The 55,099-nt window shown below is 70.8% G+C and carries 58 protein-coding genes and 1 tRNA gene (1 of these 59 cut by a window edge); 36 read left to right on the top strand and 23 right to left on the bottom strand.

Annotated features, from left to right (window positions below):
- A protein-coding gene (locus tag J2Y46_RS16165; RefSeq protein ID WP_045298087.1) for a response regulator transcription factor crosses the window boundary here: on the bottom strand, positions 1–126 show its 5' end (the start). Its footprint begins 573 nt before the window's first position; 126 of the gene's 699 nt are visible here — the first part of the coding sequence; the start codon lies at positions 124–126; the stop codon falls past the left edge of the window.
- A gap of 142 nt (positions 127–268) precedes the next feature.
- Between J2Y46_RS16165 and J2Y46_RS16160 the strand changes: the two genes are divergently transcribed.
- The 4 genes from J2Y46_RS16160 to J2Y46_RS16145 all read left to right on the top strand — a co-directional run bounded on the left by J2Y46_RS16160 (position 269) and on the right by J2Y46_RS16145 (position 3,536).
- Positions 269–568 (top strand): hypothetical protein, encoded by a 300-nt coding sequence (locus J2Y46_RS16160; protein WP_045298320.1) that lies wholly within the window; start codon positions 269–271, stop codon positions 566–568.
- Between the two features lie 135 nt (positions 569–703).
- Positions 704–1,306 (top strand): FABP family protein, encoded by a 603-nt coding sequence (locus J2Y46_RS16155; RefSeq protein WP_045298098.1) that lies wholly within the window; start codon positions 704–706, stop codon positions 1,304–1,306.
- Complete coding sequence (locus tag J2Y46_RS16150; RefSeq protein ID WP_045298100.1) at positions 1,306–2,412, top strand: folate-binding protein YgfZ; 1,107 nt, start codon at positions 1,306–1,308, stop codon at positions 2,410–2,412. The genes J2Y46_RS16155 and J2Y46_RS16150 overlap by 1 nt, the downstream gene beginning before the upstream one ends.
- 11 nt (positions 2,413–2,423) lie before the next feature.
- The gene (locus tag J2Y46_RS16145) at positions 2,424–3,536 is read left to right on the top strand and encodes an aromatic acid exporter family protein (RefSeq protein WP_211255889.1); all 1,113 of its coding nucleotides are present in this window, start codon (positions 2,424–2,426) and stop codon (positions 3,534–3,536) included.
- A gap of 18 nt (positions 3,537–3,554) precedes the next feature.
- Here J2Y46_RS16145 and J2Y46_RS16140 read toward each other — a convergent pair whose 3' ends face one another.
- On the bottom strand, positions 3,555–4,373 hold the full coding sequence (locus J2Y46_RS16140; protein ID WP_045298104.1) for a class I SAM-dependent methyltransferase: 819 nt from the start codon (positions 4,371–4,373) through the stop codon (positions 3,555–3,557).
- A 70-nt stretch (positions 4,374–4,443) separates the two neighbouring features.
- Here J2Y46_RS16140 and J2Y46_RS16135 point away from each other — a divergent pair, with 70 nt between their 5' ends.
- Positions 4,444–5,193: a phosphoglyceromutase gene (locus J2Y46_RS16135; RefSeq protein WP_045298107.1), complete on the top strand. Its 750-nt coding sequence runs from the start codon at positions 4,444–4,446 to the stop codon at positions 5,191–5,193.
- Between the two features lie 104 nt (positions 5,194–5,297).
- Here the strand turns inward: J2Y46_RS16135 and phoU are convergent, their stop codons facing one another.
- Entirely contained in the window at positions 5,298–5,978 is a 681-nt protein-coding gene (phoU, locus tag J2Y46_RS16130; RefSeq protein ID WP_045298109.1) for a phosphate signaling complex protein PhoU, read from the bottom strand.
- A 165-nt stretch (positions 5,979–6,143) separates the two neighbouring features.
- Here phoU and J2Y46_RS16125 point away from each other — a divergent pair, with 165 nt between their 5' ends.
- Both J2Y46_RS16125 and J2Y46_RS16120 read left to right on the top strand, forming a co-directional pair.
- Positions 6,144–7,586 carry a sensor histidine kinase gene (locus J2Y46_RS16125; RefSeq protein ID WP_396653207.1) on the top strand — a complete coding sequence of 481 codons (1,443 nt, stop codon included), beginning with the start codon at positions 6,144–6,146 and terminating at the stop codon, positions 7,584–7,586.
- Entirely contained in the window at positions 7,583–8,266 is a 684-nt protein-coding gene (locus tag J2Y46_RS16120; RefSeq protein WP_045298111.1) for a response regulator transcription factor, read from the top strand. The genes J2Y46_RS16125 and J2Y46_RS16120 overlap by 4 nt, the downstream gene beginning before the upstream one ends.
- A gap of 64 nt (positions 8,267–8,330) precedes the next feature.
- On the opposite strand, the gene J2Y46_RS16115 is transcribed toward J2Y46_RS16120, so the two are convergent.
- Positions 8,331–8,798 (bottom strand): DNA modification methylase, encoded by a 468-nt coding sequence (locus J2Y46_RS16115; RefSeq protein WP_084695524.1) that lies wholly within the window; start codon positions 8,796–8,798, stop codon positions 8,331–8,333.
- A gap of 145 nt (positions 8,799–8,943) precedes the next feature.
- On the opposite strand from J2Y46_RS16115, the gene J2Y46_RS16110 reads away from it, so the two are divergent.
- A complete protein-coding gene (locus tag J2Y46_RS16110) occupies positions 8,944–9,426 on the top strand; it encodes a CarD family transcriptional regulator (RefSeq protein WP_045298114.1) in 483 nt (160 codons plus the stop codon).
- Positions 9,427–9,533: 107 nt separating this feature from the next.
- Complete coding sequence (gene ispD / locus J2Y46_RS16105; protein ID WP_045298115.1) at positions 9,534–10,736, top strand: 2-C-methyl-D-erythritol 4-phosphate cytidylyltransferase; 1,203 nt, start codon at positions 9,534–9,536, stop codon at positions 10,734–10,736.
- Positions 10,737–10,757: 21 nt separating this feature from the next.
- Here ispD and J2Y46_RS16100 read toward each other — a convergent pair whose 3' ends face one another.
- Entirely contained in the window at positions 10,758–11,225 is a 468-nt protein-coding gene (locus J2Y46_RS16100) for a GNAT family N-acetyltransferase (protein WP_310243656.1), read from the bottom strand.
- 58 nt (positions 11,226–11,283) lie between these two features.
- On the bottom strand, positions 11,284–12,213 hold the full coding sequence (locus tag J2Y46_RS16095) for an EamA family transporter (RefSeq protein ID WP_310243654.1): 930 nt from the start codon (positions 12,211–12,213) through the stop codon (positions 11,284–11,286).
- Between the two features lie 92 nt (positions 12,214–12,305).
- Between J2Y46_RS16095 and cysS the strand changes: the two genes are divergently transcribed.
- The 3 genes from cysS (at position 12,306) to J2Y46_RS16080 (ending at position 15,533) form a co-directional block, all read left to right on the top strand.
- Positions 12,306–13,769: a cysteine--tRNA ligase gene (gene cysS / locus J2Y46_RS16090; RefSeq protein WP_045298120.1), complete on the top strand. Its 1,464-nt coding sequence runs from the start codon at positions 12,306–12,308 to the stop codon at positions 13,767–13,769.
- A 29-nt stretch (positions 13,770–13,798) separates the two neighbouring features.
- Positions 13,799–14,791 carry a 23S rRNA (guanosine(2251)-2'-O)-methyltransferase RlmB gene (gene rlmB / locus J2Y46_RS16085; protein WP_045298121.1) on the top strand — a complete coding sequence of 331 codons (993 nt, stop codon included), beginning with the start codon at positions 13,799–13,801 and terminating at the stop codon, positions 14,789–14,791.
- 100 nt (positions 14,792–14,891) lie between these two features.
- The gene (locus J2Y46_RS16080; RefSeq protein WP_045298122.1) at positions 14,892–15,533 is read left to right on the top strand and encodes an NAD(P)-dependent oxidoreductase; all 642 of its coding nucleotides are present in this window, start codon (positions 14,892–14,894) and stop codon (positions 15,531–15,533) included.
- Positions 15,534–15,608: 75 nt separating this feature from the next.
- Here the strand turns inward: J2Y46_RS16080 and J2Y46_RS16075 are convergent, their stop codons facing one another.
- Positions 15,609–16,919, bottom strand: coding sequence for a DUF4032 domain-containing protein (locus J2Y46_RS16075; protein WP_045298124.1), 1,311 nt, complete (start codon positions 16,917–16,919; stop codon positions 15,609–15,611).
- Between the two features lie 73 nt (positions 16,920–16,992).
- The gene (locus J2Y46_RS16070; RefSeq protein WP_045298127.1) at positions 16,993–18,096 is read right to left on the bottom strand and encodes an ABC transporter ATP-binding protein; all 1,104 of its coding nucleotides are present in this window, start codon (positions 18,094–18,096) and stop codon (positions 16,993–16,995) included.
- 240 nt (positions 18,097–18,336) lie between these two features.
- On the opposite strand from J2Y46_RS16070, the gene J2Y46_RS16065 reads away from it, so the two are divergent.
- The 11 genes from J2Y46_RS16065 to pucL all read left to right on the top strand — a co-directional run bounded on the left by J2Y46_RS16065 (position 18,337) and on the right by pucL (position 27,238).
- Positions 18,337–19,278, top strand: a complete 942-nt coding sequence (locus tag J2Y46_RS16065) for a thioredoxin domain-containing protein (protein ID WP_310243646.1) — start codon at positions 18,337–18,339, stop codon at positions 19,276–19,278.
- A 38-nt stretch (positions 19,279–19,316) separates the two neighbouring features.
- Positions 19,317–19,392, top strand: a tRNA-Thr gene (locus J2Y46_RS16060).
- Positions 19,393–19,458: 66 nt separating this feature from the next.
- Positions 19,459–20,415 (top strand): DMT family transporter, encoded by a 957-nt coding sequence (locus tag J2Y46_RS16055; RefSeq protein WP_396653206.1) that lies wholly within the window; start codon positions 19,459–19,461, stop codon positions 20,413–20,415.
- A gap of 120 nt (positions 20,416–20,535) precedes the next feature.
- Entirely contained in the window at positions 20,536–21,819 is a 1,284-nt protein-coding gene (locus J2Y46_RS16050) for a DUF6986 family protein (protein WP_310244104.1), read from the top strand.
- Positions 21,816–22,628, top strand: a complete 813-nt coding sequence (locus tag J2Y46_RS16045; RefSeq protein WP_310243640.1) for a bifunctional allantoicase/(S)-ureidoglycine aminohydrolase — start codon at positions 21,816–21,818, stop codon at positions 22,626–22,628. The genes J2Y46_RS16050 and J2Y46_RS16045 overlap by 4 nt, the downstream gene beginning before the upstream one ends.
- A 26-nt stretch (positions 22,629–22,654) precedes the next feature.
- Positions 22,655–24,004 (top strand): allantoinase AllB, encoded by a 1,350-nt coding sequence (gene allB / locus J2Y46_RS16040; protein ID WP_310243637.1) that lies wholly within the window; start codon positions 22,655–22,657, stop codon positions 24,002–24,004.
- Between the two features lie 58 nt (positions 24,005–24,062).
- Positions 24,063–24,977, top strand: a complete 915-nt coding sequence (locus tag J2Y46_RS16035) for a CoA ester lyase (protein WP_245619548.1) — start codon at positions 24,063–24,065, stop codon at positions 24,975–24,977.
- 38 nt (positions 24,978–25,015) lie between these two features.
- Positions 25,016–25,486 carry a thioredoxin-dependent thiol peroxidase gene (gene bcp / locus J2Y46_RS16030; protein WP_310243634.1) on the top strand — a complete coding sequence of 157 codons (471 nt, stop codon included), beginning with the start codon at positions 25,016–25,018 and terminating at the stop codon, positions 25,484–25,486.
- Positions 25,487–25,516: 30 nt separating this feature from the next.
- Positions 25,517–26,014 (top strand): 2-oxo-4-hydroxy-4-carboxy-5-ureidoimidazoline decarboxylase, encoded by a 498-nt coding sequence (gene uraD, locus J2Y46_RS16025; protein WP_045298138.1) that lies wholly within the window; start codon positions 25,517–25,519, stop codon positions 26,012–26,014.
- A complete protein-coding gene (gene uraH, locus J2Y46_RS16020) occupies positions 26,011–26,337 on the top strand; it encodes a hydroxyisourate hydrolase (RefSeq protein WP_045298140.1) in 327 nt (108 codons plus the stop codon). The genes uraD and uraH overlap by 4 nt, the downstream gene beginning before the upstream one ends.
- 1 nt (position 26,338) lies before the next feature.
- Entirely contained in the window at positions 26,339–27,238 is a 900-nt protein-coding gene (gene pucL, locus J2Y46_RS16015) for a factor-independent urate hydroxylase (protein ID WP_310243631.1), read from the top strand.
- A gap of 42 nt (positions 27,239–27,280) precedes the next feature.
- Here the strand turns inward: pucL and J2Y46_RS16010 are convergent, their stop codons facing one another.
- Together J2Y46_RS16010 and msrB are read right to left on the bottom strand one after the other, a co-directional pair.
- The gene (locus J2Y46_RS16010; RefSeq protein ID WP_310243627.1) at positions 27,281–27,823 is read right to left on the bottom strand and encodes a nitroreductase family protein; all 543 of its coding nucleotides are present in this window, start codon (positions 27,821–27,823) and stop codon (positions 27,281–27,283) included.
- Entirely contained in the window at positions 27,823–28,233 is a 411-nt protein-coding gene (gene msrB, locus J2Y46_RS16005) for a peptide-methionine (R)-S-oxide reductase MsrB (protein ID WP_045298145.1), read from the bottom strand. The genes J2Y46_RS16010 and msrB overlap by 1 nt, the downstream gene beginning before the upstream one ends.
- Before the next feature lie 197 nt (positions 28,234–28,430).
- Here msrB and J2Y46_RS16000 point away from each other — a divergent pair, with 197 nt between their 5' ends.
- From J2Y46_RS16000 to groL, 5 genes are all read left to right on the top strand, one after another.
- Complete coding sequence (locus tag J2Y46_RS16000) at positions 28,431–29,450, top strand: DUF2332 domain-containing protein (protein ID WP_045298147.1); 1,020 nt, start codon at positions 28,431–28,433, stop codon at positions 29,448–29,450.
- A gap of 9 nt (positions 29,451–29,459) precedes the next feature.
- Complete coding sequence (locus tag J2Y46_RS15995; RefSeq protein ID WP_045298149.1) at positions 29,460–29,708, top strand: DUF3263 domain-containing protein; 249 nt, start codon at positions 29,460–29,462, stop codon at positions 29,706–29,708.
- A 68-nt stretch (positions 29,709–29,776) separates the two neighbouring features.
- On the top strand, positions 29,777–30,346 hold the full coding sequence (locus J2Y46_RS15990) for a LytR C-terminal domain-containing protein (protein WP_045298152.1): 570 nt from the start codon (positions 29,777–29,779) through the stop codon (positions 30,344–30,346).
- Positions 30,347–30,476: 130 nt separating this feature from the next.
- A complete protein-coding gene (locus J2Y46_RS15985; protein WP_045298154.1) occupies positions 30,477–30,677 on the top strand; it encodes a cold-shock protein in 201 nt (66 codons plus the stop codon).
- A gap of 188 nt (positions 30,678–30,865) precedes the next feature.
- On the top strand, positions 30,866–32,485 hold the full coding sequence (gene groL / locus J2Y46_RS15980; RefSeq protein ID WP_045298156.1) for a chaperonin GroEL: 1,620 nt from the start codon (positions 30,866–30,868) through the stop codon (positions 32,483–32,485).
- Between the two features lie 79 nt (positions 32,486–32,564).
- Here groL and J2Y46_RS15975 read toward each other — a convergent pair whose 3' ends face one another.
- The 4 genes from J2Y46_RS15975 to J2Y46_RS15960 form a co-directional block, all read right to left on the bottom strand.
- The gene (locus J2Y46_RS15975; protein ID WP_045298158.1) at positions 32,565–32,852 is read right to left on the bottom strand and encodes a WXG100 family type VII secretion target; all 288 of its coding nucleotides are present in this window, start codon (positions 32,850–32,852) and stop codon (positions 32,565–32,567) included.
- A gap of 138 nt (positions 32,853–32,990) precedes the next feature.
- Positions 32,991–34,625: a HAMP domain-containing sensor histidine kinase gene (locus J2Y46_RS15970; protein WP_310244102.1), complete on the bottom strand. Its 1,635-nt coding sequence runs from the start codon at positions 34,623–34,625 to the stop codon at positions 32,991–32,993.
- Between the two features lie 166 nt (positions 34,626–34,791).
- Positions 34,792–35,484 (bottom strand): response regulator transcription factor, encoded by a 693-nt coding sequence (locus tag J2Y46_RS15965; RefSeq protein WP_310243611.1) that lies wholly within the window; start codon positions 35,482–35,484, stop codon positions 34,792–34,794.
- A 64-nt stretch (positions 35,485–35,548) separates the two neighbouring features.
- Positions 35,549–36,301 (bottom strand): transcriptional regulator, encoded by a 753-nt coding sequence (locus tag J2Y46_RS15960; RefSeq protein WP_310243609.1) that lies wholly within the window; start codon positions 36,299–36,301, stop codon positions 35,549–35,551.
- 102 nt (positions 36,302–36,403) lie between these two features.
- Here J2Y46_RS15960 and folE point away from each other — a divergent pair, with 102 nt between their 5' ends.
- Genes folE through J2Y46_RS15940 form a run of 4 tightly spaced genes read left to right on the top strand, consistent with a single transcriptional unit; the run spans position 36,404 to position 39,867 of the window.
- Positions 36,404–37,006 (top strand): GTP cyclohydrolase I, encoded by a 603-nt coding sequence (folE, locus tag J2Y46_RS15955; protein ID WP_310243606.1) that lies wholly within the window; start codon positions 36,404–36,406, stop codon positions 37,004–37,006.
- A gap of 28 nt (positions 37,007–37,034) precedes the next feature.
- Positions 37,035–38,255: an FAD-dependent oxidoreductase gene (locus J2Y46_RS15950; RefSeq protein WP_310243603.1), complete on the top strand. Its 1,221-nt coding sequence runs from the start codon at positions 37,035–37,037 to the stop codon at positions 38,253–38,255.
- A complete protein-coding gene (gene folP / locus J2Y46_RS15945) occupies positions 38,252–39,160 on the top strand; it encodes a dihydropteroate synthase (protein ID WP_396653205.1) in 909 nt (302 codons plus the stop codon). Before J2Y46_RS15950 ends, folP begins: the two co-directional genes overlap by 4 nt.
- Positions 39,160–39,867 (top strand): pyrimidine reductase family protein, encoded by a 708-nt coding sequence (locus tag J2Y46_RS15940; protein WP_045298168.1) that lies wholly within the window; start codon positions 39,160–39,162, stop codon positions 39,865–39,867. The genes folP and J2Y46_RS15940 overlap by 1 nt, the downstream gene beginning before the upstream one ends.
- 24 nt (positions 39,868–39,891) lie before the next feature.
- Here J2Y46_RS15940 and J2Y46_RS15935 read toward each other — a convergent pair whose 3' ends face one another.
- Complete coding sequence (locus J2Y46_RS15935; RefSeq protein WP_310243599.1) at positions 39,892–40,443, bottom strand: TetR family transcriptional regulator; 552 nt, start codon at positions 40,441–40,443, stop codon at positions 39,892–39,894.
- A 73-nt stretch (positions 40,444–40,516) separates the two neighbouring features.
- On the opposite strand from J2Y46_RS15935, the gene J2Y46_RS15930 reads away from it, so the two are divergent.
- Both J2Y46_RS15930 and J2Y46_RS15925 read left to right on the top strand, forming a co-directional pair.
- A complete protein-coding gene (locus tag J2Y46_RS15930; RefSeq protein ID WP_052676744.1) occupies positions 40,517–41,389 on the top strand; it encodes an alpha/beta fold hydrolase in 873 nt (290 codons plus the stop codon).
- Between the two features lie 236 nt (positions 41,390–41,625).
- Complete coding sequence (locus J2Y46_RS15925) at positions 41,626–43,482, top strand: bifunctional UDP-sugar hydrolase/5'-nucleotidase (protein WP_045298173.1); 1,857 nt, start codon at positions 41,626–41,628, stop codon at positions 43,480–43,482.
- Between the two features lie 57 nt (positions 43,483–43,539).
- Here J2Y46_RS15925 and J2Y46_RS15920 read toward each other — a convergent pair whose 3' ends face one another.
- The 3 genes from J2Y46_RS15920 to J2Y46_RS15910 are packed head-to-tail and all read right to left on the bottom strand — an operon-like array spanning position 43,540 to position 47,222.
- Positions 43,540–45,180, bottom strand: a complete 1,641-nt coding sequence (locus J2Y46_RS15920) for a DNA repair helicase XPB (RefSeq protein ID WP_310243595.1) — start codon at positions 45,178–45,180, stop codon at positions 43,540–43,542.
- 45 nt (positions 45,181–45,225) lie between these two features.
- Positions 45,226–46,953: a helicase-associated domain-containing protein gene (locus J2Y46_RS15915; RefSeq protein WP_310243593.1), complete on the bottom strand. Its 1,728-nt coding sequence runs from the start codon at positions 46,951–46,953 to the stop codon at positions 45,226–45,228.
- A gap of 5 nt (positions 46,954–46,958) precedes the next feature.
- Positions 46,959–47,222 carry a multidrug ABC transporter ATPase gene (locus J2Y46_RS15910; RefSeq protein ID WP_310243592.1) on the bottom strand — a complete coding sequence of 88 codons (264 nt, stop codon included), beginning with the start codon at positions 47,220–47,222 and terminating at the stop codon, positions 46,959–46,961.
- 195 nt (positions 47,223–47,417) lie between these two features.
- Here J2Y46_RS15910 and J2Y46_RS15905 point away from each other — a divergent pair, with 195 nt between their 5' ends.
- Both J2Y46_RS15905 and J2Y46_RS15900 read left to right on the top strand, forming a co-directional pair.
- The gene (locus J2Y46_RS15905; RefSeq protein WP_045298181.1) at positions 47,418–47,801 is read left to right on the top strand and encodes a cold-shock protein; all 384 of its coding nucleotides are present in this window, start codon (positions 47,418–47,420) and stop codon (positions 47,799–47,801) included.
- Positions 47,785–48,786 carry a DUF3027 domain-containing protein gene (locus tag J2Y46_RS15900; protein ID WP_310243587.1) on the top strand — a complete coding sequence of 334 codons (1,002 nt, stop codon included), beginning with the start codon at positions 47,785–47,787 and terminating at the stop codon, positions 48,784–48,786. Before J2Y46_RS15905 ends, J2Y46_RS15900 begins: the two co-directional genes overlap by 17 nt.
- A 74-nt stretch (positions 48,787–48,860) precedes the next feature.
- Here the strand turns inward: J2Y46_RS15900 and J2Y46_RS15895 are convergent, their stop codons facing one another.
- The 5 genes from J2Y46_RS15895 to J2Y46_RS15875 are packed head-to-tail and all read right to left on the bottom strand — an operon-like array spanning position 48,861 to position 54,961.
- Positions 48,861–51,203, bottom strand: a complete 2,343-nt coding sequence (locus J2Y46_RS15895) for a glycoside hydrolase family 3 N-terminal domain-containing protein (RefSeq protein ID WP_310243584.1) — start codon at positions 51,201–51,203, stop codon at positions 48,861–48,863.
- Positions 51,200–52,252: an ABC transporter permease gene (locus J2Y46_RS15890; RefSeq protein WP_310243582.1), complete on the bottom strand. Its 1,053-nt coding sequence runs from the start codon at positions 52,250–52,252 to the stop codon at positions 51,200–51,202. The genes J2Y46_RS15895 and J2Y46_RS15890 overlap by 4 nt, the downstream gene beginning before the upstream one ends.
- 2 nt (positions 52,253–52,254) lie before the next feature.
- Entirely contained in the window at positions 52,255–53,334 is a 1,080-nt protein-coding gene (locus J2Y46_RS15885; RefSeq protein ID WP_045298185.1) for an ABC transporter permease, read from the bottom strand.
- Positions 53,331–54,140 carry an ABC transporter ATP-binding protein gene (locus J2Y46_RS15880; protein WP_045298188.1) on the bottom strand — a complete coding sequence of 270 codons (810 nt, stop codon included), beginning with the start codon at positions 54,138–54,140 and terminating at the stop codon, positions 53,331–53,333. The genes J2Y46_RS15885 and J2Y46_RS15880 overlap by 4 nt, the downstream gene beginning before the upstream one ends.
- Positions 54,137–54,961, bottom strand: a complete 825-nt coding sequence (locus J2Y46_RS15875; protein WP_045298191.1) for an ABC transporter ATP-binding protein — start codon at positions 54,959–54,961, stop codon at positions 54,137–54,139. The genes J2Y46_RS15880 and J2Y46_RS15875 overlap by 4 nt, the downstream gene beginning before the upstream one ends.
- Positions 54,962–55,099 lie beyond the last annotated feature (138 nt).

Raw genomic sequence — 55,099 nt, 5'->3', positions numbered from 1 at the left:
GCTCGGCGCGTTGACGAGCTGGGCGGGCTCAGCGGGGATCAGGCGCACGCGGTGGCTCAGCAGTTCGAGCGAGGGCAGGACGGGGCCGCCTCCGTGTGTGGAACTGAGAACCAGGAGCTGTGCCAATGGATCGCCTTCCCGGCGCAGGGGGGTGCGCCGCGAACCCCAGTGTAGGGCGTGGTGGAGGGGTACTCGATCCGCATGTCCTCCGTCGACACACCCATCACCCGCGCCGCAGCGCGTGCGCCGCGCGGGTTGTTGGGTGATGATGGGATGCGTGGCCGTGCCTGAACTCGCCCCTCGCCGCACACTCGGCGGCATCGTCGCCGTGTGGGTGCTCGCGGCCGTGATCGCCGTCGTCGTCGGAATCTTCGCGACGCCGGACTGGCGTGCGGCGTGGCTGGGCGTCGGACTGGGCGGATGCCTCATCGCCGGGTTCGCGACCCAGCTGTGGTCGGGCCGGTCCCAGGGGTTCACCGAGCGCGTCGCGGCGAGCGTCCTCGGCGCCGCCCTGGTGATGGGCGTCATCAGCCTGGGGTTCGGTCTTGCCGCCCTCGTTCCCGGCTAGACTCCCTCGTATGGATACCGTCGCGCTCGAACTGTTCTTCGTGGGCCTGCTCGGTCTGGCGTCTCTGGCGATCGTCTTCGTCTCCGCCGTCGTCGTCAAGAACCTCTACCGCGGCCAGCGCTGACGGGTCCGGTCGTGCTCGACATCCCGACCGACCTTCCGGCGGAGCTCGTCCCCCTGTCGTGGCTCATCGGAGTCTGGGAGGGCACCGGCGTCATCGACTACGGCGACCACGCCTACGCCGGCGAGTTCACGCACCGCGTGAGCTTCAGCCACGACGGCGGCGACTATCTCAACTACTCCGCGGACGCGTGGCTGCATGACGCAGAGGACCCCCAGAAGCGCACGCGCCTGGTGGCAGAACTCGGCTACTGGCGTCTCGCACTCACCGCGACCGACGCCGACGCCGGGCCGGGCCTGCTTCCCGCGCTCGCCGCGCCCGTCGTCCGCACCGCCGACGACATCGAACAGCTGCGCAACGCCGACGGCGGCTTCGACCTCGAGGCGGCCCTCGTGCACGCCGACGGCGTGAGCGAGCTCTATCTCGGCCAGATCAAGGGCCCGCGCATCGACATCGCGACCGACGCCGTCGTCAGGCCCGCCGGCGCGAAGTCGTACGCGGCTGCCACCCGCATGTACGGGCTCGTCGACGGCCACCTGCTGTGGGCATGGGACATCGCCGCGCTCGGCTTCGAACTCGGCGCGCACGCGTCGGCACGACTCGCGCGGGCGGAGTGATGACCGGCCCGTTCTCCGCTGTCCCCGGCGCCGTCGTCGACGACGCCGGGCTGCAGCACGTCGGCAATCCGCTCGCCGAGCAGCGCCGGCTCGCCGCCGGAGCCGCGCTCGCGCCCCGCGCCGACCGCGCGGTCATCGCCGTCCCCGGTGAGGACCGCCTGACCTGGCTGGACTCGCTGTCGTCGCAGGCGCTGACCAGACTCGACCCCGGCGTCGGCACGGAGCTGCTGATCCTCGACCCGCAAGGACACGTCGAGCACGCGGCATCCGTCGTCGATGACGCGGAGACGACCTGGCTCATCGCCGATCGCGCCGACGTCGAGGGACTGTACGACTGGCTGCGCAAGATGCGGTTCCGGCTGCGCGTCGACCCGCGGATCGCCGACGACGAGTACGCCGTGATCGGCGGCACCGCCGCCGCGCTCGAGCGCATCTCGCCCGCGGCACCCGCCGGGGTGCCGCTGGTGTGGCGCGACCCGTGGCCGTCGGTCACGCCGGGCGGTCACGCGTACGCGCCGGTCGACCCGCACCCCGGCGCCGATCGCGATTGGGCCGAGGCGATCGTGACACGCGCCGAGGAGGCGCGGATGGCGGATGCCGCGGCCCGCGGCGAGCTGGAGCTGGCAGGCCTGACCGCGGTCGACGCGCTGCGCGTCGCCGCGTGGCGCCCGCGCTGGACGACGGACGTCGACGAGCGGGCGCTGCCGCACGAGCTGGACTGGCTGCGAACTGCGGTGCACCTCGACAAGGGCTGCTACCGCGGGCAGGAGACCATCGCCAAGGTCCACAACCTCGGGCACCCGCCGCGGCGCCTCGTCGCGCTGCAGCTGGACGGGTCCGGCAGCGTGCTGCCCGAGCACGGCGCGGCCGTGCGGCTCGGTGACGACGCCGTCGGCATCGTGACGTCGGCGGCGCTGCACTACGAGGAAGGGCCGATCGCGCTCGCGGTCGTGCGTCGCACCACGCCCGTCGACGCCCCGCTGACGGTGGACACCGCCGACGGCCCAGTCGCCGCGGCGCAGGAGGTCGTGGTGCCGCCGGACGCCGGCGCCACGGCGAACGTGCCGCGCATCACCCGGCTGTCGCGCCGCGCGGCGGCCCAGTAGGGGACTCGGCGGTGAGCGGCGACGGCGAGACCGCCGCGATCACCCAGGTCGTGCCCACGGGCTGGCGCGCCCGGCTGGACCTTCGCCCGCAGCTGGCGCGCGTGCGCGGGTCGGCGCTCGCCATCCTGCAGATCACGGTCGCGGCGACCGCGGCGTGGGCCTGCGCGCACTATGTCATCGGGCATCCGGCGCCGCTGCTCGCGGCCACGGTGACGATCACCAGTCTTGGCCTGGTGCGCGACGCGCGCCCGCGGCGCGTGCTCGAGACGGTGGTCGGGATGCTCGTCGGCATCCTCGTCGCCGAGGGCTTCGTCGTGGTCGTCGGCCCTGGCTGGTGGCAGCTCGCACTCGCCCTCGGGGTGACGCTGCTGGTCGCCCGGTTCCTGTCGCCCTATCCGCCTTTCGCGATCATGGCGGGCGTCCAGGCGTGCATCGTGATGTCGCTGCCGGCGACCGAGCCGTTCTCCCGGCTCATCGACGGCGCGGTGGGCGGCGTCGCCGCCCTCGCGGTGACCGCGCTCATCCCGCGCAATCCCCGCAGGGAGGAGGCGCGCGACGGGCACGCGGTCTTCGCGGCTGCGGACGCGGCGGCGCGCACGATCGTGCAGGCGCTGCGTCGGGGCGACGCGCTGCGGGCCGCCCGCGGCCTGGAGAAGGCGCGCGCGATCGCCCCGCGCATCGACGAGTGGCGCGCCTCGCTGGACTCCGGCCTCGCCGTCGCAGGATTCTCGCCCTGGCTGCGCCCGCAGCGGGCAGAGCTGCGCCGGCACCACGCGGTGCTGCAGGCGATGGACTTCGCCACCCGCAACCTCCGGGTGGTCGCCCGTCGCGCCGTGTACCTGTGCGACGACGGCCAGCGGCGTCCGGTGCCGGCCGAGGTGCTCGCCGAGCTCATGCGCGCCGCGGAGCTCGTGGGCGAGAGCCTCGACGACATCTCGCTGCAGCCGGCAGCGCGCGAGGCGGCGCGAGCGGTGGCCGTGCGCCTCGACCCGGCGCGGATCCTCCCGGACGGTTCGCAGGGCGAGCAGAACCTCATCACCGCGATGCGACCGTTCGCGGTCGACCTCCTCACCGCGACCGGCATGTCGTCCGCCGAGGCGCGTGCGGTGCTGCCCCGCGTGTGACGGACTGCGCGCCGCGCCTCAGCGCGGGGCCACGGCATCCCACGGCACGGTGACCTCGCCCAGGCGCCACCGCGACCGCTCGAGGACCGGCCACCCGCCGTCGACCAGCGCCGACAGCGCTGTGCGCCAGCGATGCACCGGGCCGAAGGGCGACACACTCGCCGCGCGTTCCCACTCCGCGTCGAGGGCCGCAAGGAACGCGTGCACGGGCTCGCCGGGGACGTTGCGGTGGATGAGGACCTTCGGGAGCCGCTCCGCGGCGATGGACGGATGCTGCAGCCCCGCCAGCCGCAGCGACACCGTGAGGGTGCGCGGCACGGCGTCGGGGCCGAGTGCGACCCAGGTCGCGATGCGCCCGATCTCGTCGCACGTTCCCTCGACGAGGAGTCCGTCCGGCGCGAGGCGCGCGCACATCGTCGCCCACGCCGCCGCGACCTCCGACTCGTCGTACTGACGGAGCACGTTGAACGCCCGTACGACCGCCGGGCGGCGCCCGCCGGCTGTGGGCACCTCGAAGCCGCCGCGCGCGAACGACACGAGTGCATCGGCGGCGAACGACGTGCCGCCCGCGCGGACCTGCTCCAGCTGGGCCCGCGCCCGCGCGACGCGCGAGGGATCGATCTCGAGGCCGAGCACCTCGACGTCCGGCCGTACGCGGACGAGGCGCGCGTACAGCTCCAGCGCCGTCACGCCGCTCGCGCCGTAGCCCAGGTCGACCACGAGCGGATCGTGGGCCCGGCGCAGAGCGGGATGCCGCGCGATCCAGCGATCCACGCGCCGCAGCCGGTTGGTTCCGGTGGTGCCGCGCGTGATCTGCCCGACCGGTCCCCGCGCCATGTCTCCATGATGCCAGCCGCACCCGTCACAGCATCGGGAGGCGGCCCCCGGCGCCGATATCATGGGGCGCATGACCGCGCCCTACACGCTGATCCTCCTCCGACACGGCCAGAGCGAGTGGAACAAGACCAACCAGTTCACGGGCTGGGTCGACGTCCGCCTCACCGACCAGGGCAAGGCCGAAGCCCAGCGCGGCGGCGAGCTGCTGGCCGATTCCGGCATCCTTCCCGATGTGCTGCACACCTCCGTGCTCAGCCGCGCCATCCAGACCGCCGACATCGCCCTCGACGCGGCCGACCGCCTCTGGATCCCGGTCAAGCGCTCGTGGCGCCTCAACGAGCGCCACTACGGCGCTCTGCAGGGCAAGGACAAGGCGCAGACCCTCGAGGAGTTCGGCAACGAGCAGTTCATGCTGTGGCGCCGCTCGTTCGACGTCCCGCCGCCGCCGCTGGCCGCCGACGACCAGTACAGCCAGGTCGGCGACCCGCGCTACGTGGGCATCGACGGCGAGGTGCCCGACACCGAGTCGCTCAAGATCGTCATCGACCGCATGCTGCCGTACTGGCACAGCGACATCGTCCCGGACCTCAAGGCCGGCAAGACGGTGCTCGTGACGGCGCACGGCAACTCCCTGCGCGGACTCGTGAAGCACCTCGACGGCATCAGCGACGCCGACATCGCCGAGCTCAACATCCCCACGGGCATCCCGCTGGTGTACCGCCTCGACGAGAACCTCAAGCCTCTCGGCCCGGGCGAGTACCTCGACCCTGAGGCCGCCGCTGCCGGCGCCGCCGCGGTCGCGAACCAGGGCAAGGCCTGATCTCGAACAGCGCAGAAGAGCGGATGCCTCCCCACGAGGCATCCGCTCTTCCTTTTCTTCGCCTTCGCAGCGGCAGCCCCCGGCTGCAGGCCGCGTGACGGGCTTCAGAGAGACGGGGCGACGACGTCGATCGTGTCGGTGCTCGACGTCCAGTCTCCGGTCGACAGGTACGCGACCTTCTTCGCGACCGAGACCGCGTGGTCGCCGAAGCGCTCGTGGTAGCGGCTGGCGAGCGTGGCATCGACGGTGGCCGACGGATCGCCCTGCCAGCTGTCGCTGAGCACCTTTTCGAACACCGAGACGTGCAGCTCGTCGAGCTTGTCGTCGGCGTTGCGGATCTCGTCGATGAGGTCGCCGTCCTGCGTGCGCAGCAGTTCGGTGAGCTGGCGTGCCGCCTCGACGTCGAGTTCGCCCATCTTGAGGAAGGTGGACTTCAGGCCCTTGGGGATGGCCCGCTCGGGGAAACGCATGCGGGTGAGCTGGGCGATGTGCTCGGCGATGTCGCCCATGCGCTCGAGCGACGCGCTCATGCGCAGAGCGCTGACGACGATGCGCAGGTCGCGTGCGACCGGCTGCTGGCGGGCGAGGATCTCGATGGCGAGCTCGTCGAGCTCGACGGCCTTCTCGTCGATGACCGCGTCGGCCTCGATGACCTCCTCCGCAAGCGCCACGTCGCTCGTCCCGAACGCGCGCGTCGCCTTGTCGATGGCGATCGTGACGAGCTCGGCGATCTCGACGAGACGCCCCTGCACGTCCTCGAGGGACTGGTGGAAGACTTCGCGCATTCCGACGCACCTTTCATGGTCTGGGAGGGCTTGCGCCCGCGCCCGGCCGATTGTCGCCAGGGAAGGTTAACGGACGGTGCCCCCGTGGTGAACAGTACCCGGCGCGGGTGCCCAGGTCCCGGTCACGGTCCATTGTCGCGCGCGACGTGCCCCTACGCTTGAGGCATGGATACGACGCAGCTCGCGCTGCTCGCCCTCCTCGCGGGGATCATCATCGGCGGTTCGATCTCCGCCGTCATCGTCGCGTCGATGCGCGCGCGTGACCGCGCACATGCGGAGGGATCGATCGAGATCCCTGACGGCGTGCGGGGCGTCCTTCACGGCATGGACGATGCCGCCGTGGTGGTGGACGCGTCTTTCACGGTGCTGGCTGCTTCCTCCGCCGCCGCGGCGTTCGAGCTGCTCGAAGGCGGCACGCTCCCGACCGACGAGCTGCGGACCCTCGCGCGCCGCGTGCGGACCACCGACGCCGAGGTCACCGAAGCGAGCGCGACGGAGACGATGCGGCTGCGCCGTGGCGCGCCGCCGGCCGAGCCTCGCCTCGTGGCCGTGCGTGCGTCCCGCATCTCGCCGCGGCTCACCCTCCTCGTGCTGCGCGACATCTCCGAACGCGAACGCGTCGAGGAGATGCGGCGCGACTTCGTGGCGAACACGAGCCACGAGCTCAAGACACCCGTCGGCGCGGTGAGCCTGCTCGCCGAGGCGATCGAGTCGGCGGCCGACGATCCGCCGCAGGTGCGGATCTTCGCGATGCGGCTGCAAGCGGAGGCCAACCGGCTCGCGCTGCTGACCTCGCGCATCATGAACCTGTCCCGGCTGCAGGCAGCGGATGAGCTCCCGCAGCAGGACGTCTCGATCGACGAGGTCGTGGCATCCGCCCTCGACGCGCACGCGATCCAGGCGGACTCCGCCGGCGTCGAGGTGATGCGCGGCGGTGCGCGCGGGCTCTACGTGCATGGCGACGCGCAGGTGCTGAGCGAGGCGGTCGGCAACCTCATCGCGAACGCCATCGCGTATTCGCCGCGGGGCTCGAGCGTCGGCGTCGGTATCAAGGCCGTCGACCGCATCGTCGAGATCGCCGTGACGGACCGCGGCATCGGCATCGCCGAGGGCGAGCAGGACCGCGTCTTCGAACGCTTCTATCGGTCCGACCCCGCGCGCGCCCGCCGCACCGGCGGCAGCGGGCTCGGCCTCTCCATCGTCAAGCACGCGGTGCAGCGGCACGGCGGCGAGGTGCGCCTGTGGTCGCGCCCTGGCCGCGGATCCACGTTCACGATCCGCCTGCCCCAGATCGACGCGCCCGCCCTCGAGCCGGCGCCCAAGCGCGGGCGCAAGAAGAAGCGGCCCGCCGTCGCTGACATGCCGGCCACCGAGGCTGCGCCCGCCGCAGTCCCGGCACCGTCGGCCTCCGCCCCAGCTCCGGGCGCGAAGAGTGCGCCGACGGCGAAGAGCGCTCCGGCCGCCCCCGGGGCGAAGCCCGCCGCTTCCGCCCGCGCGGCCAAGGCCGCAGCACCCGACCGCGCGGCCAGGTCCGCCGCGCCCAAGACTCCCGTCGGTCCTGCCGGCGGCCAGAACCCGGCATCCGTCGCGAATGGAGACCCCGCATGACCCGCGTCCTGATCGTCGAGGACGAGCCAGACCTCGCCGACCCGCTCGCCTACCTCCTTCGCCGCGAAGGCTACGAGGTCGAGATCGCCGAGGACGGCCCGACCGCCCTGACCGCGTTCCGCGAGCGCGGCGCCGACATCGTGCTCCTCGACCTCATGCTGCCCGGAATGCCGGGCACCGAGGTGTGCCGCCAGATCCGGATCAGTTCGGCCGTGCCGATCATCATGCTGACCGCGAAGGACTCCGAGGTCGACATCGTGGTGGGTCTCGAGCTCGGCGCCGACGATTACGTCACCAAGCCGTACTCGGCCCGCGAACTGCTCGCCCGCATGCGGGCCGTGCTGCGCCGGTTCTCGCAGATCGACGCCGACCTCGAGGACCGTGTGCTGGAGGGCGGCCGCGTCGTGCTCGACATCGACCGTCACACGGTCGCCGTCGAGGGCGGCGAGATCAACATGCCGCTCAAGGAATTCGAGCTGCTCGAGGTGCTCATGCGCAACGCCGGGCGCGTGCTCACGCGCGGCCAGCTCATCGACCGCGTGTGGGGGAGCGACTACTTCGGCGACACCAAGACCCTCGATGTGCACATCAAGCGGATCCGCTCCCGCATCGAGAAGAACCCCGGCGCGCCGGAGATGCTGGTCACCGTGCGGGGCCTCGGCTACCGCTTCGAGGGCTGAGCCGCAGCGCACGGAAGAGGGCGCCCCTCGCGGGGCGCCCTCTTCTCGCGTGCGCGAGCGTCGCTCAGGGAGCGAGCGGCGCGAGGTAGTTGAGAGTCCCGTCCAGGACGGGCACCGAGACGAGCGCGCCCTCGGAGTCGCCGGACTGGAAGAACGTGGTGACATCGGTGCCGGGGAGGGCGTCGAGGTCCTCGACGAGCAGCGGCTCGTCCTCCTCCGAACCGAGGCTCACTGTCGTGTTGGCGGGAACCCGCACGGTGAGCGTCGGGCCGCCTTCGCCGAACTCGATGTTGAGGGTGTGCGAGTCCTCGGTCTGGTTGATCAGGGCCGCGACGAAGTTGCCCTCGGACCCGTCCTCGTTGGCGACGATCTGGGCGTTGCGAACCTCGATCGGGCCGGCCTCGTGGACGTTCGTGCCCTCCGCCGCCGAATACGGGATCGTGGTCGCCTGCGGCGAGATCATGCTGCACCCGGTCGTCGTGAGGACGAGTGCGCCCCCGATGGCCAGCGACGCGATGAGGCGGCGGTTCACGGATCCTCCATAAGACGGATGACGGTTCTCCAGCATTCTAGGGGCTCGCGATGTGCCGCGCGGAGCACCGCCGCGGCCGCAGGGCGGAGAACCTTAGCGTATTTCGCCTGTGGTATCCTGGAGGTTGCCGAAAGGACATAACTCCATGCTTTTTGAGGTTGGCGAGACGGTCGTCTACCCCCACCACGGGGCGGCTACGATCATCGAGGTCAAAGACCGGATCATCAAGGGCGAGACGAAGAAGTACCTGAAGCTCAACGTCACGCAAGGTGATCTCATCATCGAAGTCCCCGCAGAGAACGTCGACCTGGTCGGCGTCCGAGACGTCATCGGCAAGGAGGGCCTCGACAAGGTCTTCGAGGTGCTGCGCGCTCCCTTCACGGAGGAGCCGACCAACTGGTCGCGCCGCTACAAGGCGAATCTCGAGAAGCTCGCCTCCGGCGACGTCATCAAGGTGAGCGAGGTCGTGCGCGACCTCTGGCGCCGCGATCAGGACCGCGGCCTGTCGGCCGGAGAGAAGCGCATGCTCGCCAAGGCGAAGCAGATTCTGATCTCCGAGCTCGCTCTGGCCGAGAAGACCGACGAAGAGAAGGCGAGCGTCCTTCTCGACGAGGTCCTCGCGAGCTGAGACTCCTGGAACGGCGCCCCGATGGGGCGCCGTTCTGCTGTGCGCACCCGATTCCGACTGGGCAGCACGCGCACAGCGTCGCCCGTCGATCGCGATAGCGTGAGCGGGTGAGCATCACTCCCGTCCCGCGCGTCGGCGTCATCGTCGTGGCCGCCGGGTCCGGCACCCGGCTGGGCGCTGGAGCGCCGAAAGCGTTCGTCGGCATCGACGGGAGCAGCATCCTTCGTCACGCCCTCAGCGGCGTCTTCGCCGCCCCGCTCGCGCAGGTCGTGATCGTCGCGCCCGCCGGGCGCGAGGGCGATGCGCTGAGCGAGGCACTGGCCACCGCGGGGGACCGTCGAGAGCTGGTGTCGGTGGTCGCGGGCGGCGACACGCGGCAGGCCTCCGTGGCCGCCGGTCTTGCAGCCCTGTGGGCCGATGTCGAGGTCGTGCTGGTCCACGACGCAGCGCGCGCCCTCACCCCGGCCGACGTCTTCGAGCGCGTCATCGCGGCGATCGACGGGGGCGCGGCAGGCGCGATCCCCGTGCTCCCGGTCATCGACACGCTCAAGCGCGTCACGGGTGACGAGATCGTCGCCGCGGTCGACCGCGCCGAGCTCGCCGCCGCGCAGACGCCGCAGGGGTTCCGGCGCGACGTGCTCGACACGGCATACGCCGCCGCCGCGGCGGACTTCACCGATGACGCGGCCCTGGTCGCCGAGTCCGGGCACCCCGTCGCGGCCGTGCCGGGGCATCCTCTGGCTTTCAAGATCACCACCGCGGCGGACCTCGATCGCGCGCGCCACCTGCTCGCCGAGCCTGCGCCGCACCCGGCGGCACACCTCGGCGGCGTGCCGGCGCTTCCGCGCGTCGGCGTCGGCACGGATGTGCACGCGTTCGGCGGCGAGGGGACGCTGTGGCTCGCGGGGCTCGAATGGGCGGGTGAAGCGCCGCTGTCAGGGCACTCCGACGGCGACGCCGTGGCGCACGCGATCGTCGACGCGCTGCTGGCCGCCGCGGGCCTCGGCGACATCGGCACGCACTTCGGCACGGATCATCCCGAGTACGCCGGCGCGCACGCGGACGCGTTCCTGACGCGCACCGTAGCGCTGCTCGGGGAGGCGGGCTGGCGTGTCGGCAACGTCTCGGTGCAGGTGCAGGCGAACCGTCCACGCTTCTCCGCGCGCCGCGCAGAGGCCGAGCGAACGCTGTCGGCCGCACTCGGCGGCGCACCGGTGTCGGTCTCTGCGACGACGACCGACGGCCTCGGGTTCACGGGGCGGGGCGAGGGCGTTTCCGCCTTCGCCGTCGCCCTCGTCGTTCCGGCCTGACCGCTCCGCGCCCGTCGGTCGTCAGAGCGCGCGCGTCATGAACACCGAGAACGGGTCGAGCGCGTAGTCCTCGAAGGGGCCGCAGAAGACGAAGCCCTCGCTCTCATAGAGGCGCTGCGCGGGGACGAAGTCCTCGGTGGTCCCGGTCTCGAGCCAGAGGCTCGACATGCCGCGCCGTCTGGCCTCCTCGACGATGTGGCGCAGCAGCGCACGGCCGACCCCGGTGCCGCGGAACCGGTCATTCGCGCGCATCGACTTGATCTCGCCGCGGTGCGCATCGAGCGACTTCAGCGCGCCGACGCCAGCCAGTTCGCCGTCGATCCACGCCGTCCAGACCGAGAGGGACGGATGCCGCAGTGCCTCGATGTCGAGCGCGTGCACGCTCTCGGCGGGAGAGTTGTCGTGCATCCCCGCCAGGTGCAGGGCGATGAGGCGCCGGGTGGCTTCGCCGCTCAGGTCGTCGGTGCGGATCTCGATGGTGCGCTGCATGTCGCGCCCAGTGTGCCACGCGCCGGTTTCCGTGGTGTTTCCTGCCGCCGGCGCGGTTTCACGCCTCGACGGCGTAGGGAGCGGGGTCGCGCGGGGACCGGGATCCCCACGCGAGGAGGGCGAGCCCGGCGGCGAGCACCACGAGCCCGACGATCGCGAGTGCCGACAGCCGCTCGCCGAGCACGACGATGCCGAGCACGCTTGCGGTCAGAGGCTCGCCCAGCGTGAGCGTCGCGGCGGTGGCCGCGGTGAGCCCGCTGAGGCCCCACGTGAACAGCACGTACGCGATGGAGATGGTCGCGAGGCCCAGCCACAGCGCCATCACCGCACCTGATGTCGTGCCGAGCCATGAGAGGTCCACGAAGGGGAGTGCGAAGGCACAGATGATGGCCGAGCTGGCGCCCATGGCGCCGACGACCGTGAAGGGATCCCAGCCGTCGTCGAGCAGGCGACGCTGCGCGTTGGCGATGACCGCGAACGAGGCGCCCGCGCCGATGGAGCCGAGCAATCCGAGAGGATCCGTGCCGCCGGCCGTGCCCGCTTCGCCGCCGAAGCCGAGCAGCACGACGCCGATCGTCGCGAGCGCTGTCGCGCCCATCCACGTGGGTGTCGGCATCCGTCGCGTGAGCGCCCATTCCAGCAGGCCCGCGAGGATCGGGGCGGAGCCGAGGGCGACGACCGTGCCGACCGCGACGCCGTTGCGCGCCGTGCCGAGGAAGAAGAGAGGCTGGTACAGCGCGAGGCACGCGCCCGTCAGCACCATGAGCAGCACGGGCCGGGCGCCCCAGCGCGGCCGCACCGTACCCGCGGGCAGGCGTCGGGCATGCCGTGCGGCGAGCGAGAACGCGATGATCGCGAGTCCCGTGCCGCCGATCACCATGCGCATGACACCGATCGACAGGGGAGTGGTGCCCGCAGGACCGAGCGCCTGCGAGGTGCCGGTCGTGCCGAACAGCAGCGCGGCGGCGAGGACGGCGAGCACATGCACCCACCGTTTATATCGGAATCGGCGCCATCGACCGGCATCACCCCTGCGGGCTCGCTCAGGGTCGGCACGGCACCCGCCGGTAGGCTGGTGCGGTGACGGTTCAGTTGTACGACACCAAGGCGCAGACCCTGCGCGATTTCGTGCCCCTCGACCCCGGCAACGTCACGATCTACGTCTGCGGTCCGACGGTGCAATCCGGGCCGCACATCGGGCATCTGCGCGGCGCGCTGAGCTTCGACATCCTGCGCCGCTGGCTCACCCACCGGTACGGCCGTGTCACCTTCGTCCGCAACGTCACGGACATCGACGACAAGGTGCTCGCGAACGCGTCGGACGGTGAGCCGTGGTGGGCGCTCGCCTACCGCATGGAGCTCGAGTTCACGCGCGCCTATACCGCGATCGGCATCCTCCCGCCGACGTACGAGCCTCGCGCGACGGCATCGATCCCGCAGATGCAGGAGCTCATCCAGCGCCTCATCGAGGCAGGCCACGCCTACGCCGCCCCTTCGACCGGATCAGGGACAGCAGAGACGGATGCCGCCGGCGACGTCTACTTCGACGTCCGGTCGTGGGCGGACTACGGGTCGCTCACGAACCAGTCGATCGACGCGATGGAGCCCGCCGCCGACGCCGATCCGCGTGGCAAGCGCGACCCCCGCGACTTCGCCCTCTGGAAGGGCGCCAAAGCGGACGAGCCGACATCTGCGACCTGGTCGTCTCCGTGGGGCGCCGGCCGGCCGGGCTGGCACATCGAATGCTCCGCCATGGCGCGCCGCTACCTCGGTGCCGAGTTCGACATCCACGGCGGCGGGCTCGACCTGCGCTTCCCCCACCACGAGAACGAGCTCGCGCAGTCCACGGCCGCCGGCGACGGCTTCGCGCGGTACTGGGTGCACAACGGCCTCGTGACGGTCGGCGCCCAGAAGATGTCGAAGTCGCTGTTCAACTTCGTGCTCGCCGAGGACCTGCTGCGCGAGCGCGACCCGCTCGTGGTGCGCTACGCCCTCGCGGCGGCGCACTACCGGTCGAGCCTGGACATCACGACCTCGACGTTCGACGAGGCCGAGGCGGCGCTCGAGCGCATCCGCACCTTCCTCGAGCGAGCGCTGCGCACTCTTCGGGGAACGGAGGACGTGCGGGTGGATGCTGCCGTCCCGAAGGCGTTCGCGTCAGCCCTCGATGACGACCTCGGGGTGCCGCAGGCGCTCGCCGTGCTGCACGAGACCGTGCGTGACGGCAACACCGCGCTCGACGCGGGGGACCGCGACGCGGCTCTGCGAGCGTTTGCCGACGTCGCGGTGATGGCCGGCGTGCTCGGCATCGACCCCCTCGACCCGCACTGGCGGTCGACGGACGCCTCGGCCGAGGCATCCGCTCTCGACGCCTTGGTGAAGACGATGATCGCCCAGCGCGCCGACGCGCGCGCGGCCAAGGACTGGGCGGCCGCCGACCGCATCCGCGACGCGATCGCGGCGGCCGGCATCGCCCTCGAAGACGGTCCCGACGGGACGCACTGGAGTGTCGCCGACACTCCCCGCCCGGCGGAGAACAACTGACGGGCTGCGGCCCGCACGAAGGAGAACTGATGGCGAAGCCAGGACGCCCCGGCGCCAGCAAGGGCAACAAGAAGGGCCCCACCAAGGGCACCGGCGGTAAGAACAAGCGGTCCCTCGAGGGCCGAGGGCCGACTCCCAAGGCCGAGGATCGCGCATGGCACCCTGCCGGCAAGCGCAAGGCCGCCGCTGAGCGGTACGCCGCTGCGGGCGGCACGGGCAAGCCGGGGCAGTCCGCGCCGCGGTCGTCGCGCCCCGCGAAGAAGGACGACGACACCGAGACCGTGACCGGTCGCAACTCGGTGCTGGAGGCCCTCCGCGCGAAGATCCCCGCGACCGCGTTCTACATCGCGCAACGCGTCGAGATGGACGACCGGGTCAAGGAGATGCTCGCGATCGCCACCCACCGCGACATCCCGGTGCTCGAGGTCACACGCCCGGAGCTCGATCGCATGGCGGGCTTCGACGGCGTGCACCAGGGTGTTGCGCTCAAGGTTCCGCCGTACGAGTACGCCCACCCACAGGATCTGCTCGAGAAGGTGATCGACGCGGGGCAGACGCCGCTGTTCGTCGCGCTCGACGGCATCACCGACCCGCGCAACCTGGGTGCGATCCTGCGCTCGACCGCCGCCTTCGGCGGGCAGGCGGTCATCGTGCCGCAGCGCCGGTCCGCGAGCGTCAACTCGGCCGCGTGGAAGACGAGCGCAGGTGCGGCCGCGCGCGTCCCGGTAGCGCTCGCCTCCAACCTCACCGCGATGCTCAAGGATTTCAAGAAGCAGGGCGTGTTCGTCCTCGGCCTCGACGGCGGGGGAGACGTCTCCCTGCCGGCCCTCGAGCTCGCCGACCGGCCCGTCGTGATCGTGGTCGGCTCCGAGGGCAAGGGCCTCTCGCGGCTGGTGACCGAGACCTGCGACCAGATCGTGTCCATCCCGATCTCGTCGAGCACCGAGTCGCTCAACGCCGGCATCGCGGCATCCGTCGCGCTGTATCAGGTCTCGACGCTTCGGGGCACCACTCCCGCCTGAGTCCGCGTGTGACGCGCGCGGGAACAACTCCGCGCAGCGCTCACGTTCCCCCCTGCAGAGCCGGCGATGGCCGGCGACACCACCCGTCGAAAGGCAGCACATGGCACGCATCGCCGTCATCGGAGGCTCGGGATACGCCGGCCGTCACATCGTCGCCGAGGCGGTGAGCCGGGGCCACAGCGTGCTCTCGATCGCTCGCCGCATCCCCGCCGAGCGCCACGCCGGGGCGATCTACGTCGAAGGATCGCTGACCGACGTCCCCGATCTCCTGGCGCAGATCGAGGGCGTCGATGTGGTCGTATCGGCGGTCGCACCGCGCGGCGACATGCAGGGGCTCGTGCGCCCGAACATCGCGGCGCTCGCCTCTCTCCTGCCCGAGGGCGTTCGCCTCGGCGTGATCGGCGGGGCAGGCGGCAGCCTCGTCACAGAGGGCGGCGAGCGGGTCGTCGACCTTCCCTCGTTCTCCGAGGACTACAAGGCGGAGGCTCTCGAGGCGATCGGCGTCCTCGAGGACCTCAAGGAGGGGCCGGAGTCGCTGGACTGGTTCTACATCCACCCGGCGGGCGGCTTCGGCGCGTACAACCCGGGCGAGCGGACCGGCGAGTACCGCACCGGCGGCGACGTCATCGTCACCGACGCGGAGGGCGAGTCGTACATCTCGGGCGAGGACCTCGCGGTCGCGATCGTCGACGAGATCGAGAACCCGCAGCACCCCCGTAAGCGGTTCACCGTCGGGTACTGACAGCCGCGAATCGCGAAAGGGCATATCTCCGCCGGGGATATGCCCTTTCGCGATCGGTGCGGCCGAGGACGGACGTCAGACCAGGTCGCGCCAGTCGATGTCGTCGTCGTCATCGTCATCGATGACGGGGTTCGACGACGTGATGATGGAGAGCGACACGGTCTCAGTGGGCGGACCCATCAGGGTCGCCTCGTCGCGGCGGTGGCGCAGCACGTTGTCGATGTAGCTCGTCAGCGCCTCGGCGAGGGGCACCGACTTGCCCTTGGCCTGGGACAGGTACCAGCGGTGCTCGAGCAGCTGGTGGAACACCTCTGCGGGCTCGAGCTTCGAGCGCAGGTCCCAGGGGATTGCCTTGACGACCGGCTCGAACACCCGGGTGAGCCACTCATGGGCGACCATCTCCTCGTCGTCGCCGAGGCGTGAGATGCGCACGCGGAACTCGTCGAGGTCGTTGAGGAGACGCCGGGCCTGATTCTCCTCGACGTCGAGCCCCGTGAGGCGCAGCAGGCGCCGCTGATGGTGGCCCGCGTCGACGACCTTCGGCTGGATCGACACGCGCGTGCCGTCGGCCGTGGCCTGGATCGACATCTCGCCGATGTCGAATCCGAGGTCGTTCAGCCGCTGGACGCGCTCCGTGAGCCGATACGCCTCGTCGGCGCGGAACGTCTCCTCGTCGGTGAGTGCGGCCCACAGCGAGTGGTACGCCGACACGATGCCGTCGGCGATCGCGATCGCGTCGACGCCGCCCTCGAGGCGACCGCCGGCTTCGAGGTCCATGATCTCGCCCGCGATGTTCGTGCGGGCGACGTCGAGGTCGTGTGCGCGCTGGCCAGGGGTCAGGCCGCTCTCGTGCAGCTCGCCGGTCTCGGCGTCGACGAGGTAGGCGGCGAACGCGCCCGCGTCGCGACGGAACAGCGTGTTCGACAGCGACACGTCGCCCCAGAAGAACCCGACGTTGTGCAGGCGGACCAGGAGCAGAGCGAGCGCATCGACGAGTCGCGTCGCGGTGTCGGGGCGCAGCACCTGCGTGAACAGGGCGCGGTAGGGGAGGGAGAACTTCAGGTGCGCGGTGACCAGAGCCGCGGGAAGCGGCTCCCCCGCGGCATCCGTGCGTCCGGCGATCACGGCGACGCGCTCGACGCACGGCACGTCCAGACGGGCGAGATTGCCGAGCATGTCGTACTCGCGCTGCGCCATGGCCTGCGTCGTCTCCTTGATGGCGACCACGCGGCCCGAGAGGTTGGCGAACCGCACCAGGTGGCGCGAGATGCCCTTGGGCAGGAACACGATGTGGCTCGACGGCCACTCCCCGAGCGGGGTCGACCACGGCAGCGTCAGCAGCCCCGGATCGACGCTCGAGGCGGTGATGCTCAGGGCGTCAGGCACGAACCCTCCTGGAAAAGTGCGACGGCGCGGGGGGAAGAAGCTCCCACCCGCGCCGTCGCGAACGAATCGGCGGTTACGCCGCGGCGATCGCCTTGTCGGTGAGGCGCTCGCCCGACTCGATGTCGAACACGTGGACGTGTCCGGGGACCGGAGCCAGCGTGACCTTGTCGCCGGCGATCGGGTGACGGCGGCCGTCGACGCGCGCGACGATGTCGGTGCGCTTGCCGGCGACGTCGGCGTGACCGTAGAGGTAGCCGTCGGCGCCGAGCTCCTCGACGAGGTCGACCGTGACCGTGAGGCCCTTGCCGTCCGCGGGGGCGACCTGGATGTCCTCGGGACGCACACCGATGGTGACCTCGCTGCCGTGCGCCTTGCCGAGCGTGTCGGCCTCGACGCCCACGACGGTGTCGCCGAACTGCACGCCACCCTCGGCGATGTGCGCCGGGAACAGGTTCATGGCGGGCGAGCCGATGAAGCCGGCGACGAACACGTTGTTCGGCTTCTCGTACAGGTCGCGCGGGGTGCCGACCTGCTGGAGGAGGCCGTCCTTGAGGACCGCGATGCGGTCACCCATCGTGAGCGCCTCCGTCTGGTCGTGGGTCACGTACACCGTGGTGACGCCGAGGCGGCGCTGCAGCGACGCGATCTGCGTACGGGTCTGGACGCGGAGCTTCGCGTCGAGGTTCGACAGCGGCTCGTCCATGAGGAACACCTGGGGCTGGCGGACGATCGCGCGGCCCATGGCGACGCGCTGACGCTGACCACCCGAGAGGGCCTTGGGCTTGCGGGTGAGGTACTCCTCGAGGTCGAGGAGCTTCGCAGCCTCGAGCACGCGAGCGGCGCGCTCCTCCTTGCCGACGCCGGCGATCTTGAGCGCGAAGCCCATGTTCTCGGCGACCGTCATGTGCGGGTACAGCGCGTAGTTCTGGAAGACCATCGCGATGTCGCGGTCCTTCGGGGGGACGTCGGTGACGTCACGGTCGCCGATCAGGATGCGGCCCGAGTTGACCTCTTCGAGGCCGGCCAGCATGCGCAGCGACGTGGACTTGCCGCAGCCCGACGGGCCGACGAGAACCAGGAACTCGCCATCGGCGACCTCGAGGTTGAGCTTGTCCACAGCGGGGCGAGTGCCCCCGGGGTACAGACGGGTTGCGTTGTCAAAGGTGACGGACGCCATGTTCTCTTCTCCTTCACCGGCAGGTACGTGCCGGACGATCCGTAGTGAGGAATGAGCGGGGGCTTTACCCGCACGCCCGCCATCGGGCGCAAGGAACAGTATGACACGGCGCGCGCGGAGCTTGCGTCTGGGCATTTCCCAGGGTGGCTGACTAGCATCGTGGACGGCCGCTTTCCCGCCTGGCCAGTGCGAATCCATGGCTGATCCGGATCGCCGCCCCCTTCCGCCCCGAGAGGTTCCATGTCGAGCGACGAGTCACAGAACGCCGCGCCCAGCGAGCGCCGCGACGCCGTGCGCGAGAAGGCGCAGCAGGTGAAGGCGCGCCAGTCGCGAGCGCGTCTGATCCGACGGACGTCGCTCATCGCCGTCGCCGTCGCGTTCGTGGCCGTCATCGCCGTCGTGGTGACGTGGACCGTCTCGTCGAGCGCATCGAAGCCGACCATGAGCCCCGCCAAAGGCGTCGACGGCGGGTTCGTCGTGACCGATGTCACCGGAGCGGGCGTCGCCGACGACTCCAGCGCCGGCGGCCTGGTCGAGGGCGAGGCGAGCACGACTCCCGAGACCGAGCCGACTCCCACGGCGACCCCGACCGACGCGCCGGCGGTCGACATCCGCGTGTATGTCGACTACCTCTCGACGGGTTCGCGCGAGTTCCAGCTCGCGAACATGAAGCAGCTCTCGCAGTGGGTCGATGACGGCGCCGCCACCCTGACCTACTACCCGGTGGCCATGCTCACCGCGAAGTCGAACGGCACGAAGTACTCGCTGCGCGCCGCCGGCGCCGCGGCCTGCGTCGCGCAGCACTCGCCCGACTACTTCTTCGCGTTCAACGACGCCCTGCTCCGCCAGCAGCCGGAGGTCGACTCCGACGGCCTCAGCGACGCCGAGCTCGCCGACCTCGCGCAGGCCACCGGGCTCGACGGCCCGAAGGTCGTGCGGGCGTGCATCGAGGACCAGTCGTACGCCTCATGGGCGAAGACGGCGACCGAGCAGGCGCTCAAGGAGCTCCCCGGCACCGACGGCGTCGCTCTCACCGGCACGCCGATGGTCCTCGTCAACGGCACGCAGTACGTGGGCAAGCTCGGCGACCCGAAGGAGTTCGCGCAGTTCGTGCTGACGGTGGCGAGCGACGCCTACTACAAGGCGACACCGACGCCGACGCCGACGCCGACGGCACCCTGATCGGGTCCTCGCGCGGGCGCCGCTAGACTGGGCGCTCTGCCGACTTGGCGCAATTGGTAGCGCACCGTACTTGTAATACGGGGGTTACGGGTTCAAGTCCCGTAGTCGGCTCCAGTTTCCGGCGACTCGTCGCCGCGGGTCCGCGCCTCGTGTCGGCTCCCGTCCCACGGGCAGGAGAGGATGGATCGGGTGACCGGACGCCGCCTGCCTGCATGGGTCGGCCTCGGCGGCGCCGCGCTGATCGGCATCCTCACCGCCGTGCAAGCGCGCATCAACGGCCAGCTCGGCGTCCGCATCGGCGACGGGTTCGCCGCCGCCGTGATCTCGTTCGGCTCGGGGCTGATCGTCCTGGTCGTGCTGTCGGCCGCACTGCCGCAGGGACGGCGCGGATTCGGCGCCTTGGTGACGGGGCTGCGGGGGCGGAGGATCCCGATCTGGATGCTGTGCGGCGGCGTCGCCGGCGCGCTCTCGGTCGCCACGCAGTCGCTCGCGGTCGGCATCATCGGCGTGGCCCTGTTCACGGTGGGGGTCGTCGCCGGGCAGACGGTGAGCGGGCTGCTGCTGGACCGCGCCGGTGTCGGCCCGGCCGGTGTCGTGGCGGTGACGCCGGCGCGCCTCGTCGGCGGTGCGCTCGCGGTGCTCGCCGCGGCGGTGTCGCTGGCCGGAGGCGTGCACGCGCCGTTGGTGCTCCTGGTGCTGCCGTTCCTCGTCGGAGCGGGGATCGCGTGGCAGTCGGCGGTCAACGGCCGGCTGCGCCAGCGCGTGGGCACCCCGCTGACGGCGACCCTCGTCAACTTCATCGGCGGCACGGCGGTGCTCGGGGCGGCCGAGCTGATCCACACCGCGATCGCGGGACCCCCGACCTCGTTCCCGTCCGACCCGTGGCTGTACTTCGGCGGGGTCATCGGCGTGGCCTACATCTTCCTCGCGGCAGCTCTGGTGCCTTACACCGGCGTCCTGCTGCTCGGCCTCGGCACCGTCGTGGGACAGGTCGTGACTTCGGTCCTCATCGACGCCCTCTGGCCGACGGAGGCCGCGCCGGCGGTCGGCGCCTCTCTCCTCATGTCGACGCTGGCGATCCTGTCGGTGGTCGTGGCAGCGGTGCCGTGGAGACGGATGCCGCGCCGCGACCGCTGACGCCGCGCACGTCGTCGCCTCACCCCGCGTCGTACTGCGGGGTGGCATGCTGAGACCGTGCCGAAGGGGTCGCAGCCGCACCGCACCCTCCCGTCGCGCACCGACGACGGTGCTCGACCGCTGGACCGTGCGGCGACCGCGCTGAGGCCCGAGGATCTCATCGGCATCGATCGGCTCCTTGCGGCCGCCGACCGGCTGCTCGCGGACGACTACCCCGGCGACGACGACACGCGCCAGCCCGTGCACACCGTCTACGTGGCCGCCGATCGGTACGCGCCTGCGCTGCCTCGGGAGTGGGGCGCCGCGGCACGGGATGCCGTCGAGGCTCACGGCGGCATGGAGGCCGTCGCCCTCGACCTGGGCGTGCCCGAGACGTTCGCCGCCGACGTCGCGACGCTCGTCACGGCGAAGCTCGCGTCCGAGCCGATCGAGGACCTGCGCCTCGACCTCGAAGACGGGTACGGCGACCGCGGCGACGAGAACGAGGACGCCGACGTCCGACGCGCAGCTGGGCACCTGCTCGATGCGTTGGCCGGCGGCGAGGCGCCGCCCTTCTTCGGGATCCGCATCAAGGGCCTCGAACGGGCCACGCGGGCACGCGGCATCCGTTCTCTCGATCTCTTCCTTTCGACGCTGCTCGAAGCCGGCGACCTCCCGAAGGGCGTTCGGCTGACTCTGCCGAAGGTGACCACCGTCGCGCAGGTCGAGGCGATGGCGCGGCTCTGCGACCGCCTCGAGCAGCACCACGGGCTCGCGGCCCGAAGCCTGCGGTTCGAGATGCAGGTCGAGACCCCGCAGATCGTTCTCGCCGCGGACGGGACCTCGCCGCTGGCCCGGGCGATCCACGCCTCAGACGGCCGGGTGAGCGGGCTGCATTACGGCACGTACGACTACAGCGCCGCCCTCGGCATCGCCCCGGCCTACCAGTCGCTGGATCACCCGGCGGCCGATCACGCCAAGAACGTGATGCAGGTCGCGGCGGCGCAGACCGGAGTGCGGCTGGCCGACGGCTCGACGAACGTCCTCCCGGTCGGCGACGCGGACGCGGTGCGCGCCGCCTGGCGTCTGAGCGCACGGCTCACCCGCCGTTCGCTCGAGCGGGGCTTCTTCCAGGGCTGGGACCTGCACCCCGCGCAGCTCGTGCCGAGGTTCGTCGCCAACGCGCTCTTCTACCGCGAGGGCTTCGCGCCGGCTGCGGCGCGCCTGCGCGCCTACGTCGACCGGGTCGAGGGCGGGATCCTCGATGAACCCGCCACCGCCCGCGCGCTCGCGACGTTCGTGGCTCGCGGCGTCGCCTGCGGGGCCGTCACCGAGCAGGAGCTGACGGATGCCGCGGGCCTCGATCTCGCCGCCCTCGCCGCGCTCGCGCATCCGCCGCACACCACGACCGAGGGGCACGCATGAGCTACTACACGCCGCAGGGCGGCCTGCCGCCGCAGACCGCGCTCCTCACCGATCGCGCCGTGGTGAAGCCCGCGTACACGTTCATCCCGAAAGGCGTGCTGCGCGACATCGTCACGAGCAGCCTGCCCGGGTTCACAGACACACGATCGTGGATCCTGGCGCGGCCCGTCGCGGGTTCGGCGACGACCTTCGCGCAGCTGATCGTCGAGATCGCACCCGGCGGGGGAGCCGACAGACCCGAGCCCGAGAGCGGGGTCGAGGGTGTCGTCTTCGTCACGGCGGGCACGCTCACGCTCACCCTCGAGGGAGAGCGGCACGCGCTCGAGCCGGGCGGCTACGCGTTCCTCGCGCCGGGTGCGGCATGGTCACTGGCCAACGAGGGCGGCGTGCCGGCGACGTTCCACTGGATCCGCAAGGCCTACGAGCCGGTCGAGGGGGTGCCGGCGCCCACGTCGTTCTTCGCGCGCGACCAGGACGTCGAGCCGCGGGCGATGCCTGACACCGACGGTGCGTGGGCGACGACGCGCTTCGTCGATCCCGACGACCTCTCGCACGACATGCACGTCAACATCGTCACGTTCCAGCCCGGCGGGTCGATCCCGTTCGCCGAGACCCACGTCATGGAGCACGGCCTGTACGTCCTGCAGGGCAAGGCGGTGTACCGGCTCAACGACGACTGGGTCGAGTGCGAGGCCGGCGACTACATGCTGCTCAGGGCCTTCTGCCCCCAGGCCTGCTACGCGGGCGGACCCGAGCCCTTCCGATACCTGCTGTACAAGGACGTCAACCGCCAGATCCGGCTCACGTGACGAGGGGCGAACGGGGGAGTCCACACATGAGCGAACGGATGCCGCAGCACGATCTCGTCGTGCGCGGCCGTCGCGTGCTCACCGACAGCGTGTTCCGGCCGTGCGAGATCGGCGTCACCGCTGGGGTCGTCGTGGCGATCGAGCCCCATGGCGCGGGACTGCGCGGACGCGAGGAAGTCGAGCTGCAGAACGACGAGGCGCTGCTGCCGGGACTCGTCGACACGCACGTGCATGTCGACGAACCCGGCCGCACCGAATGGGAGGGGTTCGCCTCGGCCACGAAGGCCGCTGCGGCCGGCGGCGTCACGACCATCGTCGACATGCCCCTCAACAGCGTCCCGCCGACCGTCTCGGTCGAGGCGCTGGGGATCAAGCGCCGGGCCGCACGGTCCCAGGTGTTCGTCGACGTCGGGTTCTGGGGCGGGGCGGTCCCCGGCAACACGCGGGAGCTCGGCCCGTTGCACGACGCCGGGGTGTTCGGGTTCAAGTGCTTCCTGCTGCCCTCGGGCGTGGACGAGTTCCCTCCGCTCGATGCCGCGGAGATGGAGCGCGACATGGCCGAACTCGCCGGGTTCGGCGGGCTGCTCATCGTGCACGCGGAGGACGCGGCGACGATCGAGCACGCCCCCCACGCGCAGGGGGCCCGTTACGACCGGTTCCTCGCCTCGCGCCCGCACACGGCGGAGGACGTCGCCATCGCCGAGGTGATCGACCGCGCGCGCCGCACCGGGGCCCGCGCGCACATCCTGCACCTCTCATCGTCCGACGCGCTCCCGCTCATCGCCGCCGCCAAGCGTGACGGCGTGCGCCTCACCGTTGAGACGTGCCCGCACTATCTGACGTTGACCGCGGAGGACGTCCTGGACGGGGCGACCGCCTTCAAGTGCTGTCCGCCGATCCGTGAGGCGGCCAACCGCGAGCGGCTCTGGGAGGGACTCGTCGACGGAACGATCGACTGCATCGTCACGGACCATTCGCCCGCCACCATCGACCTCAAGGCGCCCGCCGACGGCGACTTCGCCGTCGCATGGGGCGGTGTCTCTTCACTTCAACTGGGGCTGCCCGTCGTCTGGACCGAGGCCCGCCGACGCGGCATCCCGCTCGAGAAGGTGGTGGAATGGATGTCGGCGCGTCCGGCGGCCCTGACGGGCCTCGCCCGCAAGGGCGGGATCGCGCTCGGCTTCGACGCCGACCTGTCGGTGTTCGCACCCGATGACGGGTTCGTCGTCGACGTCGCCCGTCTGCACCACAAGAATCCCGTCTCGCCGTACGACGGCGGCGCCCTGTCGGGCGTCGTACGCGAGACCTTCCTGCGGGGCGAGCGGGTCGACTTCGCCGAGCCCCGTGGTCGCCTGCTGCGTCGCGGCGCGGCCTGAGCGCCGACACCGGCCCTCTCCGGCCGGGTGAGACGTGACGATACGGAAGAAGAGTGAGATGTCGGCAGATCCCTATGGCAGCGGTGCAGAAGTCCTCGAGGCGGAGGACGACCTGCGGTCGCTGATCACCCCGCGTCCCGCGCGCCACCGCGCCGTGGACCCGGCGATCGCGCGCTCGTGGCTGCTCGTCCCCGGGACCCGCCCGGACTCGTTCGACGACATGGCGGCGTCGCGCGCCGATGCGGTCGTGCTCGACATCGAGGATGCCGTCGACCCGAGCAACAAGCCGCAGGCGCGGCAGGACGTCACGGACTGGCTCCGTGGCGGCGGCCGTGCCTGGGTGCGCGTCAACGACGCGCTGAGCCCGTTCTGGGGCGAAGACCTCGCGGCGCTCGCGGGCATCCCCACGCTGCTCGGCATCATGCTCGCGAAGACCGAGTCGGCCGACCAGGTGACGAGTTCGTTCGACCGCCTCGGCGGCAACGTCCCCGTGGTGGCGCTCGTCGAGTCGGCGCTGGGCATGGAGGACGCCGCCCACATCGCGCGCGCCCGGGGCGCCTTCCGCCTCGCGTTCGGCAGCGGAGACTTCCGCCGCGACACCGGCATGAGCGCAGACGCCGAGGCGATGGCCTACCCGCGTGCGCGCCTGGTCGTCGCCAGCCGCGTGGGCGATCTGCCCGGGCCGATCGACGGTCCGACGGTGGGCAACAGCATGCCGACGCTGCGCGAGCACTCCGCGATCACGGTCTCGATGGGCATGACCGGCAAGCTCTGCCTCGCTGCCGAGCAGGCCCCCGTCATCAACGAGGTCATCTGCCCCACGCCGAGCGAGGTGCTGTGGGCACTGGACTTCCTGGCCGACTTCGAGGGCCGCGGTCGTGTGGTCCGCGACGGCAGCGACTTGCCCCGGCTCGGCCGGGCGCAGAAGATCGAGAAGCTGGCTCTCGCGTTCGGCGTGCACCCGACCTCGTGACCGGCGACGAGCGAAGAACCATCGAAGGGATGCACGACATGGCCGACATCCGCCTGAGCGAGGGCGACGCGAACCCCGGGTTCGCCCTGCCCGACTCCACCGGCACCGTGGTGCGGCCGGAGGACTTCGCCGGCCGCCGCCTCGTCGTGTACTTCTACCCGGCCGCGTTCACCCCCGGCTGCACGACCGAGGCGTGCGACTTCCGCGACAACCTCGCCTCGCTGCAGGCGGCGGGGGTCGCCGTCGTCGGCGTCTCGCCCGACTCGGTCGAGACGCTCGCGGAGTGGGCCCAGGCCGAGCAGCTGCAGTTCCCGCTCCTCTCCGACGAGGACCACGCCGTCGCGGAGGCATGGGGCGCGTGGGGCACCAAGGTCGTCAACGGTGAGGAGCGCGTGGGCCTCATCCGCTCGACGTTCGTGCTGGATGCCGACGGCACGGTGCAGTCCGCCGAGTACCGGGTCGACCCCAACGGCCACGTCGACCGCCTCCGCGCCCAGCTCGCCGCCTGAGCCCACCCGCCCGACAGGTACGCCGAAGCGATGGAGCTGGACGCGTTCAACCGCCTCGACGCCGAAGCCGCGCGAGCCGTGGTGCGCCGGTGCGTCGACATCGACCGGTGGGTCGATGCCGTCGTCAGCGGGCGGCCGTATGCGACGACCGCGGACCTCCTCGCGGCGGCGCGCACGAGCGCCGCGCCGTGGACGGTGGCCGAGATCGACGGTGCCCTCGCCCACCACCCCCGCATCGGCGAGCGCGCGAGCGGAGCGGGGGCCGAGGCATCCCTCTCGCGATCCGAGCAGGCGGGGATCGGGATGCCGTCCGCCGACGTCGCCGCCGCGCTCGCCGCAGGCAACCGCGCCTACGAGGAGAAGTTCTCGCGGGTCTTCCTCGTCCGGGCGGCCGGGCGCAGCGCCGACGAGATCCTCGGTGCGCTGAGCGAGCGGCTGGCCCACACTGAGGAGGAGGAGATGCCGGTCGTGGCGGAGCAGCTGCGGCAGATCGCGGTCCTCCGACTGGAAGGGATCATCGGTTCATGAGCCAGATCACGACGCACGTGCTGGATGCTGCGCTCGGAGGCCCTGCCCGCGGCGTCGGCGTCGTGCTGACCACGGCCGACGGGGCCGAGATCGCGTCCGGCGTGACCGACGGGGCGGGCCGGATCTCGGATCTGGGCCCGGAGCGTCTCGACGCCGGCACGTACCGGCTCACGTTCGCGACCGGCGACTTCTTCGCCGCGACGGGGCGCACCACGTTCTACCCGGTCGTGTCGATCGACTTCGCGGTCGCCGACGCCGACCAGCACTACCACGTGCCCCTGCTGCTCAGCCCGTTCGCGTACTCGACCTACCGGGGGAACTGACATGCCCGAGCCCGCGATCGTGCTCGGCGCGAACCAGTACGGCAAAGCCGAGGTGCGACTCGTCCGCATCGACCGGGACGGCCCGCGACACAGGATCACCGACTTCGACGTGACCTCGCAGCTGCGTGGCGATTTCGCCGCGGCCCACATGGAGGGGGACAATTCGCGGATCGTCGCCACCGACACGCAGAAGAACACGGTGTTCGCCTTCGCCCGCGACGGCGTCGGCACGCCCGAGGAGTTCCTGCTCCGGCTGGGACGCCACTTCACCGGGGAGTTCGACTGGGTCACCGGCGGACGCTGGGAGGCCGAGCAGTACACCTGGAACCGCATCCCCGTCGACGGTGCGGGGCACGACCACTCGTTCGTGCGCGGCGGCACAGAGACCCGCACGGCCGTGGTCACGTTCGTGGGAGCCGAGGCGACCGTCATCTCGGGGCTGCGCGATCTCGCGGTGCTGAAGTCCGCCGGGTCGGAGTTCCACGGGTTCGTGCGCGACCGGTACGCGACGCTCGCCGAGACGGACGACCGCATCCTCGCGACGTCCGTCACCGCGAGGTGGCGCTACAACCGCCTCGACGTCGGGTTCGACGAGTCCTACGCCGAAGTGCGCCGTCTGCTGCTCGAGGCATTCGCCCGGACGCACTCGCTCGCGCTGCAGCAGACCCTGTACGAGATGGGTCGGTGGGTCCTAGAGGCCCGCACCGAGATCGACGAGATCCGCTTCTCGATGTCGAACCTGCATCACTTCGCGGTGGACTTGACGCCGTTCGGGCTCGACAACCCCAACGAGGTCTTCTACGCCGCCGATCGCCCGTACGGGCTGATCGAGGCGACGGTGCTCCGCGACGGCGTGCCGGGGAACCACCCCGCGTGGCAGGGGATCGCCGGCTTCTGCTGAGGCCCTCGGCCCCACGCACGGAGAAGAATGCGTTGGGCCGTGTCAGCCCTTCGGCATGCGGCTCACGAAGCGGGTGGCGTCGACGCCCTTGCGGCGGGTCGGACGCGAGCGCTTCGGCTTGCCGCCGACGTAGAGCCAGCCGAGCAGCTCCTCGTTCTTCTTGAGGCCGTGGGCCTTCGCGACGGCCTTCGACCGGGTGTAGTCGCCGGTGCGCCAGAAGACGCCCCAGCCGGCCTCGTCGAGCACCAGGCTCAGCACGTGCGCGACTCCGGAGGCGACGGCCTCCTGCTCCCACCGCGGCACCTTATGCGTCTTGCTGTAGCTCGCCACCACCGCGATGAGCAGCGGCGCCCGCATCGGCTTGGACGACGTGCCCTTGTCGCCCTCGGCCTTGTTGATGGCCCGGCCCAGGCGCTGTCGATCGGCACCGCGCAGCTCGATGAGACGCCACGGGTGCAGCGACTTGTGGTCGGCGACGCGCCCGGCGGCGGCGACGAAATCGAGGAGCTCCTCGTGCGTAGGCGCCTCATCCGTCACCTTCGACCACGACCGCCGCGCGAGTGCGGCGTCGAGCGCGCCGGACATCACGCCGCGCCCTCGCCGGGCGTGAACTGCAGCGAGATCGAGTTCATGCAGTAGCGGTCGCCGGTGGGGGTGCCGAAGCCGTCGGGAAACACATGGCCCAGGTGCGAGCCGCAGTTCGCGCAGCGCACCTCGGTGCGCACCATGCCGTGGCTGTCGTCCTCGATGAGCTCGACCGCCTCGGGGCGGATGGACTCGTAGAAGCTCGGCCAGCCGCAGTGCGAGTCGAACTTCGTCCCGCTCTGGAACAGCTCGGCGCCGCACGCCGCGCACGTGTACAGTCCGGCGCGGCTCTCGTCGAGCAGCTCACCGGTCCAGGGCCGTTCGGTGCCCGCCTGGCGCAGCACGGCGTACTGATCGGGGGTCAGCTCGTCGCGCCACTCGGCTTCGCTCTTGTCGACGGCGTAGCTCATGGTTCCTCCTCGCCGCCCACTGCGGCCACGCTCCATTCAACCCCAGCTGCCGGGGCGGTGGGCCGCACCGGGTCGCCCGCATCCGTGAAACCCCACCGTGCGGACGAGACCTCGGGGTTTCCCCACGGTCTCGTCCTTCGACTGCGGTCTCACCGACGCGCGCGACGGGACGGGACGGTGTGGGCGAGGATGAGGGCATGGACGAGGCGGACGCACACGAGCGCGCGGCGGTCGTCGAGCGGTACGCGCGTTTCGCGCGCGACGAGGCGCCCGGCCGCTCGCCGCTGTACGCCGAGTGGGCGGACGGGGTCGCCTCCGATCCGGAGCTCGCCGCCATCCTCGCCCGCATCCCCGCCACTCGGCGGCAGCCGCCGCTCGTCTTCGCGGTGACCCGCATGCTCGGCGCCCCCGAGGGCGCGTTCCCGGCCTGGGCCGCGTGGCTCGTCGAGCACGGCGAGGAGGTCGTGGCCGAGGCATCCGTCCGTCGTCTGCAGACCAACGAGCCGCAGCGGTGTGCCGCCCTGCTCCCGGCGCTCGCGACGGTCGACGGGCCGATCGCACTGCTCGAAGTCGGCGCGAGCGGAGGGCTGTGCCTGTACCCCGACCGCTACTCGTACCGCTACCGGGGGAGCGGTGGCGTCCTCGCGCTCGATCCCGACGCCGGGGCCTCACCGGTGGTGCTCGAGTGTGACGTCACCGGCGAACCGCCGCTGCGGCTGCCGGAGGTCGTGTGGCGCGCCGGGATCGACCTCGAGCCGCTCGACGCGGCCGACGTGGGCGACCGTCGGTTCCTCATGAGCCTCGTGTGGCCGGGCGAGAGCGGAAGGACGGAGCGGATCGCCGCCGCCCTCGACATCGCCGCCGCAGAACCGCCGCACCTGATCGCCGGCGACGCATCCGACCCCGAGGTGCTGCGCGCGGCCGCCGCGCTCGCACCCGCCGACGCGACGCTCGTCATCAGCACGCCGGGGGTCCTGCCGCACATCCCGCGCGCCGGACGCGAACGCCTCCTCGATGCCGTGCGCACCCTCGACGCGGTCTGGATCACGATCGACCCGCCGGCGCTGCACGATCGGTGGCGGCCTCCCGTCGACGCCGCGTCGTGGGGCGGCTTCGTGCTCGGTCGCGGCGGTCACCCGCTCGCTGCGGTCGACCCGCTCGGCTCGTTCGTGCACTGGCGCGCGTGGCTCACGGGAGGAACGGATGCCGCGGGCTAGCGTGGAGGCGTGCCTCTGACCGACCGCGACCGCGCCATCCTCGACTTCGAGGCCGAGTGGCGCCGGCACGCGGGGGCCAAGGAGGAGGCCATCCGCTCCGACCTGGGCCTGTCGCCCGCGCGGTACTACCAGCTGCTCGGCCGCCTCATCGACACGACCGACGCGCAGGAGCACGACCCCATGCTCGTGAAGCGGCTCCGCCGGCTGCGCGAGGCGCGTCTGCACGAGCGCGCCGGCCGCGCCGCCGACGCGCGCTGACCCGCCGCCGCGCGCCACGCGGGCCGTCACGGACCGGGCGCCCGGGGTTCGGCGGGTAACATCGACGGGTGCCGACCACCAGCTTCCCCCGGGATCGTTTCGACGATGTGCCGGAGACGGACCGCGTCGGCGCCCACCGGGCCGAGAACCCCCGGATGCGGGGATGGGTCGTCCTGCTGTGGGCCGCGCTGGCCACCGTCGTGCTCATCGTCGTGGGCATCTTCGGCACACTGCTGGCGTCCGGACGCATCGAGCTGGTCCCCACGCCCACCCCGACCGTGGAACCGGTTCCCGAGGTGACGCCGGTCGTCGACGTGAACTACGACGTGATGATCCTCAACGCGACCCCCGAGCAGGGTCTCGCGACGCAGATGAAGGACGTCGTCGTCGGTGCGGGCTGGGCGGATGACAAGGTGACCGCGGGCGAGGCGGGGTCGCAGGACTTCCCGACGACCACCGTGTTCTACGTCGACCCGGCTGACGAAGCCGCGGCCGCGGGCCTCGCCGGCATCATCGGAGGCGCCGAGATCGAGCAGAGCGAGGCGTACCCCGCGACCACGGAGGGCGTGCCGCAGCTCACCGTCGTGATCGGTCTCGACCGCACGGCTGCGGGGCAGACCCCGGCCCCTACGCCCTGACCCGTCAAGCGCGTGTTTCGCGCCGGTAAACACTTGTGTGCCTGCATGTCAACAAGTGACGAAACGCGCGGATGCCGCGATTTGGCCTGCATACGATGAAGCCCTGCACCGCCGGCAACAGGAGAAACGCATGACCCAGGGCACCGTCAAATGGTTCAACGCCGAGAAGGGATTCGGCTTCATCACCGTCGCCGACGGCCAGGACGTCTTCGTCCACTACTCGAACATCGACATGTCGGGCTTCCGCGTGCTGGAGGAGGGGCAGACCGTGGAGTTCACGGTCGGCTCCGGCCAGAAGGGGCCGCAGGCCGAGTCCGTGCGCGTCGTCTGACGCCCGGCTCAGCGCCCGACGCTGAACCGACACCGGAGACGGGATGCCGAGAGGCGTCCCGTCTCCTTGCGTTTCAGCATCCGTCCCCGCGGCTTGCACTCGGTAGGGTCGAGTGCCAGAATGATTTAGCACTCGTCTTCATTGAGTGCTAATACCCAAAGCCAACGTTCCGGAGGGACGACACACACATGGCAAAGATCATCGCTTTCGACGAGGAGGCCCGTCGCGGCCTCGAGCGCGGCCTCAACATCCTGGCCGACGCCGTCAAGGTGACGCTCGGCCCGCGCGGTCGCAACGTCGTGCTCGAGAAGAAGTGGGGCGCCCCCACGATCACGAACGACGGTGTCTCCATCGCCAAGGAGATCGAGCTGGACGACCCGTACGAGAAGATCGGTGCGGAGCTCGTCAAGGAGGTCGCCAAGAAGACCGACGACGTCGCCGGTGACGGCACCACCACCGCGACCGTTCTGGCTCAGGCGCTCGTGCGCGAGGGCCTGCGCAACGTCGCGGCCGGCGCCGACCCCATCTCGCTCAAGAAGGGCATCGAGAAGGCCGTCGCCGCCATCACCGCCGAGCTGCTCGAGTCCGCCAAGGAGGTCGAGTCCAAGGACCAGATCGCCGCCACGGCGTCGATCTCGGCCGCCGACCCCGAGATCGGCCAGCTCATCGCCGAGGCCATCGACAAGGTGGGCAAGGAGGGCGTCGTCACCGTCGAGGAGTCGCAGACCTTCGGCACCGAGCTCGAGCTCACCGAGGGCATGCGCTTCGACAAGGGCTACATCAACCCCTACTTCGTCACGGACCCGGAGCGCCAGGAGGCGGTCTTCGAGGACCCGTACATCCTCATCGCGAACCAGAAGATCTCGAACATCAAGGACCTTCTGCCCGTCGTCGACAAGGTGATCCAGGACGGCAAGGAGCTCGTCATCATCGCCGAGGACGTCGAGGGCGAGGCTCTCGCGACGCTCGTGCTCAACAAGATCCGCGGCATCTTCAAGTCGGTCGCCGTCAAGGCCCCCGGCTTCGGCGACCGTCGCAAGGCGCAGCTGCAGGACATCGCGATCCTCACCGGCGGCCAGGTCATCACCGAGGAGGTCGGTCTCAAGCTCGAGAACGCCACCCTCGACCTGCTCGGCCGTGCGCGCAAGGTCATCGTCACCAAGGACGAGACGACCATCGTCGAGGGCGCCGGTGAGGCCGGCCAGATCGAGGGTCGCGTGACCCAGATCCGCCGCGAGATCGACAACACCGACAGCGACTACGACCGCGAGAAGCTCCAGGAGCGCCTCGCCAAGCTCGCCGGCGGCGTTGCCGTCATCAAGGCGGGCGCGGCCACCGAGGTCGAGCTCAAGGAGCGCAAGCACCGCATCGAGGACGCCGTCCGCAACGCGAAGGCTGCCGTCGAGGAGGGCATCGTCGCCGGTGGTGGCGTCGCGCTCATCCAGTCGGGCCGCAAGGCTCTCGACTCGCTCGAGCTCACCGGTGACGAGGCGACCGGTGCCAACATCGTGCGCGTCGCGATCGAGGCTCCGCTGAAGCAGATCGCCCTCAACGCGGGTCTCGAGCCCGGTGTCGTGGCGAACAAGGTGTCGGAGCTCCCGCTCGGCCACGGCCTCAACGCCGCGACGGGCGAGTACGGTGACCTGTTCGCGCAGGGCATCATCGACCCCGCCAAGGTGACCCGCTCGGCGCTGCAGAACGCCGCGTCGATCGCCGGCCTCTTCCTCACGACCGAGGCCGTCGTCGCCGACAAGCCCGAGAAGGCCGCCGCTCCCGTCGGCGACCCGACCGGTGGCATGGACTTCTGATCCAGAACTCCACGACCGCGTAACGCGTTCACAGAACGGCCCCTCCGCGCGGAGGGGCCGTTCTGCGTTCCGGTGGGGGTCAGCGGAACAGGCTCGTGGTGGCGAGTTCGGTGTCGGCGTACTGGTGGCCGGCCGCCGCGAGCGCGGCGTTGATGTTCGCCAGTGATTCCTCGACCTGACGCTGCGTCGCCCGCCACTGCTCGACGACGCCCGCGAACGCGGCCGAGGCAGATCCGGTCCACGACGACTGCAGTTGCGTGAGCTGGGCGAGCATCGCGTTCGACTCCGCCTGCAGTCGGTCGATCGTGCCCCGCACCGTGGCGGTCGAGGTGAGGATGCTGTCGCTGTCGACGGTGAAGACGGCCATTCGGGGCTCCTGATCAACGTGCGGCGGCCGGATGCCGAACCGCGGTGAAGCCACGCTAGGCGTCCGACGGCGCGGGGCGGAGGCATCCGTCGTCAGCTGTGCACGATGAGGCACCGGCCGCGGCTGGGGAGGAGGCGCTCACTCGTGGGCGTCGGCGAGCCTCGCCATGGGCTGGGTCGCGAGATCGACGTGCTCCGCCGCGTCGCGCGCGTCGGCGAGGGGGAACGCCACGCGGAAGGTCGCACCGCCCCCCGGCGTGTCGACGACCCCGACCGAGCCGTGCAGCGCCTCGACGATCGATGCGACGATCGACAGGCCCAGACCCGACCCGCCGGTCTCGCGCGTGCGCGACGTGTCGGCCCGCCAGAAGCGCTGGAAGATCTTGTCCTTGATCTGGTCGGGCACGCCCTCGCCGTGGTCGATCACCTCGATCCACCCCATGCGATCGCGCACGTCGACGCCGACGCGCAGCTCGACGGGGGACTCGTCCGACGAGTACCGCCGCGCGTTGCCGAGCAGGTTCGTCACGACCTGGCGGATGCGATTCTCGTCGCCGAGCACCACCGGCAGGAGGCCGTCGACGGGCGGCTCCGGGTCGGCGTCGGGAAGGATCGTCGGCAGCGTCGCACTCGCGGCGGCTCCCGCGGCGGGCACCGGCTTCGGGCGGCGGCGCAGCAGCGACAGCGTCGCACCGGCGCGCGAGATCGCGGAGGGCCCCCCGGCGCGGCGCTTGGTCTCGGGCGGGACGGATGCCTCGTCCTCGGGCGGCAGCGCGGGCTCGCCGATCGTGGTGTCGATGACGGTGACCAGGCGCATCGGCGAGGCGGCGCGCACGTCGAGGGCGGCGTCGCGGGCGATGGGGCGCAGGTCGACGGGGCCGATCACGACGTCGCGGCGCTCGTCCAGCCGGGCGAGCGCGAGCAGGTCTTCGACGAGGACGCCCATGCGGATCGCCTCCTTCTCGATGCGCTCCATCGACTGGGCGACGTCTTCGTCGCCGCGGATGGCCCCCATGCGGTACAGCTCGGCATACCCGCGGACGGTGACCAGCGGGGTGCGCAGCTCGTGGCTCGCGTCGCCGACGAACCGCCGCATCTGCCGCACCGTCGAGTCGCGCTGCGAGAGAGCCGCGTCGACGCGGTCGAGCATCGCGTTGATCGCGGTCTTGAGACGGCCCACCTCGGTCGTCGTCGGCTCGATGTCGGTCATGCGCAGGCTGAAGTCGCCGCCCGCGATGGCGTCGGCGGTCGATTCGACCTGGCCGAGGCTGCGGAAAGTCAGCGTGACGAGGAAGCGCGTCGCCACCGCACCGGCGATGAGCACCACGAGCGCGAGGATCGAGTAGATGCCGATGTACTGCGCGATCGTCCGGTTGACGCTGGCCAGGGGGAGGGCGACGAGCTGCGGGTAGAGGATGCCGGTGTCCTCGGACGGCTGGGTCGAGACGGTGGCGAGGAACTCCGCTTCGCCGTCGTCCGACATGAGCTGCGTGATCTGCAGCTCCTTGGTGACCGCCTGCTCGGGCGTCAACGTGAGCGGCACCGCGGGAGAGGGTCCGCCGCGTCCGCCGACCAACGCGAGGAGGTTGTCCTCCGGCGTCTTCGGCTCGTAGACGGCGACGAAGTAGTCGACGTCGGCGGTGCCCTCCTTTTCTTCGACGTCGAGGAGTCCGTCGACGGAGGAGAACTCGAGCAGGGGAGCGCCCGCTTCGGTGCGTGCGAGGGCGATGAGCTGCGTCTCGACGCCGTCGATCAGCGAGTTGCGGAGGAACAGGGCGGTGCCGACGCCGGCGGCGATGAGCCCGATCCCGAGGAGCGCGACGGTGACCCCGGTGACCTTCGCGCGCAGACTCGTGCCGCGCCACCACCGGGTGATCGCGTCGGGCTTGTGCGCCAGATGGTCCCCCTCGCTCGCTGCCGCGCCGGGCGGCGCTTCCAGGCTAAGCGGTCCTGCCGGCCTTCAGCATGTAGCCGAAGCCGCGCTTGGTCTGGATGAGCGGCTCGGACGAGTGCGGGTCGATCTTGCGGCGCAGGTACGAGATGTAGCTTTCGACGATGCCGGCGTCGCCGTTGAAGTCGTATTCCCAGACGTGGTCGAGGATCTGGGCCTTCGACAGCACGCGGTTGGGGTTGAGCATGAGGTAGCGCAGCAGCTTGAACTCGGTCGGGCTGAGGTCGATGGAGGCGTCGCCCACCTGCACGTCGTGGGTGTCCTGGTCCATCGTGATCTCGCCGGCACGGATCACCGACTCCTCATCGGCCTGCATCGTGCGGCGCAGGATCGCCTGGATACGGGCGACGATCTCGTCGAGGCTGAAGGGCTTGGTGACGTAGTCGTCGCCGCCGGCGTTGAGGCCGGTGATCTTGTCTTCGGTCTCGTCCTTGGCGGTGAGGAAGAGGATCGGCGCGGTGTAGCCGGCGCCGCGGAGGCGCTTGGTGACGCTGAACCCGTTCATATCGGGCAGCATCACGTCGAGGATGATGAGGTCCGGCTCCTCCTCGAGCACCGCAGAGATCGTCTGGGCGCCGTTCGAGACGGCCCGTACCTGGAATCCGGCGAATCGCAGGCTCGTGATCAGCAGGTCGCGGATGTTCGGTTCGTCGTCCACGACGAGGATGCGCGGTGCGGTCATGCCCTCATTATGTCGGCGGAACCCATGCGGCGTCTGGATATCCGGCGACGCGGCCGAGAATCCGTCAGCCGGCGCTCTGGCGGATCTCGACGCAGCAACGGCCCGCCGCGGGTGCCAGGACAGGCGTCCGTTCATCGCCGGTGGCGGTCGCGAGCCCCCGCACGAGCTCGAGGTTCGCTCCGCAGATGAGGGCGGTGTGCCGGGCCGCGAGGGTGTGGAAGGGGCAGTTCTCGAGCACCAGATCGGCAGTGGTCCCCACGGCCCCTCCACGCGCCGCTGGCGCGTCGCGCGGAGCCTCAGGCCGCGTGGGCCCAGCCGCGTCCTCCGCGCCGTCCGCAGCGGCTGCGTCCTTCGCGCACGGCGCGTAGCCGCAGAGGGTGAGCGCCGCCTCGAGGTCGGCACACCCGGCGCCGATCGCGGCACCTGCGGCGAACGCCTCGGCCTCGAGCGCGTCGCGCACCGGCACCCCTCGCTCATCGGCCACCGCCGCCGCGGCCGCGAGCAGCTCACCGGCGAGCTCGTAGTGCCGTTCCGGGATGGTGGCGGCGAGCTCGGCGTCGGCGGCGCGGTAGAGCTTCGCCGGGCGCCCCGCGCCGGGGCCCGTGCGACCGGAACGCCTCTCGTACGAGATCGCCAGGAGGCCGGCATCCGCCAGCCGATCGAGGTTCACCGCCGCCGTGCTCCGCGGCATCCCGAGAGCGGCCGCAGCCTCGTCGCGGCCGATCGGCCGCTCGCTCGCGAGGCAGTACAGCTCGCGGCGCTGCGGGTCTGCGAGTGCCGCGACGGCCTCGGCGCGGTTGGGGGTGAGGATGCTCACGGCCTGAGTCTACCTCTAAAAGCAGGAATATTGACAAAAGAATCCCAGAGTTCTAGCGTCGGGATCGGACGAGCCGATCGTGCTCAACACGAAGGAGTGGGGATGATGTCGACCCCGGCGCACGCGACGGCGCTGCACGCCCTGCCCGACGAGGCTCCGATCGATCGCGACGCGGCGATGCTCGCCGTCGGCGATCTGCTCGCGGCACTCGGCTTCGATCCGGACGAGGGCGACCTGGTCGAGACGCCGCGGCGCGTCGCCGACGCGTTCATCGAGATGATCACGCCCGAGCCGTTCGAGATGACCACGTTCGCGAACGAGGACGCGTACGACGAGCCGGTCGTCGTACGCGGCATCCCGTTCGTGTCGCTGTGCCGGCACCACCTGCTGCCGTTCCGCGGCACCGCGACCGTGGGCTACGTGCCCGGCGACCGTCTCGTGGGGCTCTCGAAGCTCGCGCGCGTCGTCGCGCACCACTCCCGCGGGCTTCAGGTGCAGGAGGCGCTGACGGTGCAGATCGCGCGCACGCTCGAGAACGCCCTGGAACCGCGCGGGGTCGGCGTCGTCGTCGAGGCGGAGCACCTGTGCATGTCGGCGCGCGGAGTCCGCACCGACGCCGCCCTCACCACGACCACGGCGTTCCGTGGTGTGCTCGCTGCCGATCCGGCGCTGCAGGCACGATTCGTCGGAGCGCGCCCCGTCTGACGTCCCGACACAGGCGAGAGGAGTCGTCATGAGCCACATGCTGATCATCGGAGGAGGCCTCGCGGGCGGAACGGCCGCAGAGGCGCTGCGAGACGAGGGGTTCGACGGAGACATCACCGTCGTCGCCGCCGAGGCGCATCCGCCGTACCAGCGACCCCCGCTCTCGAAGGGGTATCTCGCGGGGAGCGAGGGTCTGGATGCCGTCCTCCTCCACCCCGCCGAGTGGTACGACGAGCGCGGAATCCGGCTGATCACCGGCGTCGCGGCCACCTCGCTCGAGCCCGCCGCGCACGCAGTGGAGCTCGAGGATGGCGAGAGACTGACGTACGACGCGGTGCTGCTCGCGACGGGCGCGACGCCGCGGATGGTCCCGCTGCCCGGCCACGACCTGCCCGGAGTCATGACGCTGCGGCGTCTGGACGACTCCGACGAGCTCGTGGCGCAGCTCCGCGAAGGCGGCAAGCGGCTCGTGGTGATCGGCGCGGGCTGGATCGGCATGGAGGTCGCCGCGACGGCCCGCGGCTTCGGCAACGAGGTCGCGATCCTCGAGCGTGACGCGGTGCCGCTCGCGATGGCGCTCGGCGCCGAGATGGGGGAGGTGTTCCGGGGGCTCCACCTCGAGCACGGCGTCGACCTCCGCACGTCGGTCGGCGTGGACCGCATCGTCGGCGAAGGGCGCGCCGAGGGGGTCGTCGTCGACGGCGAGACGCTTGCCGCGGACCTCGTCCTCGTCGGCGTCGGTGCGTCTGCGAACACGGCGCTCGCCGAGGAGGCGGGGCTCGACATCCTGAACGGCGTCCTGACCGATGAGGCGCTGCGCACGAGCGCGGCCGACGTGTTCGCCGCGGGAGACGTCGCCAACGCGTTCCACCCCGTGCTGCAGCGGCACCTGCGCAGTGAGCACTGGGCGAATGCGCTGAATGCCGGCAAGGTCGTGGCGCGGTCGATGCTCGGGCAGCCGGCATCCTTCGACGACATCCCGTACTTCTACACGGACCAGTACGACCTCGGCATGGAGCTGTCGGGGTATGCGCCCCTGATGACGGATGCCGAGATCGTCGTGCGCGGCGATCTCGACGCGCGCGAGTTCATCGCCTTCTGGACCGACGACGGCCGTATCGTCGCGGGCATGAACGTCAACGTGTGGGACGTGAACGACAAGGTGCAGTCCCTCATCCGCTCCGGAGCGAGGATCGACCCCGACCGGCTGCGTGACCCCGAGGCGCCGCTGGAGGACCTGATCCCGTGACACTCGCGCCCGACACCGCCTCGGCCCTGCTCGCCCCGGTGCTCGACCTGCCGGGCGGTGCGCTCGACCTCTCGCGGCACATCGCGGTGATGGCGATCGTGAACCGCACGCCGGACTCGTTCTACGACCGCGGGGCGACGTTCGCGCTCGACGCCGCGGTGTCGGCCGGCTTCGCCGCCGTGGAGGCCGGCGCCGAGATCGTGGACGTGGGAGGCGTGAAGTTCGCGCCCGGCCCGCCGGTTCCCATCGACGAGGAGATCGCGCGCGTCCTGCCCGTCGTGCGCGAGCTGGCGCCGGTCGCCCGCGTGAGCGTGGACACGTTCCACCCCGAGGTGGCGCGGGCGGCGATCGATGCGGGCGCCGCGATCATCAACGACACGACGGGCCTGCACGATCCCGCGATGGCCGAGGTGATCGCGCGGGGAGGCGCCGGGGTGGTCATCGCCCACAGTCTCGCGGCGCCGCGCACGCAGCATCCGCTCCCGCACTACGACGACGTGATCGGCGACATCGCCGAGTTCCTCGTCGCGCGCCGCGAGCTGGCGAGGGAGCGTGGGATTCCCGATTCGCGGATCGTGCTCGACCCCGGCCACGACCTCAACAAGAACACGCAGCAGACCCTGGAGCTCACCCGGCGCCTGGGCGAGCTCGCGGGGCTCGGCGCGCCGCTGCTGGTGGCGCTTTCGAACAAGGACTTCGTCGGCGAGGCGCTCGACCGCGAGAAGGGCGACCGCCTTCCCGGCTCCCTCGCCGCGGCCGTGTTCTGCGCGCTGAACGGCGCACGCATCGTGCGTGCCCACAACGTGCGCGAGACCGTCGACGCGATGCGCATGGTGGAGGCGATCCTCGGCTGGCGCCGGCCCGCCTACGAGCGGCACAACACCCGACCCGAGGGGAATGACTGATGCCGACGCGCTCCGAGCTCTTCGACGCCTATGCGCTGCACGGCCGCGACGGCACGCGCGTGCGCATGAACTTCGTCTCGAGCGCCGACGGAGCGGTCACGCTCGAAGGACGCAGCGGCGCTCTCGGTGGCGACACGGACCGCGAGCTCATGCAGGTGCTGCGCGCGATGGCCGACGTGGTGCTGGTCGGTGCCGGCACCGTGCGTGCCGAAGGCTATGGCGGACTGCAGGTCGATCAGGACGAGGTCGCGTGGCGCCGCGCCCGCGGACTCGCCGACCAGCCAGCGCTCGCCGTGGTGAGCGGCGGCCTGCATCTCGATCCGGCCGACAAGGTCTTCGCCGAGGCGGTGCGCCGCCCGGTGATCGTGACGACGGATGCCGCGGCCGCCGCGGACGGCCGGCGCTTCGAGTCGGTGGCATCCGTGGTGGCATGCGGGGAAGCCGGCGTCGATCTCGCGGCGATGCTGGCCGCCTTCGCGCGCCGCGGCTGGACGCAGGTGCTGTGCGAGGGTGGCCCGCACCTCTTCGGAGCGCTGCTGGAGGCCGATCTCGTCGATGAGGTGTGCGTCACGCTGGCGCCCCGGTTCGTCGGAGGTGAGGCGGGCCGGATCGTGCAGGGCGCGGCCGAGGCCGACCGGCGGTTCGCCCTCGGGAGTGTCGTGACCGACGACGAGGGGTTCGCGTTCCTCCGCTACGTCGCTCCCTGACCCTCTCGACCACGTCGTCCTCGATCATGCCGTGAGGCAACCGCGAACGGCGACGGCGACGCTCGGACGCACGGGCGCGGTCGGGTCGACACTGAGTCGATGCAGGATGATGCCGTCGCCGAAGGCCATGAATGCGTGCAGCGCCGCATCCGGATGGGGTGCTCCGAGCGCGACCAGGAGTCCGCGGGTCCACGCGGCGATGCCCTCGCGCTGAGCGCGAAGGGGTGCGAAGAGCACGGGGTCGGATGCCGCCTCGAGGAACAGTGCGTAGCGTGCCCGGGTGCGCACCGCGTGCGGTCCGGTGAGAAGTTCTATGCCCGCGCTGAAGATGTCGATAAAGCCTTCGAGGTCGTCGAACGGCTGAGCGAGCACCGCGGTGAGATCGTCGGCCTCGCGCTGCGCGATCCACTCCGCGACACCGGACAGCAGCGCGGCGCGGGTCCGGAAGTGGTTCGACGTCGAACCGCGCGGCAACCCCGCGTGCGCATCGACGCGCGCATGGGTGAGCGCGCGGATCCCCTGGGTGCCGACGAGTTCGACGGCGGCGTCCAGGGCGCGTTCACGGGTGGTGGTCATCCAGTCGAGCCTATGCGACCAGACCACTGTGAGAGCGGTGACAATCTACTATGAACGTAGTATCCTCGGGGTCATGACCGATGTCACGGGTCTCCGTTCGCGGATGGTCACCGCCAACGGACTGCGGATGCATGTGACCGAGATCGGCGCCGGTGAACCGGTGCTGCTCCTGCACGGTTTCCCTCAGAGTTCGCGGGAGTGGGCGCCGGTGATGGCGGGCCTGGCGGATCGGGCGCGCCTGATCGCGCCGGACCTGCGCGGGGCGGGGGAGACGGAAGCCCCGCCGTCGGGCTACGACGCGCGGACAGTCCTGCACGACGTGATCGCGCTGCTCGATGAGCTCGGCATCGAACGCGTGGACCTCGTCGGGCACGACTGGGGAGCGCTCGTCGGCTTCGACCTCTGTCTCGGGCACCCCGATCGGGTTCGCAGATACGTTGCCATCGCCGTGCCGGCCCCGTATTTCGACATGACCCCCGCGCTGCTGGCGGGCATGGGGAAGGCGATGCCGCACCTGTGGTTCCAGTGGGCGATCGCGACGCCGGTGCTCGGACCGCGACTGCTGTCGCGCGGAAGGCAGAGGCTCGCCCGTTGGCTGCTCCGCGGGTTCGAGCGGCGGCCGATGGACTCGGCGGATGTGGAGGCGTACGTCGCGGCGCTGCGAGATCCCGCTCGGGCCCGAGCGGCCTCGAAGCTCTACCGTGGACTGATCCTCCCCGCGTTCATGAAGATCATGCGCGGCGGCTATCGCGGGCGGGTCCTGAACACCCCGACGCTGGTGCTCTTCGGCGCCGACGACGCGCTGCTGCCCAAGGACGCCATGGCGGTGAGGCCCGAGGACGCGCCGCACACCACGGTCGAGTTCGTTCCCGGCGGAGCGCACTTCCTCGTCGATGACAATCCTGACGAGGTCACTCGACGGGTGGCCGGCTTCCTTCTCGACTGAGCTGCCAACCTGCTCCGCAGCATCCGGCCGCTAGTGCGTGGCTGCCTGACCCGGGTGGTGCGACCACACGCTGTTGTGCTCTGGCATGAGACAGGTCTACCCGCCCGGTCCGACATCCGGGTTTGCTCTGTCGTGTGCGCGCGCCGTGTATTAGGTTTCTCGTGATCGCGCCCACGAGGACGCGTGCATCTCGGCGGGCACAGCCGCCCGCCAGAAAACGGGAGGGTTCTGTGCACATGCGCAAGACATCGACGGCCCGGCTTGCGGGAGGCGCGGTCATCGCCGCCACCGCGGTCGCGCTCGCCCTGGTCGGTCCGGGATCGGCGGCTACCGCCGTGTCTGATGACAAGAAGACGCCGCCAGGCCAGCAGTTCGACATCCAGCTGCTGTCGTTCAACGACTTCCACGGCAACCTCGAACCGCCCGCCGGATCCAGCGGTCGCCTCGTCATCGATCACTTGCTCGCCCCCGGGGCGACCCGGCCGACAGACGTTACGACGGACACGCTCACGCCTGCCGGAGTCGGCGGGGTCGAGTACCTCGCGACCCATCTCGCGCAGGCGCGGGAGTCCAACCATTGGTCGCTCACGGTCGCGGCCGGTGACCTCATCGGCGCATCGCCCCTGCTGTCGGGCGCATTTCACGACGAGCCGACCATCGAGGCTCTCAACGCACTGAAGCTCGACGTGTCCGCGGTCGGAAACCACGAGTTCGACGAGGGCTACGTCGAGCTGCAGCGCATGGCGAACGGCGGCTGCATCGACGACGGCGACGGCGCGAACAACCAGAACTCCTGCCCGGACCGCAAGTTCCGCGGCGCCGACTTCGACTACCTGGCCGCCAACGTCGTGAAGGCGGGGACGAACGAGACGATCCTCCCGGCGTACACGATCAAGAAGATGAAGAGCGCCAAGATCGCCTTCATCGGAATGACCCTCAAGGACACCCCCGACATCGTCACCGCGTCGGGCATCGCGGGTCTCGAGTTCAAGGACGAGGTTGCCACTGCGAACGCACTGGTGCCCGAGCTCAAGGCGAAGGGCGTCAACGCGATCGTCGTGCTCATCCACCAGGGCGGCGTGCCCGGACAGCAGACCTGGTACGACCAGAACAACAACCCGTACCAGGTGAACCCGTCCTATGATGCGGCGTGCGCCAATGGCGCACAGCTCGATCCTACGAGCCCGATCATCCCGATCGCCCAGGGTCTCGACCCGGCGATCGACATGATCATCTCGGGGCACACCCACCAGCCGTACGTGTGCAGCATCAAGGATCCCGCCGGACAGGACCGCATGGTGACGTCCGCCTCGTCGTTCGGACGCCTCTACACCGACACCACGCTCACGTACGACAAGAAGGCCGACGACATCATTCGTACCTCGGTGAAGAGCGCAAACGTGCTCGTGACCCGTGATGTGGCGAAAGACAAGGCAGAGACCGAGCTCATCGCGAAGTACAAGACGCTGGTGGCCCCGATCGCGAGCAAGGTGATCGGCCAGATCTCGTCCGACATCAACCGCGCGGCCAACCCGGGCGGCGAAACGGCGCTGGGCGACCTCATCGCCGATGCGCAGCTCGCCGATCCCAGCGTCGTCGGTCCGTACGCACCGCCGGTCATCGCCCTGATGAATCCCGGCGGCATCCGTGCCGATCTGACGTACAGCGCGTCGTCGTGGGGCGAGGCGCCGGGGGCGGTCACGTTCGAGGAGGCGTTCACGGTCCAGCCGTTCAACAACTACCTGGTCTCGCTCGACCTCACCGGTGCGCAGATCAAGCAGCTGCTGAACCAGCAGTGGAGTGGAGCCAATGCGAGCGCGAAGAAGATCCTGCAGGTGAGCGCGGGCTTCGCGTACTCCTACTCGGGCACAACGCTCGGGGCGGTCACGCTCAACGGGCAGCCGCTGGCCGACACGACGGTATACCGCGTGGTCACGAACAACTTCCTCGCCGGCGGCGGGGATGGGTTCCCGACGTTCCTGCAGGCGCAGAACGTCTACTACGGCGGGCTCGACATCGACGCGTTCGCCGCGTACCTGACCGCGCACAGCCCCTACGCGCCGGGCGCGCTCAACCGCATCACCCTGCAATAAGCCGCGGGACAGCGGTGGCCCGGCGCGACAGGCGCCGGGCCACCGCTCTCTCAGCGGTCAGGCCGCGAGCGAGTGCGCGTCGAGGATCGTGTACGCGTAGCCCTGCTCGGCGAGGAAGCGCTGGCGGTTCTGCGCGAAGTCCTGGTCGACGGTGTCGCGTGCGATGAGCGTGTAGAAGCTCGCGGTGTGGTTCGACTGCTTCGGCCGCAGCAGGCGTCCGAGGCGCTGGGCCTCCTCCTGACGCGAGCCGAACGAACCGGAGACCTGGATGGCGACGGATGCCTCGGGCAGATCGATCGAGAAGTTCGCGACCTTCGACACCACGAGCACGGAGATCTCGCCGACGCGGAACGCCTGGTACAGCTCTTCGCGCTCGTCGATCGGGGTCTGCCCGGTGATCTTCGGAGCGTTGAGCGCTTCGGCGAGGACGTCGATCTGGTCCAGGTACTGGCCGATGATCAGGATGCGTTCGCCCTCGTGCCGCGCGACCAGGTCGCGCACGACCCCGATCTTCGCGGGCGCCGTCGCGGCGAGGCGGTAGCGCTCGTCGTCGGCCGCCGCCGCGTACTCGAGGCGGTCGCCGGCCGGCAGGTCCACCCGCACCTCGTAGCAGACGGCCGGGGAGATGAAGCCCTGCGCCTCGATCTCCTTCCACGGGGCGTCGAACCTCTTCGGGCCGATGAGGCTGAAGACGTCTCCCTCGCGGCCGTCCTCGCGCACGAGGGTGGCGGTGAGGCCGAGGCGGCGTCGCGCCTGCAGGTCGGCCGTCAACTTGAAGACGGGCGCGGGGAGGAGGTGGACCTCGTCGTAGACGATGAGACCCCAGTCGAGGGCGTCGAGCAGAGCGAGGTGGGCGTACTGTCCCTTCCGCTTCGCGGTGAGGATCTGGTAGGTGGCGATCGTGACCGGCTTGATCTCCTTGGTCTGGCCGGAGTACTCGCCGATCTCCTCGGGCGTGAGCGAGGTGCGCTTGAGAAGCTCGTCGCGCCACTGGCGGGCGCTGACGGTATTGGTCACGAGGATCAGCGTCGTGGTCTTGGTGTCGGCCATGGCGGCCGCGCCGACGAGCGTCTTGCCTGCGCCACAGGGGAGCACGACGACGCCGGACCCGCCCTGCGTGAAGATGTCGACGGCCTGCCGCTGGTACGGCCGCAGGTGCCAGCCGTCCTCCGCGAGGTCGATCGGGTGCGGTGTCCCGGGCGTGTAGCCCGCGAGGTCCTCGGCGGGCCAGCCGATCTTCAGCAGCTCCTGCTTGATCTGGCCGCGCGCCCACGCGTCGATGACGAACGAGTCGGACGAGGGATGCCCGATCAGCAGCGGCTGGATGCGCTTGTTCTTCGACACCTCGGCGAGGACCGCAGCATCCGTGGATCTGAGGATCAGCTCGCCGTCCTCGTTGCGCTCGATGACGAGGCGGCCGTAGCGGCCCACCGTCTCGGCGATGTCGATCGACACCGACGGGGGCACGGGGAAGCGCGACCAGCGGTCGAGGGTCGCCAGCATGTCTTCGGCGTCGTGCCCGGCGGCGCGTGCGTTCCACAGCCCGAGCCGCGTGACGCGGTACGTGTGGATGTGCTCGGGGGCGCGCTCGAGCTCGGCGAAGATCGCGAGTTCGTGCCGCGCGCTCTCGGCATCGGGGTGCGCGACCTCGAGGAGAACGGTGCGGTCGCTCTGGACGATGAGGGGGCCGTCAGCCATAACGGACCAGTCTACCGGGGTGGAGGGGTGTCGGATGCTGCGGGCTCAGGCCGCGTGGACGCTCACGATGCTCGACACGGGCAGTGTGCGTTCGATGTCGGCGGCGCGGTCGCGTCCGCGCAGCCGCCCACCGCCGAGGCCCGCCGCCTCGAGCGTGAACGAGCGCTCCGAGCCGTCCGGCATGCGCACGACCACCACGATCTCCGCGCGGGCGCGCACCGCCTGCTCCAGCTCGCGTTCGAGCCAGCCGGCCTCGCCCTGGGTGCCGTGGCCGCCGCGGAGCGTGGCGATGAGGCGCGCGTACGTCTCCTGCGGGGTCGCAGCCGGCTTCGATGCGGTCGCGGTGGTGCGCCGGTGGATCGACTCGGGAAGCCCGCGGGCGTCGAGGGCGATGACGGGGTAGCGGGCGTCGGCGAGGGTCCAGTAGACCGCGTCGCGAGCCACACGGGACGAGAGCGCGTCGTCGCCTTCGAGCACGAGCAGCCCCAGCGGCCGCAGCGCCTGGTCGACGGTGATCGCGTCGAGCAGACCCTCATCAGGGCTCTCGACGCGGGTGCGGCCGGTAGCCTCGTCGGCGCGCACGCGCACCAGGCCATGGCGGGTGGCCGTGCTCTCGATGAGATAGGCCAGCGGCTGAGGTATGCCGGTGAGCGACAAGCCCGCCAGGAAGTCGCGCATCGACTCGGCCGTCTCGCCCTCGGTCATTCCGACGCCGATCGACTCGGCCGTGAAGCGGTACGTCGACGCCTGAGCGCGTGACTCCCGCAGTGCGATCGATCGCAGGCGCAGATCGAGGGCGGGTGCGAGAGGACCGGGCGCGATCGCGGTGAGGTCCGCCTGCAGGTACACCCGGTCGATCTCGGTGGGGAGGTACGGCGCCATGGTGGCGGCATCCGCTCGCCCTCCCGCCCGCAGGGCAGCGGTCCAGGGGAACTCGGCAGGGGAGCGGTCGGCGGTGAACAGCCCCCAGCGCACACCGATGCGGTGCAGCCGCTCCGCCCGGGCGGGCCACTCGGGGTCGAGAGGGTACGTGCCGGGCCATGCGTCCGGCGGGAGGAAGCCGTGCGACGGGGTGCGCAGCCCACGAGGAAGACTCGCGCGGAAGCCCTCGGCGATCGCCTCCCACCGCTGCGCCGTCGGCGCCTTCAGCCAGCGTTCGCCGGCCTCGGTGACGCTCCATTCGCGTTCGTGCGCGGTCGCGAGGCCGGCACCCGCTGCCGAGGCGAGCAGATCTTCGAGGTCGTCGGCGAACTCGAGGGCGCCGGCATCCAGCAGCCGGCGACGGTCCACGGCACTCACCGGTCCCGCGCCGGTACGCACGAGCGGCGTGTGGGAGCACAGGAGGAGCACGTCGGCGAGCGAGCCCGCGGTGGTGAACGCGCGCTCCGCGGCGGCGGCCGCGACGCGCGCGTCGGCGGGACCCGGTGCGACCGGCGGCGGCGATTCGGCGAAGGCATGCGGCGCCGTGGCGGCTGCGGCCGCCACTCGTTCCGAGACAGGGGCGTAGGGAGAGCCTTCGGCGTCTGTGAGGGCGAGGAGGGCAGGCTCGCCGTCGACGCCCGCGTCGCCCCGATCGAGGGCGAGGAGGTCCCGACGGTCGAGGCGCGTCAGCGCCCGGTCGACGGACGCGGGGTCGAGCAGGCCCTCGGCGGCGTCGAAGAAGTCGTGCCACGCCGCCTGCGGCGAGACTCCGCGCGCTGCGAGCGTCGTGGCGAGCGCGGCGTCACCGAGCTCGGCGAGCCGCGTCGCGAGAGCGCGCGCGTCGGAGACCAACCGGGTCAGCCCCCTCTGTTCGCCCGGGCCCTCCGCACGAAGCTCATGATGAGGACTGCGAGCAGCAGCGCGAACGCGACGATGGGGGCGATGTACACCAGCACGCCGACGATCGGCCAGATGCCTGTACTCATGTCGGCCCCGGAGGCCGACGCGATCATGATCGCGAAGAAGCTCACGATCGAGAGCACGAGCAGGCCCAGCGACATGAAGGCCAGGACGCGGTCGATGCGGCGGACGGGGACGTCGCCGGAGGGGTTCGTGCTCATCCGCACCAGCCTACTCGCTGACGTCCGCGCCGCGGTCCGAAGGCGCGCGTCTGAGATGGCGCAGGACGCATGCCTCACCGTGGGGTCGCGGCGGACGCCGTGCCGTTAGGCTGGGAGGCGGGGTTGTACGATCCCGCTTTGTCATGCTCTGTATCGCCCGCGACGCATCGCGGGCGCCGATCCAGCGAGGTTTCGATGCCCACCGGCAAGGTCAGGTTCTACGACGAGGAGAAGGGGTTCGGCTTCATCTCCTCCGAAGATGGTCAAGACGTCTTCCTGCACGCCTCTGCCCTTCCGCCCGGCACGCCCGCACCCAAGGCGGGGACCCGCCTCGAGTACGGGATCGCCGACGGCAAGCGCGGTCCGCAGGCCCTTTCGGTGCGCGTCCTCGAGGCTCCGGTGAGCCTCGCCAAGCGCTCCCGCAAGCCCGCCGACGACATGGCGATCATCATCGAGGACCTCGTGAAGCTCCTCGACGGCATCGGCGGAGACCTCCGCCACGGTCGCTACCCGAGCGGCGCGCACGCCAAGAAGGTCGCCGCGGTCCTGCGCAAGGTCGCCGATGAACTCGACGCCTGACCCGAGCGACCTTGTCGTCGACGCCCCCCAGGCCTCGGACGACATGGTGACGGATGCCGCACCCGCCGCCGCGGACCAGGCACCGGCCGACGAGGTCGAGGTCGAATCCGTCGAGGTCGACGTGGCCGAGGTCGAGGTCGGCGCGGCCGAGGTCGAGATCGAAGCGACCGAGGTCGAGGTCGAAGCGACCCACGGTGCGCCGGCCGACGGCGCCGGGGAATCCTCGGAGACCGCTGAGGTCGTCGACGTCGTCGAGGTGGTCGAGGTCGTCGTGCCCGTCGACCCCGACCCGCAGCTGCTGGTTGCGCACGACCTGGCGCTCGCCGCGCTCCGCGAGATCACGCCCGAGGCCACGATCGGCGACCCCGCGGGCTACCGCGTCGAGGCCGACGGGGTCGTCTCGCTGCGCTTCGCGAATCGCCTCGCGGGCTACCCCGGCTGGTTCTGGACCGTCAGCCTCGCACGCGTCGACGACGCCGAGCCCACCGTGCTCGAGGTCGAGCTGCTCCCCGGCGACGGGGCGCTGCTCGCTCCGGACTGGGTGCCCTGGGCCGTGCGCCTCGCCGACTACCACGCAGCCCAGGCCGCTCTCGCGGAGGCCGCGCATGCGGACGACGACCAAGAGGACGACGATCACGAGGAGCTCGAAGACGTCGACGACCTCGACGCGTCCGACTTCGACGAGGACGGCTCGCCCATCCTCCACGCCGGCGACGTCGACGGCGTCGACATCGACGAGCTCGCCGATGCTTCGGCCGAGGACGAGCACGACGATGACTCGGACGACGACGAGGACGACTTCGACGAAGATGACTCGGACGACGACGAGGACGACTTCGACGAAGATGACTCGGACGGCGACGAGGACGACTTCGACGAGGACGGCTTCGACGACTCCGACGAGGACGATTCAGACGAGGACGACGACTCCGACGAGGACGATTCAGACGAGGACGACGGGCGCTTCGACCCCGAAGGCTCCTGACCGCGTCCAGGCACGACGAAGGGGTGGATTCCCGCCGCCCGCAGCGCGGGGGAATCCACCCCTTCGCGTTTCCCTCAGCGCCGCTCGACCACGTTCGCGGCGGCGGCCACTGACGGCGCAGCCGCGTCGGCGACGTGGAAGCGGGCACTGAGCAGCACGTCGTCGCGAGACGAGGGCCCCACCAGGAGCTCGAACTCGCCGGCTTCGACGAGGCGGCGGCCCGCGGCATCCACGATCGTGCACTCCGCGACGGGAAGCGACAGCTCGACCGTCACCGTCTCGCCGGGCTGCAGCTCGACGTGGCGGTAGGCCTTGAGCTCCTTGTCGGCCCAGCTGACCGAGGTCACGCTGTCGCGCACGTACACCTGCACGATCTCGTGCGCGGGTCGGTCACCCGTGTTGTGCAGGTCGACGAGCGCGCGCACCGTGTCTTCGCGGCGCAGGTCGGCCTCGACGACGCGCAGAGCGGAGTACTCGACCGTCGTGTACGACAGGCCCTCGCCGAACGCGAAGGCAGGGCTCTGCGTGAGGTCGGCGTAGCGGTCGCCGTGCTGGCCGCGGATCTGGTTGTAGTAGATCGGCAGCTGGCCCGCGTGGCGTGCGAACGAGATCGGCAGGCGACCGCTCGGCTCGATGAGTCCGAGCAGCAGCTCGGCCACCGCCTGGCCGCCGCGCATGCCGGGGTTCGCCGCCCACAGCAGGGCGGCAGCATCCGTCACGGTCCTCGGCAGCACGTGCGGCTTCGAAGCCAGCAGCACCACCACGAGGGGAGTGCCGGTCGCCGCCAGGGCCTCGAGCAGTGCGAGCTGCCCGCCGACGAGCTCGAGCGTCGCCGTCGAGCGGCCCTCGCCCACGAGCTCGATGCGGTCGCCGACGACGGCGACGACACAGTCCGCGCCCTCGGCGGCGGCCACCGCTTCGGCGATGAGGTCCGCATCGGGTGCGCTCGGCAGGACCACCTGGGGCCGGGGCTGACCGTCGGGGAAGAACGCACCCTCCGGGTCCTCCTCGAGCGCGAGGATGTCGGCGCCGCGGGCATGGGTGATCTCCCAGTCCGCAGGGGCGTGTGCGCGCAGCCCATCGAGCACCGTCGAGATCATCTCGCGCGGGTGGCCGTCAGGGATCCAGTCGACCTGTCCCGACGAGCCGGCCCAGTCGCCCAGCTGCGTCTGCGCGTCGTCGGCGAGCGGGCCGACCACCGCGATACGGCGGGAACCGGATGCTGCGGCCACCGCCCTCCCGGACTCGTCGGCGGTGAGCCCGCCGGCGAGCGGCAGCGTGCCGTCGTTGGCGAGCAGCACCAATGAGCGACGCGCGACCTCGAGGTTGAGCGCCGTGTGGCCGGCGGAGCCGACCGCGGTGGCGATGCGCTCGCGGTCGGGCAGGCGCGGGTCCTCGAAGAGGCCGAACTCGAACTTCAGCAGCAGGATGCGCGCGACGGCGCGGTCGAGCGCCTCCTCGGTCAGGAGTCCCTGCGCGAGCGCGTCCTGGGCGCCCTGGAAGAACCCGGGCGTCGTCATGATCATGTCGTTGCCCGCCAGCACGGCGGCCGCGGCGGCGTGGGCGTAGTCGGGCTGCACCTTCTGCTCCCACACCATGCGTCCGACGTTGTCCCAGTCGGTGATGAGGGTGCCGGTGTACCCCCACTCGCCGCGCAGCACGTCGTTCAACAGCCAGTCGTTGACCGTGATCGGCACGCCGTCGGTGGTCTGGTAGCCGAGCATGAACGTGCGGCATCCCTCCTTCGCCACCCGCTCGAACGGAGGGAGGAACCACGAGCGCAGCTTTCGGCGCGAGAGGTCGGCCTCGCTCGCATCGCGGCCGCCCTGCGTCTCGGAGTACCCGGCGAAGTGCTTCGCCGTGGCGAGGATCGCGGTGGGGTCGTCGAGGCCGCCCCCCTGGTAACCGCGCACCATCGCCGAGGCGAGCTCGCCGATGAGGAACGGGTCCTCGCCGAACGTCTCGTCGACGCGGCCCCAGCGGAGGTCTCGCGTGATGCACAGCACCGGCGAGAAGGTCCAGTGGATGCCGGTGGCCGAGACCTCGACGGCCGTGGCACGCGCGACGCGCTCGGCCAGCCCGGCATCCCACGTCGCGGCCATGCCCAGCTGGGTCGGGTAGATCGTGGCGCCCTCCCAGAAGGAGTGGCCGTGGATGCAGTCCTCGCCGACGAGCAGCGGGATCTTCAGCCGGGTCTGCAGGGTCAGCTCGCGGGCGCGGAGCACCTTCTCGGGCGACGCGTGCAGGATCGAGCCGGCGTGCATCCGCACGACCTGGTCCTCGAGGTCGTCGCGCGCATCGAGCTGCAGCATCTGGCCGATCTTCTCCTCGACCGTCATGCGGCCGAGGAGATCCGCGATGCGATCGGCGACCGGCAGCGAGATGTCGAGGTAGTTCGGAATGGTCGCGGTGGTCACGCGTTCTCCTGGGTCTTCACGTCGGTGCGCACGACGGTCACGGTGTCGTTCACGTTCATGCCCTTCTTCTTCATGGCCCGGGCGCGCTCCCCGGCGGACCGCAGGCGCGGGTTGACGTACTCGTCGATGCCGAAGTTGATCAGTGAGAGCGCGACGCCGATCGCGGCGATGCACAGGCCTGGGGGCAGGAACCACCACCACTGTCCCTGACGGAAAGCGCCTTGCGCGCTCGCCCAGTTGAGGATGGTGCCCCAGTTGTAGGTCGTCACCGGAATGATGCCGATGTACGACAAGGTCGTGAGGCCGATGATCGCGGCCGTGACGGTGCCCACGAAGCTGGCCGCGATGAGCGCCATGAGGTTCGGGAGCATCTCCACCGTGATGATCCGCCGCAGCGGTTCGCCGTTGGCCCTGGCGGCCTGCACGAAGTCCCGGCTGCGCAGCGACATGGTCTGGGCGCGCAGCACGCGCGCGCCCCACGCCCAGCCGATGAGGCCGAGCACTCCGGCGATGAGGATGAGGGGCGGATCCTCGAACATCGACGCGACGATGATGATCAGCGGGATGCCGGGGATCACGAGGAAGACGTTGGTGAGAGCAGACAGGCCCTCGCCGCGCCACCCGCGAAGGTAGCCCGACAGCACGCCGACGATGATCGCGATGACGGTGGCGATGATCGCCGCGAGGAAACCCACCACGATGACGCCGCGCGTGCCGTGGATCACCTGGCTCAGCACGTCCTCGCCGATGTGCGTCGTGCCGAGCCAGTGCTCCGCGGACGGCGGCTGGAAGCGCGCCGTGTTGTCGACCTTGGTGGGGGAGTAGGGGGCCAGCACGTCGGCGAAGATCGCGACGAGCACGAAGAATCCGAGGATCGACAGGCCCGTGATGGACTTCCTGTTGCGGAACATCGCGAACGCGGCGCCCAGCTTCGACCAGAAGCCGGGCCTCTTGACTCGCTTGCCGGCGGGGGCGGGGCTGCGCACGGTGGCCGTGGAGGGCGTGGTCGCCGGGCGCTGCGCCGTCGTGGCGTCTCCGATCGTGTTCATGCTCAGGCCTCCGTCTGGCGCGTGCGCGGGTCGAGGAACGCATAGGCGACGTCCGCGAGGAGGTTCGCCAGGAGCACGGAGATCGTGATCACGAGGAACACCCCCTGCATGAGGGCGTAGTCCTTGGCGTTGGTGGCATCGAGCAGCAGCTTGCCGACACCGGGATAGCTGAACACCACCTCCATCACGATCGTGCCGCCGACGATGAAGCCGAGGGCCAGCGCGAAGCTCTGGATCTGCGGGAGAACGGCGTTGCGCGCGGCGTAGCGCCAGAGCACCCGGTCGTTCGGCATGCCCTTGGCCTGCGCGACGGTGACGTAGTCCTCGTCGAGCACCGTGAGCATCATGTTGCGCATGCCCAGCATCCAGCCGCCGAGCGAGGCGATGACGATCGTCGCCGCAGGAAGGAAGCCGTGGTGGATCACGTCGCCGACGAACTCCCACGACCACTCCGGCGCCACGCCGACGCCGTACGCCTTGCCGATGGGGAACCATCCGAGCGCGACCGAGAAGATCGAGATCGCCAGCAGACCCAGCCAGAAGTAGGGGATGGTGCTGAAGAAGGTGGTGATCGGGATCAGGACGTCGAGCCGGCTGCCGCGGCGCCAGCCGACGATCGCGCCGCCGATGGTGCCGACCGCGAACGCGATGAGCGTCGCGAAGCCGACGAGGGCGACGGTCCAGATCAGGGACTGGCCGACCACCTCGGTCACCGGCCGCATGCCGTGCAGCAGGGAGATGCCGAGGTCACCGCGCAAGAGGTGTGCCCAGTAGTCGACGTACTGCTGCCAGAGGGAGGCGTCGGTGTCGAGTCCGAGCAGGGCGCGAAGGGCGTCCGCCGCCTCGGGCGTGACGTTGCGGTTGCGGGCGAGGTACGCGGTCACCGCGTCGCCCTTCATCAGGCGCGGCAGGAAGAAGTTGATCGTGATCGCCGCCCAGAGTGTGAACAGATAGAACAGGGCGCGGTTGCCGAGGAACCGCCAGGGGATGCGCGCGCGGCCCTTGACGGCGCCGGTCGCGCTCGTTCCCGCCTCGATCGCGTCGAAGTCCGGGGCCGGGAGCTGGGGGGCGATGGCGCTCACTTCTCACCTCCGAGGATGCCGGCTGCGTGCGCGAAATACGTGTCGGGATCGGGGGACGCCGCGCGCAGCTCTTGGGTATAGGGGTTCTGAGGGTTGAGGATCACGTCGTCGGCGGGACCCCGCTCGACGACCCGTCCCTGGTTGAGCACGAGGATCTCGTCGCTGAAATGGCGAGCCGTGGCGAGGTCGTGCGTGATGTAGAGCACGCCCAGACCGTGTTCACGCTGCAGGTCGGCGAGCAGGTTCAGGACCCCGAGGCGGATCGACACGTCGAGCATCGAGACCGGCTCGTCGGCCACGAGCAGCTTCGGGCGCGATGCCAGGGCGCGCGCGATCGCGACGCGCTGACGCTGGCCGCCGGACAGCTCGTGCGGCCGGCGGTCGATGACGGCGTCGGCATCGAGCCGGACGCGGCCGAGGAGACGACGGACCTCGTCGTCCAGCTGGTCCTTCGGCACGACCTTGTCGAGCTCGAGCGGCCGCTGGATGGCGTACCGGATGGTGTGGTACGGGTTCAGCGACGCGAACGGATCCTGGAAGACCATGCGCAGCTGCTGACGGTAGGCGCGAAGGCCCTTGCCGCGACGGGGGATCGGCGCTCCGTCGAGGCGCACCTCGCCGCTGGTGGGCGACTCGAGCTGGGTGAGGATCTTGGCGATGGTCGACTTGCCGCTGCCGGACTGGCCGACGAGGCCGATGGTCTGGCCGGAGCGGAGCGTGAAGCTCACGTCGTCGAGGGCCTTCATCTGGCCGGCACCGCGAACGGAGTACACCTTGGTGACGGCGTCGAATTCGAGGACGGTCATCGCAGGACCACCCCTCTCTCTCCGGTGAGTCTGGGGAACGAGGCCAAGAGCGTCCGGGTGTACTCGTCCTGCGGATCGGTCCAGACCCGCTCGGCGGTGTCGAGCTCGACGATCTCGCCCTCCCGCATGATCGCGATGCGGTCGCTGATCTCGAGCAGCAGAGGCAGGTCGTGGGTGATGAAGATTACCGAGAAGCCGAACTCGTGGCGCAGGTGGGAGATCTGACGCAGGATCTCGCGCTGCACGAGCACGTCGAGTGCCGTCGTGGGCTCGTCCATCACCATCAGCTGTGGGCGCAGCGCGAGGGCCATGGCGATCATGACGCGCTGGCGCATGCCGCCCGACAGCTCGTGCGGGTACGAGCGGTAGCGCTGCGCGCCGACCTTGACGATCTCGAGGAGCTCGACGACCTCGGAACGCCGCTGCGCGCGCGAGAGGTCCGGGCGATGCACCTCGAAGACGTCCTCCAGCTGGGAACCGATCGTGGCGACAGGATTCAGCGAGTTCATCGCGCCCTGGAAGACCATCGAGATCTTGTCCCAGCGGAAGCGGCGCATCTCCTCGGCCTCGAGGCCGTTGATGTCGACGTCCTCGCCGTTCGCGTCGTGGAAGACGACGGACCCGCTCGTGATGACCGCCGGGGGCTTGAGGAGGCGCTGGATGCCGTAGGCGAGCGTGGTCTTGCCGCACCCGCTCTCGCCGGCGAGTCCGAGGATCTCGCCGCGCTGAAGTTCGAGGGTGACGTTCTTGACCGCCTTCACGGGGGGATCGACGTCGTAGACGATCGAGAAGTCGTGGACGGAGAGCAGCGAATCTCTCATCGGTGCTGGCTCGCTTTCGTGTGGGTGACGTGCGGGCGGGGGGGGTGGGGGGGGCCCCCCCCCCCCCCCGGGGGGGGGGGGGGGGGGGGGCCCGGGTGATGGGTAAGGCGCAAGGCGGGGGCGGCGGGGGGGCCCCCG

Origin of the sequence: Microbacterium sp. BE35 (assembly GCF_031457705.1) — a bacterium.
Taxonomy (GTDB): domain Bacteria; phylum Actinomycetota; class Actinomycetes; order Actinomycetales; family Microbacteriaceae; genus Microbacterium; species Microbacterium trichothecenolyticum.
The sequence above is the reverse complement of the archived record's forward strand: the minus strand, read 5'-3'. Positions and strand labels throughout refer to the sequence as shown.

Excerpts from the sequence above, each read along its gene's own strand:
- J2Y46_RS16160 (WP_045298320.1), top strand. The coding sequence starts at position 269 with ATGGGATGCGTGGCCGTGCCTGAACTCGCCCCTCGCCGCACACTCGGC.
- J2Y46_RS16150 (WP_045298100.1), top strand. The coding sequence starts at position 1,306 with ATGACCGGCCCGTTCTCCGCTGTCCCCGGCGCCGTCGTCGACGACGCC.
- J2Y46_RS16140 (WP_045298104.1), bottom strand. The coding sequence starts at position 4,373 with ATGGCGCGGGGACCGGTCGGGCAGATCACGCGCGGCACCACCGGAACC.
- J2Y46_RS16135 (WP_045298107.1), top strand. The coding sequence starts at position 4,444 with ATGACCGCGCCCTACACGCTGATCCTCCTCCGACACGGCCAGAGCGAG.
- phoU (WP_045298109.1), bottom strand. The coding sequence starts at position 5,978 with ATGCGCGAAGTCTTCCACCAGTCCCTCGAGGACGTGCAGGGGCGTCTC.
- J2Y46_RS16125 (WP_396653207.1), top strand. The coding sequence starts at position 6,144 with ATGGATACGACGCAGCTCGCGCTGCTCGCCCTCCTCGCGGGGATCATC.
- J2Y46_RS16120 (WP_045298111.1), top strand. The coding sequence starts at position 7,583 with ATGACCCGCGTCCTGATCGTCGAGGACGAGCCAGACCTCGCCGACCCG.
- J2Y46_RS16110 (WP_045298114.1), top strand. The coding sequence starts at position 8,944 with ATGCTTTTTGAGGTTGGCGAGACGGTCGTCTACCCCCACCACGGGGCG.
- J2Y46_RS16100 (WP_310243656.1), bottom strand. The coding sequence starts at position 11,225 with ATGCAGCGCACCATCGAGATCCGCACCGACGACCTGAGCGGCGAAGCC.
- rlmB (WP_045298121.1), top strand. The coding sequence starts at position 13,799 with ATGGCGAAGCCAGGACGCCCCGGCGCCAGCAAGGGCAACAAGAAGGGC.
- J2Y46_RS16080 (WP_045298122.1), top strand. The coding sequence starts at position 14,892 with ATGGCACGCATCGCCGTCATCGGAGGCTCGGGATACGCCGGCCGTCAC.
- J2Y46_RS16070 (WP_045298127.1), bottom strand. The coding sequence starts at position 18,096 with ATGGCGTCCGTCACCTTTGACAACGCAACCCGTCTGTACCCCGGGGGC.
- J2Y46_RS16065 (WP_310243646.1), top strand. The coding sequence starts at position 18,337 with ATGTCGAGCGACGAGTCACAGAACGCCGCGCCCAGCGAGCGCCGCGAC.
- J2Y46_RS16055 (WP_396653206.1), top strand. The coding sequence starts at position 19,459 with ATGGATCGGGTGACCGGACGCCGCCTGCCTGCATGGGTCGGCCTCGGC.
- J2Y46_RS16045 (WP_310243640.1), top strand. The coding sequence starts at position 21,816 with ATGAGCTACTACACGCCGCAGGGCGGCCTGCCGCCGCAGACCGCGCTC.
- allB (WP_310243637.1), top strand. The coding sequence starts at position 22,655 with ATGAGCGAACGGATGCCGCAGCACGATCTCGTCGTGCGCGGCCGTCGC.
- J2Y46_RS16035 (WP_245619548.1), top strand. The coding sequence starts at position 24,063 with ATGTCGGCAGATCCCTATGGCAGCGGTGCAGAAGTCCTCGAGGCGGAG.
- bcp (WP_310243634.1), top strand. The coding sequence starts at position 25,016 with ATGGCCGACATCCGCCTGAGCGAGGGCGACGCGAACCCCGGGTTCGCC.
- uraD (WP_045298138.1), top strand. The coding sequence starts at position 25,517 with ATGGAGCTGGACGCGTTCAACCGCCTCGACGCCGAAGCCGCGCGAGCC.
- uraH (WP_045298140.1), top strand. The coding sequence starts at position 26,011 with ATGAGCCAGATCACGACGCACGTGCTGGATGCTGCGCTCGGAGGCCCT.
- pucL (WP_310243631.1), top strand. The coding sequence starts at position 26,339 with ATGCCCGAGCCCGCGATCGTGCTCGGCGCGAACCAGTACGGCAAAGCC.
- J2Y46_RS16010 (WP_310243627.1), bottom strand. The coding sequence starts at position 27,823 with ATGTCCGGCGCGCTCGACGCCGCACTCGCGCGGCGGTCGTGGTCGAAG.
- msrB (WP_045298145.1), bottom strand. The coding sequence starts at position 28,233 with ATGAGCTACGCCGTCGACAAGAGCGAAGCCGAGTGGCGCGACGAGCTG.
- J2Y46_RS16000 (WP_045298147.1), top strand. The coding sequence starts at position 28,431 with ATGGACGAGGCGGACGCACACGAGCGCGCGGCGGTCGTCGAGCGGTAC.
- J2Y46_RS15985 (WP_045298154.1), top strand. The coding sequence starts at position 30,477 with ATGACCCAGGGCACCGTCAAATGGTTCAACGCCGAGAAGGGATTCGGC.
- groL (WP_045298156.1), top strand. The coding sequence starts at position 30,866 with ATGGCAAAGATCATCGCTTTCGACGAGGAGGCCCGTCGCGGCCTCGAG.
- J2Y46_RS15975 (WP_045298158.1), bottom strand. The coding sequence starts at position 32,852 with ATGGCCGTCTTCACCGTCGACAGCGACAGCATCCTCACCTCGACCGCC.
- J2Y46_RS15965 (WP_310243611.1), bottom strand. The coding sequence starts at position 35,484 with ATGACCGCACCGCGCATCCTCGTCGTGGACGACGAACCGAACATCCGC.
- folE (WP_310243606.1), top strand. The coding sequence starts at position 36,404 with ATGATGTCGACCCCGGCGCACGCGACGGCGCTGCACGCCCTGCCCGAC.
- J2Y46_RS15950 (WP_310243603.1), top strand. The coding sequence starts at position 37,035 with ATGAGCCACATGCTGATCATCGGAGGAGGCCTCGCGGGCGGAACGGCC.
- J2Y46_RS15940 (WP_045298168.1), top strand. The coding sequence starts at position 39,160 with ATGCCGACGCGCTCCGAGCTCTTCGACGCCTATGCGCTGCACGGCCGC.
- J2Y46_RS15935 (WP_310243599.1), bottom strand. The coding sequence starts at position 40,443 with ATGACCACCACCCGTGAACGCGCCCTGGACGCCGCCGTCGAACTCGTC.
- J2Y46_RS15930 (WP_052676744.1), top strand. The coding sequence starts at position 40,517 with ATGACCGATGTCACGGGTCTCCGTTCGCGGATGGTCACCGCCAACGGA.
- J2Y46_RS15925 (WP_045298173.1), top strand. The coding sequence starts at position 41,626 with ATGCGCAAGACATCGACGGCCCGGCTTGCGGGAGGCGCGGTCATCGCC.
- J2Y46_RS15920 (WP_310243595.1), bottom strand. The coding sequence starts at position 45,180 with ATGGCTGACGGCCCCCTCATCGTCCAGAGCGACCGCACCGTTCTCCTC.
- J2Y46_RS15910 (WP_310243592.1), bottom strand. The coding sequence starts at position 47,222 with ATGAGCACGAACCCCTCCGGCGACGTCCCCGTCCGCCGCATCGACCGC.
- J2Y46_RS15905 (WP_045298181.1), top strand. The coding sequence starts at position 47,418 with ATGCCCACCGGCAAGGTCAGGTTCTACGACGAGGAGAAGGGGTTCGGC.
- J2Y46_RS15900 (WP_310243587.1), top strand. The coding sequence starts at position 47,785 with ATGAACTCGACGCCTGACCCGAGCGACCTTGTCGTCGACGCCCCCCAG.
- J2Y46_RS15890 (WP_310243582.1), bottom strand. The coding sequence starts at position 52,252 with ATGAACACGATCGGAGACGCCACGACGGCGCAGCGCCCGGCGACCACG.
- J2Y46_RS15880 (WP_045298188.1), bottom strand. The coding sequence starts at position 54,140 with ATGACCGTCCTCGAATTCGACGCCGTCACCAAGGTGTACTCCGTTCGC.
- J2Y46_RS15875 (WP_045298191.1), bottom strand. The coding sequence starts at position 54,961 with ATGAGAGATTCGCTGCTCTCCGTCCACGACTTCTCGATCGTCTACGAC.